At 72.8% G+C, this 44,900-nt stretch carries 36 protein-coding genes and 1 tRNA gene; 26 read left to right on the top strand and 11 right to left on the bottom strand.

The genetic code is table 11. The features are described 5' to 3' along the window. The first annotated feature begins 87 nt into the window (after positions 1–87). The 3 genes from GFJ45_RS04795 to GFJ45_RS04805 are packed head-to-tail and all read left to right on the top strand — an operon-like array spanning position 88 to position 1,750. Positions 88–576 (top strand): RsmB/NOP family class I SAM-dependent RNA methyltransferase, encoded by a 489-nt coding sequence (locus tag GFJ45_RS04795; RefSeq protein ID WP_323368710.1) that lies wholly within the window; start codon positions 88–90, stop codon positions 574–576. A gap of 5 nt (positions 577–581) precedes the next feature. Next, complete coding sequence (gene rpe / locus GFJ45_RS04800) at positions 582–1,235, top strand: ribulose-phosphate 3-epimerase (RefSeq protein ID WP_153394780.1); 654 nt, start codon at positions 582–584, stop codon at positions 1,233–1,235. 29 nt (positions 1,236–1,264) lie between these two features. Continuing rightward, positions 1,265–1,750, top strand: coding sequence for a PH domain-containing protein (locus GFJ45_RS04805; RefSeq protein ID WP_153394714.1), 486 nt, complete (start codon positions 1,265–1,267; stop codon positions 1,748–1,750). Positions 1,751–1,765: 15 nt separating this feature from the next. On the opposite strand, the gene GFJ45_RS04810 is transcribed toward GFJ45_RS04805, so the two are convergent. Both GFJ45_RS04810 and GFJ45_RS04815 read right to left on the bottom strand, forming a co-directional pair. After that, positions 1,766–2,962: an FUSC family protein gene (locus GFJ45_RS04810; protein ID WP_153394716.1), complete on the bottom strand. Its 1,197-nt coding sequence runs from the start codon at positions 2,960–2,962 to the stop codon at positions 1,766–1,768. A 4-nt stretch (positions 2,963–2,966) separates the two neighbouring features. Further along, complete coding sequence (locus tag GFJ45_RS04815; RefSeq protein WP_153394718.1) at positions 2,967–3,590, bottom strand: nucleoside/nucleotide kinase family protein; 624 nt, start codon at positions 3,588–3,590, stop codon at positions 2,967–2,969. Positions 3,591–3,740: 150 nt separating this feature from the next. On the opposite strand from GFJ45_RS04815, the gene GFJ45_RS04820 reads away from it, so the two are divergent. The 13 genes from GFJ45_RS04820 to GFJ45_RS04880 all read left to right on the top strand — a co-directional run bounded on the left by GFJ45_RS04820 (position 3,741) and on the right by GFJ45_RS04880 (position 15,361). Next, the gene (locus GFJ45_RS04820; protein WP_228386499.1) at positions 3,741–5,660 is read left to right on the top strand and encodes an ABC transporter ATP-binding protein; all 1,920 of its coding nucleotides are present in this window, start codon (positions 3,741–3,743) and stop codon (positions 5,658–5,660) included. Further along, the gene (locus GFJ45_RS04825) at positions 5,657–7,480 is read left to right on the top strand and encodes an ABC transporter ATP-binding protein (RefSeq protein WP_153394720.1); all 1,824 of its coding nucleotides are present in this window, start codon (positions 5,657–5,659) and stop codon (positions 7,478–7,480) included. Before GFJ45_RS04820 ends, GFJ45_RS04825 begins: the two co-directional genes overlap by 4 nt. Then, positions 7,477–8,073 (top strand): Trp biosynthesis-associated membrane protein, encoded by a 597-nt coding sequence (locus GFJ45_RS04830; RefSeq protein WP_153394722.1) that lies wholly within the window; start codon positions 7,477–7,479, stop codon positions 8,071–8,073. Before GFJ45_RS04825 ends, GFJ45_RS04830 begins: the two co-directional genes overlap by 4 nt. Before the next feature lie 35 nt (positions 8,074–8,108). Then, entirely contained in the window at positions 8,109–8,324 is a 216-nt protein-coding gene (locus tag GFJ45_RS04835) for an HGxxPAAW family protein (protein ID WP_153394724.1), read from the top strand. A gap of 54 nt (positions 8,325–8,378) precedes the next feature. Beyond that, the gene (gene trpC, locus GFJ45_RS04840; protein ID WP_153394726.1) at positions 8,379–9,188 is read left to right on the top strand and encodes an indole-3-glycerol phosphate synthase TrpC; all 810 of its coding nucleotides are present in this window, start codon (positions 8,379–8,381) and stop codon (positions 9,186–9,188) included. Then, entirely contained in the window at positions 9,185–10,459 is a 1,275-nt protein-coding gene (trpB, locus tag GFJ45_RS04845; RefSeq protein ID WP_153394729.1) for a tryptophan synthase subunit beta, read from the top strand. Before trpC ends, trpB begins: the two co-directional genes overlap by 4 nt. Beyond that, positions 10,456–11,253 (top strand): tryptophan synthase subunit alpha, encoded by a 798-nt coding sequence (gene trpA / locus GFJ45_RS04850; RefSeq protein ID WP_153394744.1) that lies wholly within the window; start codon positions 10,456–10,458, stop codon positions 11,251–11,253. The genes trpB and trpA overlap by 4 nt, the downstream gene beginning before the upstream one ends. Then, positions 11,250–11,432 (top strand): hypothetical protein, encoded by a 183-nt coding sequence (locus GFJ45_RS04855; RefSeq protein ID WP_153394746.1) that lies wholly within the window; start codon positions 11,250–11,252, stop codon positions 11,430–11,432. The genes trpA and GFJ45_RS04855 overlap by 4 nt, the downstream gene beginning before the upstream one ends. Continuing rightward, on the top strand, positions 11,429–12,148 hold the full coding sequence (locus GFJ45_RS04860) for a DsbA family protein (RefSeq protein WP_153394748.1): 720 nt from the start codon (positions 11,429–11,431) through the stop codon (positions 12,146–12,148). The genes GFJ45_RS04855 and GFJ45_RS04860 overlap by 4 nt, the downstream gene beginning before the upstream one ends. Next, positions 12,145–13,050: a prolipoprotein diacylglyceryl transferase gene (gene lgt, locus GFJ45_RS04865; protein WP_153394750.1), complete on the top strand. Its 906-nt coding sequence runs from the start codon at positions 12,145–12,147 to the stop codon at positions 13,048–13,050. The genes GFJ45_RS04860 and lgt overlap by 4 nt, the downstream gene beginning before the upstream one ends. Positions 13,051–13,060: 10 nt before the next feature. Continuing rightward, positions 13,061–14,524 carry a pyruvate kinase gene (gene pyk / locus GFJ45_RS04870; RefSeq protein WP_153394752.1) on the top strand — a complete coding sequence of 488 codons (1,464 nt, stop codon included), beginning with the start codon at positions 13,061–13,063 and terminating at the stop codon, positions 14,522–14,524. A gap of 48 nt (positions 14,525–14,572) precedes the next feature. Continuing rightward, positions 14,573–14,655 (top strand) — tRNA-Leu (locus tag GFJ45_RS04875). A gap of 43 nt (positions 14,656–14,698) precedes the next feature. After that, positions 14,699–15,361 carry an ANTAR domain-containing response regulator gene (locus GFJ45_RS04880; RefSeq protein WP_153394754.1) on the top strand — a complete coding sequence of 221 codons (663 nt, stop codon included), beginning with the start codon at positions 14,699–14,701 and terminating at the stop codon, positions 15,359–15,361. A gap of 27 nt (positions 15,362–15,388) precedes the next feature. On the opposite strand, the gene GFJ45_RS04885 is transcribed toward GFJ45_RS04880, so the two are convergent. Together GFJ45_RS04885 and GFJ45_RS04890 are read right to left on the bottom strand one after the other, a co-directional pair. Further along, positions 15,389–16,159 (bottom strand): DUF554 domain-containing protein, encoded by a 771-nt coding sequence (locus tag GFJ45_RS04885; protein ID WP_228386501.1) that lies wholly within the window; start codon positions 16,157–16,159, stop codon positions 15,389–15,391. Between the two features lie 29 nt (positions 16,160–16,188). After that, the gene (locus GFJ45_RS04890) at positions 16,189–16,614 is read right to left on the bottom strand and encodes a PaaI family thioesterase (protein ID WP_153394756.1); all 426 of its coding nucleotides are present in this window, start codon (positions 16,612–16,614) and stop codon (positions 16,189–16,191) included. A 19-nt stretch (positions 16,615–16,633) separates the two neighbouring features. Here GFJ45_RS04890 and polA point away from each other — a divergent pair, with 19 nt between their 5' ends. From polA to GFJ45_RS04915, 5 genes are all read left to right on the top strand, one after another. Continuing rightward, the gene (gene polA, locus GFJ45_RS04895) at positions 16,634–19,306 is read left to right on the top strand and encodes a DNA polymerase I (RefSeq protein ID WP_194288523.1); all 2,673 of its coding nucleotides are present in this window, start codon (positions 16,634–16,636) and stop codon (positions 19,304–19,306) included. Positions 19,307–19,402: 96 nt separating this feature from the next. Next, a complete protein-coding gene (locus GFJ45_RS04900) occupies positions 19,403–20,821 on the top strand; it encodes a branched-chain amino acid ABC transporter permease (protein ID WP_228386503.1) in 1,419 nt (472 codons plus the stop codon). A gap of 10 nt (positions 20,822–20,831) precedes the next feature. Continuing rightward, the gene (locus GFJ45_RS04905; RefSeq protein ID WP_153394758.1) at positions 20,832–21,821 is read left to right on the top strand and encodes a branched-chain amino acid ABC transporter permease; all 990 of its coding nucleotides are present in this window, start codon (positions 20,832–20,834) and stop codon (positions 21,819–21,821) included. After that, positions 21,811–22,767, top strand: a complete 957-nt coding sequence (locus GFJ45_RS04910; RefSeq protein WP_153394759.1) for an ABC transporter ATP-binding protein — start codon at positions 21,811–21,813, stop codon at positions 22,765–22,767. Before GFJ45_RS04905 ends, GFJ45_RS04910 begins: the two co-directional genes overlap by 11 nt. Next, on the top strand, positions 22,757–23,524 hold the full coding sequence (locus tag GFJ45_RS04915; RefSeq protein ID WP_153394760.1) for an ABC transporter ATP-binding protein: 768 nt from the start codon (positions 22,757–22,759) through the stop codon (positions 23,522–23,524). Before GFJ45_RS04910 ends, GFJ45_RS04915 begins: the two co-directional genes overlap by 11 nt. 113 nt (positions 23,525–23,637) lie before the next feature. On the opposite strand, the gene GFJ45_RS04920 is transcribed toward GFJ45_RS04915, so the two are convergent. Beyond that, positions 23,638–25,002, bottom strand: a complete 1,365-nt coding sequence (locus GFJ45_RS04920; protein WP_153394761.1) for an ABC transporter substrate-binding protein — start codon at positions 25,000–25,002, stop codon at positions 23,638–23,640. A 230-nt stretch (positions 25,003–25,232) separates the two neighbouring features. Further along, complete coding sequence (locus GFJ45_RS04925; protein WP_228386505.1) at positions 25,233–26,063, bottom strand: class I SAM-dependent methyltransferase; 831 nt, start codon at positions 26,061–26,063, stop codon at positions 25,233–25,235. A 185-nt stretch (positions 26,064–26,248) separates the two neighbouring features. Here GFJ45_RS04925 and rpsA point away from each other — a divergent pair, with 185 nt between their 5' ends. Beyond that, positions 26,249–27,718 carry a 30S ribosomal protein S1 gene (gene rpsA / locus GFJ45_RS04930; protein WP_153394763.1) on the top strand — a complete coding sequence of 490 codons (1,470 nt, stop codon included), beginning with the start codon at positions 26,249–26,251 and terminating at the stop codon, positions 27,716–27,718. Positions 27,719–27,798: 80 nt separating this feature from the next. Here rpsA and GFJ45_RS04935 read toward each other — a convergent pair whose 3' ends face one another. After that, positions 27,799–28,554: an SDR family NAD(P)-dependent oxidoreductase gene (locus GFJ45_RS04935; protein WP_153394764.1), complete on the bottom strand. Its 756-nt coding sequence runs from the start codon at positions 28,552–28,554 to the stop codon at positions 27,799–27,801. Positions 28,555–28,638: 84 nt separating this feature from the next. Between GFJ45_RS04935 and coaE the strand changes: the two genes are divergently transcribed. After that, positions 28,639–29,550, top strand: coding sequence for a dephospho-CoA kinase (gene coaE / locus GFJ45_RS04940; protein ID WP_153394765.1), 912 nt, complete (start codon positions 28,639–28,641; stop codon positions 29,548–29,550). 20 nt (positions 29,551–29,570) lie between these two features. On the opposite strand, the gene GFJ45_RS04945 is transcribed toward coaE, so the two are convergent. Continuing rightward, positions 29,571–31,283, bottom strand: a complete 1,713-nt coding sequence (locus GFJ45_RS04945; RefSeq protein WP_407670377.1) for a BCCT family transporter — start codon at positions 31,281–31,283, stop codon at positions 29,571–29,573. Between the two features lie 239 nt (positions 31,284–31,522). Here GFJ45_RS04945 and uvrB point away from each other — a divergent pair, with 239 nt between their 5' ends. Together uvrB and GFJ45_RS04955 are read left to right on the top strand one after the other, a co-directional pair. After that, positions 31,523–33,628 carry an excinuclease ABC subunit UvrB gene (gene uvrB / locus GFJ45_RS04950; RefSeq protein ID WP_153394767.1) on the top strand — a complete coding sequence of 702 codons (2,106 nt, stop codon included), beginning with the start codon at positions 31,523–31,525 and terminating at the stop codon, positions 33,626–33,628. A 185-nt stretch (positions 33,629–33,813) separates the two neighbouring features. After that, entirely contained in the window at positions 33,814–35,004 is a 1,191-nt protein-coding gene (locus GFJ45_RS04955) for a TerC family protein (RefSeq protein ID WP_153394772.1), read from the top strand. 26 nt (positions 35,005–35,030) lie between these two features. Here GFJ45_RS04955 and GFJ45_RS04960 read toward each other — a convergent pair whose 3' ends face one another. From GFJ45_RS04960 to gltB, 3 genes are read right to left on the bottom strand one after another with little or no spacing between them, the layout of a single operon-like run. Beyond that, positions 35,031–35,729: an MBL fold metallo-hydrolase gene (locus tag GFJ45_RS04960; protein WP_228386507.1), complete on the bottom strand. Its 699-nt coding sequence runs from the start codon at positions 35,727–35,729 to the stop codon at positions 35,031–35,033. Positions 35,730–35,741: 12 nt separating this feature from the next. Next, a complete protein-coding gene (locus tag GFJ45_RS04965; protein WP_153394774.1) occupies positions 35,742–37,205 on the bottom strand; it encodes a glutamate synthase subunit beta in 1,464 nt (487 codons plus the stop codon). Then, positions 37,198–41,769, bottom strand: coding sequence for a glutamate synthase large subunit (gene gltB, locus GFJ45_RS04970; RefSeq protein WP_153394776.1), 4,572 nt, complete (start codon positions 41,767–41,769; stop codon positions 37,198–37,200). Before gltB ends, GFJ45_RS04965 begins: the two co-directional genes overlap by 8 nt. A gap of 104 nt (positions 41,770–41,873) precedes the next feature. Between gltB and uvrA the strand changes: the two genes are divergently transcribed. Next, positions 41,874–44,831, top strand: coding sequence for an excinuclease ABC subunit UvrA (uvrA, locus tag GFJ45_RS04975; protein ID WP_153394778.1), 2,958 nt, complete (start codon positions 41,874–41,876; stop codon positions 44,829–44,831). Positions 44,832–44,900: the final 69 nt, after the last annotated feature.

Here is a 44,900-nt window from a genome sequence, read left to right on the forward strand (position 1 = left end):
CTGCGGGCCAACGAGGTCAGCGAGCACCGCGCCCGCCTGGTGTAGCAGACGCTGGCCGGCGCCCGGGACGCGGGCGCGACCGTCGAGGTGACGGTGGGGGACGGCCGCGAGGTCGGCACGGAGCAGCCGGGCCGCTACGACCGGGTGCTCGTGGACGCACCGTGCACCGGCCTGGGAGCACTGCGGCGCCGGCCGGAGGCGCGATGGCGCCGGCAACCGGAGGACCTGACCGCGCTGGCCCCGCTGCAACGCGCCCTGCTGGCGTCCGCGGCGGCCGCGGTGCGTCCCGGTGGCGTCGTCGTCTACGCGACCTGCTCGCCGCACCTGGCCGAGACCCGGTTCGTCGTGCAGGACGTCCTGCGCCGGCACCCCGAGCTGGGCGTGGAGGACGTGCGGCCGCTGCTGCGCGACCGCCACGGTGACCCGGTGCCGGCCACCGGCCAGGGGCCGTGGGCCCAGCTGTGGCCGCACCGGCATGACACCGACGGCATGTTCGTCGCGCTGCTGCGCCGCCAGGACGGCCGGCCCCAGACCCACTCCGCATCCGAGGCACCCAGGAGGTCCGACGCCCGATGAGCAGTCTGCAGCTCAGCCCGAGCATCCTCGCCGCCGACTTCGCCAACCTGCAGCGGGAGCTGGAACGCATCCGCACGGCCGACTGGGCGCACGTGGACGTCATGGACGCCCACTTCGTGCCCAACCTCACACTGGGGCTGCCGGTGGTCGAGGCGCTGGCGCGGGTGAGCCCGGTGCCGCTCGACTGCCACCTGATGATCGAGGACCCCGACCGGTGGGCGCCGCAGTACGTCGAGGCCGGCGCCCGGTCGGTGACCTTCCACGTCGAGGCCGCCGGCGACGTCGTGGCGACCGCCCGCGCGATCCGGGCCGCCGGTGCCCGGGCCGCGATCGCGCTGAAACCGGGCACCCCGTTCGCGCCGTACGCGGACCTGCTGGCCGAGCTGGACATGGTCCTGGTGATGACGGTCGAGCCCGGGTTCGGCGGGCAGGCGTTCATGGCCGAGCAGCTGGCCAAGGTGCGGCAGGTGCGCGAGGCCGTCGACCGGCACGGCGGGGAGGTGTGGATCCAGGTGGACGGTGGCGTCGGTGAGGACACGATCGGGCAGTGCGCCGAGGCCGGTGCCGACGTGTTCGTGGCCGGCTCGGCCGTGTACGGCCCCGAGGACGTGGCGGCGCAGATCGCTCGGCTGCGGCAGCTGATGGCGGGGCCCCGATGACCGGCCCGCGCGGGTCCTACCCTGGTGGGGTGACCGAGCGCCCGTCGACCTCGAGCCGCCCCGCGGGCGGCGCCTATGCGCCGTTCCGGCCGCACCGGGGAGCCTGGGTGGCGCTGGCGGCCGCCGTGGTGACGCTGGTGGTGCTGGGCGGTCTCGCGGTGCTGCTGCCCGCCGAGGGCGCCACCGGCTGGGGATTCGCCGACCGGGCGCTGCTGCTGCTGTTCGCGCTGGCCGTCGCGGCGTTCCTGCTCCGGTACGCCGCGCTGCGGGCCGTGCCCAGCCCGGAGGGGCTGCGGGTGGTCAACCTGCTCCGGACCCACCAGCTGCAGTGGGCCCAGGTGCTGCGGGTCGGCGCGCTGTCCGGCGGCGCGCCCTGGGTGGTCCTGGAGCTGACCGACACCGAGGAGGTCCCGGTGATGGCGATCCAGCGCGCCGACGGCGAGTTCGGCCGGCGGGAGGCCGCTCGGCTCTCGGCGCTGGTCGCCCACCACACGCGCACCGGCCAGGACGAGTAGCAGCCAGCCGCGCGGCTACTCCTCGTCGTCCTCGTCCGCCCCGTCCTCCTCCGGCCCGGGGTCCAGGTCGTCACGGGTCGGCGGCACCCGCACCCGGGCCTCCTCCTGGCTCATCCCGGTCAGGATCAGCAGGTCCACCACGGCCGAGCGCACCTGCGCCCGCATCACCTCCGCCGACAGCTGGGCGCGCCGGTCCCGCCAGGTGGAGCGGCGGGCGACCGCGACCAGGTCCTCCCGGGCCTCCACCGGGGCGTGCTCCTCGGCCAGCTCCCGCCCGATGTGGCTGGCCGCCTGCCCCAGCGAGGCCACCATGTCGATGTAGGACGGCGGGATGAACTCCTCGTCGTGCAGCGCCACCTCCGCCCGGCGCACCAGCACGCGCACGTTGCGGATCGCCAGGTCCAGCGGCGTCAGCAGGTCCAGGACCACCTGCACCCCGGTGCGGTGCCGCCGCCGGAACGGCGCCAGCCGGGCCACTGCGAGGCCCTCGGCCGCCGCCTCCCGCAGGTCGTCGAGGCCGCGCTGCAGGCCGCGCGCCCGCCGCAGCGCCCGGGTCACCCGGGCGTGGTCGCGCGCCGTCAACCCCTCGGCGGTCTCGGTGAGGAGCTGACCCAGCTCGGCGGTCACCGTGGCCGCCCGCTCCGCGGGGCGGTGCACCGCCCGTGGCGAGGGGGCGAGCACGGCGATCGTCAGCGCCACCAGCCCGCCCACGACCGCGTCGAGCCAGCGAGCGAACGCCTGCCCCTCCCCGGCGACCAGGGTGGTGACGATCACCCCCTGGATGCCGGCCTGCAGCATGAGCAGCTGGCCTGCGCCGGCGAGCACCGCGAGCGACATCGCGACCGCGGCGACGGTGAACAGCTGCCACACCCCCGACCCGAAGTAGTGCACGAGCATGTCCCCCACCAGCACGCCGATGGCCACCCCCACGGTCAGCTCGATGACGCGGCGCACCCGGTTGTCGTAGGTCAGCCCCAGGCACACCATGGCGGTCACCGGCGCGAAGAACGGCAGCGGGTGGCCCAGCAGGTCGCTGGCCACCCACCAGGCCAGCGCGGCGCCGATGGCCGCCTGCGTGATCAGCCACCAGCGGTCCCGCCACCGCTGCACCCGTCGGTGCAGCGCGCCCGGCCGCAGCTGGCGCGCCAGCGGCCGCAGACCGGTCCGGGTGCGTTCTCGGGCCCGCTCCCAGTGGTGGTCCCAGGTGCTCACGCGCCTACTCTTCCAGGTGCGTCGCGGTGGCCGTCGTGTCCAGCACCAGGTCGGCCGGCGGTCGGGTGCCGACCGGGCCCAGCAGCGCCTCCTCCTGCCGGGCCCAGTGGTCCCACCACGGGGCGTAGCTGCCCGCGTCGCGGGCCAGCGCCCGCTCCCGGCGCGCCGGGGTGGGGGCCTCCAGCCACAGCCGCACCGCGAACCGGTCGGCGCACGGCGCGGCCAGCACCCCCACGCCCTCGACCAGCAGCACCCCGCCGGGCCGGACGGTGACCTGCTCGGCGAGCCGGCCCGCGTGCCAGTCATAGCGGCGGTAGCGGCCGCTTCGCCCGGCCGCCAGCGGTGCGAGCACCTCCCGGCACAGCCGGGGCGGTGCCTCGGCGAGCCCGTGCCAGCCGACGTACAGGTCCTCCAGCGCCAGCACCCGCCAGCCCAGCTCGGCGGTCAACCGGGCGGCCAGCGCGGTCTTGCCGGCGCCGCTACGGCCGTCCACGCCTACGACGACGGTGCGCGGTTCGCCGCTTCGCCCTGGGTGCGGCCGGGCGCGCCCGCCGGCGTCCTGGAGCCGCTGCAGCAGGGCCTGCGGCAGCGGGCCGGTCGCGGGCAGGGTGACCCGGGGGACGCTCACGCCCACCATCCAACCGGGTCGACGGCGGCGAGGCCGGTGCGGGCCCCCGGACCGAGGGCCGGGACCGTCACCCCCGCGTGCGAAGATGGCGGCTGGCGCTGCCACAGGGGGTGGTGCGCGCCTGCCGCTGGCTTGAGGAAGGGAAGAGTCGTGACCGCTGCCGCCCAGGGCCGCGTCATCGGTCGCCCGCGGCCCACCGGGGCCGTGCTCCGCGAGGGGCTCGGCGTCATCTGGCGTGGCGTGCGCCAGCAGCCGCGCTGGTTCTCCGTGGCGGTGGTGGGATCGGTGCTGTGGGCGGCCGCGACAGTGGCCACCGCATGGGCGATCGGCCACGTCACCGAGACGGTGGTGACCCCGGCGGTGACGGAGGGCCGGTGGACCTGGGCCGGTCTGGGCACCATCGTCTGGGTGCTGATGGCGGTGCTGGCGGTCAACGTGACCGGTGTCGTGCTGCGGCGGGTCTCGGCCACGATCGCCGGGTTCAACCTGCAGGCGATCTACCGCCGGCGGGTCACCCGGCAGTACCTGCGGCTGCCGCTGTCGTGGCACCACGCCCACCCCTCCGGGCAGCTGCTGAGCAACGCCCACGCCGACATCGAGGCCACCTGGCAGGTGTTCAACCCGCTCCCGATGGCGATCGGCGTGATCTTCATGCTGCTCATCGCCGGCGTGCAGATGGTCCTGGTCGACTGGTTCCTCACCCTCATTGCGCTGCTCGTCTTCCCGGCGCTGTTCGCCGCGAACGTGGTCTTCCAGCGGGTGATGTCGCCCAAGATCACCCGGGCCCAGCAGCTGCGCGCCGAGGTCGCCGAGGTCGCCCACGAGTCGTTCGAGGCGGGGCTGGTCGTCAAGGCGATGGGCCGGGAGCAGGAGGAGACCGAGCGGTTCGGCAAGGTCACCCACGAGCTACGGGACTCGCTGGTCGACGTGGGACGCACCCGCGGCACGTTCGAGCCGGTCATCGAGGGCATCCCGACCCTGGGCACGCTGGCGGTGCTGGCGGTGGGCACGGCCCAGGTCGCCGCCGGCGCGCTGACAGCAGCCGACGTGGTCCAGATGGCCTACCTGTTCTCGATCCTGGCGTTCCCGGTCCGTGCGCTGGGGTGGGTGCTGGCCGAGATCCCGCGCTCGGTCGTGGGCCACCGCCGGGTGGCCGCGGTGCTGCAGGCCACCGGGTCCATGGAGCACGGGGCCGCGACCGTGCCGGGGGACGGCCCCGCCGAGCCGGCGGTGCGGGAGGTGCACTACTCCTACGTCGACCGCCCCGAGCGGGAGGTGCTGGGGGCGGCGCCGACCCCCTCCCGGGACGGCACCGACCCCTACACCGGCATGCTGGCGGACCTGGAACGCACCCCTGCCATCCGCGGGGTTTCGCTGCAGGTGCCGGCCGGCTCCACGAGCGCGCTCGTCGGTCCGACCGGGTCCGGCAAGTCCACCCTCGCCGGGCTGGTGCTGCGCCTGGTCGACCCCGACTCCGGCCAGGTGACCCTGGACGGCATCGACCTGCGCCAGGTGCGCCAGGGCGAGCTGCCCGACGTGGCCACGCTGGTGGCGCAGCAGACGTTCATGTTCGACGACACGGTGCGTGGCAACGTCACGCTCGGCACCGACCGGACCGACGAGGAGGTCTGGGAGGCGCTGCGCATCGCCCAGGCCGACGACTTCGTCCGGCAGCTGCCGCAGGGCCTGGACACCCGGGTCGGGGAGCGCGGCGGTACCCTCTCCGGCGGGCAGCGGCAGCGGATCGCGCTGGCACGGGCCATCGTCCGGCGGCCGCGGCTGCTGGTGCTCGACGACGCCACCAGCGCCGTCGATCCCGCCGTCGAGCAGCAGATCCTCGCCGCGCTGCGGGAGGCGCGCTCGGGCACGACGGTGCTGGTGGTGGCCTACCGCATCGCCACCATCACCCTCGCCGGCCACGTCATCTACCTCGAGCACGGCAGGGTCGTGGACCAGGGTGGCCACGAGGAGCTGCTGGCCCGATGCCAGGGCTACGCCGACCTGGTGCACGCCTACGCCCGGGAGGCCGCCGAGCGGGCCGCCGTCAACGCGGCCGAGGAGGACCGATGACCGGCGGGGCCGAGGCGACGGCGGCGGGCGTCAGCAGCAGCATCGGCGGTAGCCAGGAGCTGAGCACCCCGGCGATCCTGCGGCGCGGGTTCGAGCTCTCCCCGGAGCTGCGCAAGGGCCTGCTCGGCACCGTGCTGCTCGCGCTGGTGGCCACCGGCGGCAAGGTGCTCATCCCGTTCCTGGTCCAGCAGACCACCGACCACGGGATCCGCGCCGAGGGCGGGCCAGACGTGCGGTTCGTGCTGATCGCCGTGCTCCTCGCCGCCGGGGCGGTGGTGGTCACCAGCGTGGCCCAGTTCCTGGTCAACGTGCGGCTGTTCCGCTCCGCCGAGTCCGGTCTGGCGACGCTGCGACTGAAGGCGTTCCGCCGCATCCACGACCTCTCGGTGCTGACGCAGAGCACCGAGCGTCGCGGCGCACTGGTGGCCCGGGTGACCAACGACGTCGACACCATCTCGATGTTCGTCCAGTTCGGCGGGCTGATGCTGCTGGTCTCGACCGCCCAGATCGTGGTCGCCACCGGGTTGATGGTCTTCTACAGCCCGCTGCTGGCCGGGGTGGTCTACCTGTGCCTGCTGCCGCTGGCGCTGCTGGTGCGGCAGTTCCAGCCGGTGCTGGGCCGCGCCTACGGCGCCGTCCGGGCCCGCGTGGGCGACATGCTCGGCGCCATCTCGGAGTCCATCGTCGGTGCGGTGACGATCCGCGCCTACGGCGTGGAGGAGCGCACCACCCGCCGCGTCGACGAGGCGATCGAGGCCCACCGCCGTGCCGCGATCGGCGCGCAGTTCCGTTCGGTGATGGCGTTCAGCTCCGGGCAGGCGTTCGCCGGCGTCACCACGGCGGTCGTGCTGGCGGTCGGCACCGTGTTCGCCGTGCAGGGGTGGGTCACCCTGGGCGAGCTGCTGGCGTTCCTGTTCCTGGTGAACCTGTTCACCCAGCCGGTGCTGATGGCCACCGAGATCCTCAACGAGCTGCAGAACGCCGTGGCCGGGTGGCGCCGGGTCATCGGCGTGGTCGACACCCCTGCCGACGTCTCGGACCCCGGCCCGGAGGGGGTCACCCTGTCCCGCGGCCCGATCACGGTGCAGTTCGAGGACGTGGCCTACGCCTACCCCGGTGGTGACCGGGTGCTGGAGGACGTGGACCTGGTGATCCCGCCGCGCAGCCGGGTCGCCGTCGTCGGCGAGACCGGCTCCGGCAAGACCACCCTGGCCAAGCTGCTCACCCGGCTGATGGACCCGGTCGCGGGCCGGGTGCTGCTGGACGGGGTGGACCTGCGCCAGGTCACCTTCGACTCGCTGCGCCGACGGGTGGTGATGGTCCCCCAAGAGGGGTTCCTGTTCGACCAGTCGCTGCGGGAGAACATCCGGTTCGGGCGGCCCACGGCCACCGACGAGGACGTCGAGCTCGCGGTCACCGAGCTGGGGCTGGACGCGTGGATCACCGGGTTGCCCCACGGCCTGGACACCCAGGTGGGCCAGCGGGGGGAGTCGCTGTCGGCGGGGGAGCGGCAGCTGGTCGCGATCGCCCGCGCCTACCTGGCCGACCCGGACCTGCTGGTGCTGGACGAGGCCACCAGCGCCGTCGACCCCGCGACGGAGGTGCGCATCCAGCGGGCGCTGGAGGGGCTGACCCGCGGCCGCACCTCCGTGGCCATCGCGCACCGGCTGTCCACGGCCGAGGCGGCCGACTTCGTGGTCGTGGTCGACCAGGGGCGGATCGTCGAGGTGGGGCCGCACCGGGACCTCGTGGGCCGGGATGGTGTCTACCGCCGGATGCATGCCTCCTGGGCCTCCCAGCAGGGGGCGGAGGTGACATGAGCCGGCGTGGGCTCACCCGTTGGTGGCCGCTCGCGACCGCGGCCGGGGTGCTGCTGGCGCTCGCGGGAGCCGGCCAGCAGTGGGCGGTCGCCGTCGCGGTCGACCCGGTGCTCGGGCAGACCGAGACGCCGGTCACCGGCTCCCAGGTGGGCCGCACCATCACCGCCGGAGGACTGCTGGCGGGAGCAGCGCTGCTGGCGGCGCTGACCGGGACCCGTGTCGTCCGGCTGCTGGCGGCCCTCAGCACCCTCGTCGCGGCCGGCCTGGTCGCCTACCCGGCGCTGCAGCTGCTGTGGGACGCCGAACCGGTCGTGCGCTCGGCGCTGGCCGAGGCCACCGCCGTCACCGGCGGGGCCGACCTGGCGCTGTCCTCGGTACGGCTCAGCGGCTGGCCGTGGGTCGCGCTGGGTGGGTCGTTGCTGCTGCTGGCTGGCGGACTGGCCGGCGGCAGCCGGGCCCGCCGGCACGGTCCGCGCCCCTCGCGAGCGGGCGAGCTGGACGGCCAGGCTCGCCCCGACGGCGGGGCGAGCGACTGGGACCGGCTCAGCGAGGGGGAGGACCCGACGGCGGAGGGGCGTGACCTGTCACAATGAGCACAGTTCCGCCCCCGGCCCCCTGAGGAGAACCCATGGACGAGCCCGGACACGGTCACAGCCTCGCCGCCTGGACCGGAGTCGCCCTGCTGCTGCTCGCCAGCACCCTGCTGGCGGTCGGCATCTTCTTCGGCTGGGCGTGGGCCAACTGGACCGGCGTCGCGCTGGTCCCCATCGGTGCCGGTGCGTGGTACGGGTTGTCCAAGGCCGGCTACGACGAGAAGAGCTGGCACGCCCGCCCGCGTCGCTGACCCCACGGTCGGGCGGCGGCACGAACCGCCGGACGGCACGGTTAGGCTGGTGTGGTGCCGACAGTGCTGGACCAGATCGTCGAGGGCGTGCGTGCGGATCTCGACTCCCGCCGCCGCTCCACCCCCGTGGAGCAGCTGCGCGAAGCCTCCCTAGGGGCCCCCGCGCCACGGGACGCCCGCCGGTGGCTGGCGCCGCGAGACACCGTGCACGTGATCGCCGAGGTGAAGCGGCGCAGCCCCTCCAAGGGTGAGCTGTCACCGATCCCCGACCCGGCCGCGCTGGCCGGCTCCTACGGTGCCGGCGGCGCCTCCGCGGTGAGCGTGCTCACCGAGGGCCGCCGGTTCGGCGGCTCGCTGGCGGACCTGGACGCCGTGCGCGCCGCGGTGGACGTGCCGCTGCTGCGCAAGGACTTCCTGGTCGAGGAGTACCAGCTCTGGGAGGCCCGCGCCCACGGCGCCGACCTGGTGCTGCTCATCGTCGCCGCGCTGGAGCAGAGCCGGCTGCGGGACCTGAAGCAGCTGGCCGAGGAGCTGGGCATGCAGGTGCTGGTGGAGGTGCACGACGAGGCCGAGCTGGAACGGGCGCTGGCCGTCGGCACCTGGCTGCTGGGCGTCAACGCCCGGGACCTGCGCACCCTGGAGGTCGACCCCGCGACCGTGGAGCGGCTCGCCGCCGCGGCCCCGGCCGGGGAGGAGCTGGTGCTCGTGGCCGAGTCGGGCGTGCAGGGCCCGCAGCAGGTGCGCCGGTACGCCGCGGCGGGCGCCGACGCGGTGCTCGTCGGCGAGGCGCTGGTGACCGGCGGCCAGCCGCAGACGGCGGTGGCCGAGCTGGCCGAGGTGCCGCGACAGAGGAGGCAGCAGTGACCGATCCGCAGCCCGCCCCGGCCCGGCCGGGACGCTTCGGCGACTACGGCGGCCGCTACGTCCCCGAGGCGCTGGTGGCCGCCCTGGAGGAGCTGGACGCCGCCCGGCTGGCCGCGATGGCCGACCCGGCGTTCCGCGCGGAGCTGGACCGGCTGCAGCGCGACTACACCGGCCGGCCCAGCCCGCTGACCGAGGTGCCCCGGTTCGCCGAGCACGCCGGCGGGGCGCGGATCTTCCTCAAGCGCGAGGACCTCAACCACACCGGCTCCCACAAGATCAACAACGTCCTCGGCCAGGCGCTGCTGACGCGCCGGATGGGCAAGCGGCGGGTGATCGCCGAGACCGGTGCCGGCCAGCACGGGGTGGCCACGGCCACCGCGGCCGCGCTGATGGGGCTGGAGTGCACCGTCTACATGGGCAAGAAGGACACCATCCGGCAGGCGCTCAACGTGGCCCGGATGCGGCTGCTGGGTGCCGAGGTGGTGCCGGTGCCCACCGGTAGCGGCACCCTCAAGGACGCCATCAACGAGGCGATGCGCGACTGGGTCACCAACGTCGACCACACCCACTACCTGCTGGGCACCGTGACCGGGCCGCACCCGTTCCCGACCATGGTGCGCGACTTCCACGCGGTGATCGGCGACGAGGCGGCCGAACAGCTGCGCGAGGCCACCGGCGGGCTCCCGGACGTGGTGTGCGCCTGTGTGGGCGGGGGCTCCAACGCGATGGGGATCTTCCACCGGTTCATCCCCGAGGACGCGGTGCGCCTGGTCGGGCTCGAGGCCGGCGGTGAGGGCGTGGACAGCGGCCGGCACGCCGCCCGGTTCAGCACCGGCAGCCCCGGCGTGCTGCACGGGGCGGCGACGTTCGTGCTGCAGGACGAGGACGGGCAGACGCTGCCGACGCACTCGGTGTCGGCGGGGCTGGACTATCCCTCGGTGGGGCCGGAGCACGCCCACCTGCGGGAGAGCGGCCGGGCGGAGTACCGGCCGGTCACCGACGCCGAGGCGATGGAGGCCTTCCGGATGCTGTGCCAGACCGAGGGCATCATGCCGGCGCTGGAGAGCGCGCACGCGCTGGCCGGCGCGTTGCAGCTGGGCCGAGAGCTCGGTCCGGGGACCGTGGTGCTCGTCAACCTCTCCGGGCGCGGCGACAAGGACGTGGACACCGCGGCGCGCTGGTTCGGGCTGCTGGACCCCGAGGACCTGGTCCAGGCAGAGCAGGTGCGGGCCGACGAACCGGTCCAGGACGCCGAAGGGAGCGGCTGGTGAGCGCGCTGCAGGACGTGTTCGCGCGGTGCCGGGAGGAGCGCCGCGCCGCCCTGGTCGGGTACCTGCCGGCCGGCTACCCCGACCGGGAGGGCTCGCTGCGGGCGATGCGGGCGCTGGTCGAGGCCGGCACCGACATCGTGGAGGTCGGCGTGCCCTACAGCGACCCGCTCATGGACGGCCCGGTCATCCAGGACGCCGCCGAGCAGGCGCTGCAGCAGGGCTTCCGGCTGCCCCACGTCATGGAGTGCGCCCAGGCCGTCGCAGAGGCGGGTGCCGTCCCGGTCGTGATGAGCTACTGGAACCCGGTGCTGCGCTACGGCGTGGACCGGTTCGCGGGGGACCTGCGCGCGGCCGGGGGCGCCGGGATCATCACCCCGGACCTGATCCCCGATGAGGCCGGGACCTGGCTGGCCGCGGCCGGCCGGCACCGCCTGGACCCGATCTTCCTGGTCGCCCCCAGCTCGACCGACGCGAGGCTGGCCAGCACGGCCTTCGCGTGCCAAGGGTTCGTCTACGCCGCCTCCACCATGGGCGTGACCGGCGTGCGGGGCACCGTCGGCTCCGGGGCGCGGGAGCTGGTGCGACGGACCCGTGAGGTCACCGACCTGCCGATCTGTGTCGGGCTCGGCGTCTCGACCGGTGCCCAGGCCGGGGAGGTCGCCGCGTTCGCCGACGGGGTGATCGTGGGTTCGGTGCTGGTGCGGGCGCTGGCCGAGGACCCCTCCGGGGAGGGCCTCCGACGCACCGCCCAGGACCTGGCCGACGGCGTCCGCCGGCCGGAGCCGGCTAGGTGACCCCGGAGGCCCCGGAGAGCGCACACCGCAGCGCGCCGGGCCGGCCGGGCCCGGCTGACCGGGTGCGGGGGTGGGCCGGCGTGGTCGCACGGCTCGTGCTCGGCGGGGTGCTGCACGCCCGACGCGACCCGACGGCGCTGTCGGTGGACCGGCAACTGGCCGGTGAGGGAGCACGATGAGCACCACCGGACCGGCCGCGAAGGGCGGCGGCGTCCCCGTCGGGCTGGTCGCCGCCGTCATCGTCGTCGTGGTCGCGCTGGGGGCGGTCATGGTCTACCTGCTGGGCCGAGGCGAGGAGGAGCTGGCCGGGACGGGGCCGCAGGGGTCGCTGCCGGAAGGCGGCGGGATGGTCATCGCCGAGGGATCGGGCGAGGACGTGCCGCGGCTGCACCTGTACGCCGACTTCCAGTGCCCCTGGTGCGCTGCCCTGGAGGAACAGGCGGGAGACGACCTCGCCGCGGCGGCCGCGGGGGGCGAGGTGGCGCTGACGGTCAGCCTGCGCACCTTCCTGGACGACACGCTCAGCAACGACGCCTCCACCCGGGCGGCCGAGCTGGCGATGTGCGTCGCGGACGAGGGCCAGTTCCTGGAGTTCTACCAGCGGGTGCTCGCCCACCAGCCGGCCACCGAGGGCGAGGGCTGGACCGACGCCGAGCTGCTCGGGCACGCCCAGGCGGCCGGCGTGGAAGGCGAGGCGCTGGAGCGGACCCGGGGCTGCTACGAGCAGGGCCGCTACGCCGACTACGTGACCGACATGGACGAGCGCGCGGTCCGCGAGGGGGTCACCGGGACGCCCACCCTCGCGGTCGACGGCGAGCCGCTGAGCCAGGAGGAGATGACCATGCTGCTGTCGGAGGAGGACGGGCTGCGCACCGTGCTGGAGGCAGGGGCGTGAGCGCGTTCGCGGCCTCGCTCCCGGCCGCCATCCCGAGCCCGGACACCGCCGTCTGGTGGCTGGGCCCGGTGCCGCTGCGGGCCTACGCGCTGTGCATCATGCTCGGCATCGTCGCGGCGGTGGCCATCACCCACTACCGGCTCAAGGCACGGGGCGGGACGGGCGAGGAGATCTTCGACATCGCGGTCTGGGCGATCGTCTTCGGCATCATCGGCGGCCGGCTCTACCACGTCGTCAGCAGTCCCTGGCCGTACTTCGGCGAGGACGGCAACCTGCTGGCCGCGCTGCGGATCTGGGAGGGCGGCCTCGGGATCTGGGGGGCAGTCGCGCTCGGCGCCGTCGGCGCCTGGATCGGCTGCCGCCGGCACGGGCACTCGTTCGGGGACCTCGCCGACGCGCTGGCACCCGGCCTGCTGGTGGCGCAGGCGCTGGGCCGGTGGGGCAACTGGTTCAACAACGAGCTGTACGGCGGGCCCACGGACGCACCGTGGGCGGTGGTCATCCACGAGTGGGACGCCGGCGCAGGCCGGGCGGTCACCGACGCGGCGGGGGAGCCGGTCGTGCTGGGCACGTTCCAGCCGACCTTCCTCTTCGAGTCGCTGTGGTGCCTCACCCTGGCGGTGGTGCTGCTGCTGCTGGACCGGCGGGTGCCGTTCCGGCGCGGCCAGGTGTTCGCGCTGTACATCGTGGGCTACACGCTGGGCCGGTTCTTCATCGAGCTGATGCGGACCGACCCCGCCCAGCTGGTGCTCGGCCAGCGGATCAACGTGTGGGTCGCGGCGGCCGTCGGGCTGGCCGGCATCGTGCTCTACCTGGTCCTGGGGCGCCGCTCGGACCGCCCGGTCCGGGGCCCGGGCACCGCACCCCGGCAGGAGGTCAGCCAGACCGCCGCAGGCACGTAGGGTTGGTGCCATGCGCCGAGCCAAGATCGTCTGCACGCTGGGGCCCGCCACCGACTCGCCCGAGGCCATCGGCGACCTCGTGGCGGCCGGTATGGACGTGGCCCGGCTGAACATGTCGCACGGCACGCACGCCGAGCACCAGCGCCGCTACCAGCGGGTCCGGCAGGCCAGCGACGAGAGCGGCCGCGCGGTGGCCGTGCTCGCCGACCTGCAGGGTCCCAAGATCCGCACCGCCGCCTTCGCCTCCGGCCCGGTCGACCTGGCCGAGGGGGAGACCTTCACCATCACGACCCGGGACGTCCCCGGGGACCAGGACGTGGTGGGGACCACCTACTCCGGGCTGGCCGGTGACGTGGGCGTGGGTGACCAGATCCTCGTCGACGACGGCAAGGTGGCCCTGGAGGTGACCGGCGTCGGCGAGACCGACGTGACCACCCGGGTCGTCGTCGGCGGGACGGTGTCCGACCACAAGGGCCTCAACCTGCCCGGCACCCCGGTCAGCGTGCCCGCGATGTCGGAGAAGGACCGGGAGGACCTGCGGTGGGCGCTCCGGGCGGGCGCCGACGTCATCGCGCTGTCCTTCGTGCGCAGCGGCGACGACGTCCGCGACGTGCACGCCGTCATGGAGGCCGAGGGCATCCGGGTCCCGGTCATCGCCAAGATCGAGAAGCCGCAGGCGGTGACGCACCTGCGGGAGATCATCGACGCCTTCGACGGGATCATGGTCGCCCGGGGCGACCTCGGTGTCGAGCTGCCGCTGGAGCAGGTCCCGCTGGTGCAGAAGCGGGCCGTCGAGCTGGCCCGCCAGCAGGCCAAGCCGGTGATCGTGGCCACCCAGATGCTGGACTCGATGATCTCCAGCCCGCGCCCGACCCGTGCCGAGGCCAGCGACTGCGCCAACGCCGTGCTCGACGGCGCCGACGCGCTGATGCTCTCCGGCGAGACCAGCATCGGCAAGTACCCGATCCGGTCGGTCGAGACGATGGCCACGATCATCGCGCGGACCGAGGAGGAAGGGCTGGACCGGGTCCGCCCGCTCGGCACCATGCCGCACACGACCGGGGGCGCGGTCACCCGCGCCGCCGCCGAGATCGCCCAGCTGCTGGACGTGTCAGTGATGGTCACCTTCACCCAGACCGGGGACTCGGCCCGTCGGATGTCCCGGCTGCGCTCGGACATCCCGATGCTGGCGTTCACCCCCGAGGCCGCCACCCGCTCCCAGCTCGCCCTCACCTGGGGCGTGGAGACCTTCCAGGTGCCCTACGTCCAGCACACCGACGACATGGTGCGCCAGGTGGACGAGGCGCTGCTGGCGGCTGGTCGGCTCCGCGAGGGCGAGCTGGTCATCATCGTCGCCGGGTCGCCCCCGGGCACGCCTGGATCCACCAACGCGCTGCGGCTGCACCGCGTCGGTGACGCGGTGCGCGGGCGCGTGCCCGCCTACCAGTCACCGAGCACGGCGCCCCGGCCCTGACGCCGCTCCCGCCGCGAGGTGGGCCTGGGTATGCTGGCCCGGCACCCGGCCGGGGTGGTGGAACGGCAGACACGGAGCACTCAAAATGCTCTGCCCGAGAGGGCGTGCGGGTTCGAGTCCCGCTCCCGGCACCTCACCGTCCCGCGGGCGAACGCCCGGGATATCGTGGGGACCGTGACGAACGAGAGCCCCAGCCCCGACCAGTCCGAACCGGCCGAGCAGCAGGCGGCGCGCACGCCCGCGGAGGATCAGGGGCAGGGGCTGCGCATTCTCGTCGCCGAGGACGAGGCCCTCATCCGGCTGGACCTGGCCGAGATGCTCACCGAGGCCGGGCACGAGGTGGTCGCCCAGGCAGCCGACGGGGAGCAGGCGGTGGAGAAGGCCCGCGAGCTGCAGCCGGACCTGGTCGTGCTCGACATCAAGATGCCGGTCATGGACGGACTGACCGCCGCCGAGATCCTCGGGCGGGAGCGGGTCGCGCCGGTCGTCATGCTGACCGCGTTCAGCGACCGGACGCTGGTCGACCGGGCCCGCGAGGCGGGCGTGATGGCCTACGTCGTCAAGCCGTTCACCGCCGCCGACATCCTGCCGGCCATCGACATCGCCCGGCCCCGGTGGCAGGAGTTCCAGGCGCTGCAGGAGGAGATCAGCGACCTCAACGAGCGCTTCGAGACCCGCAAGCGACTGGACCGCGCCAAGGGGCTGCTGATGCAGCAGCTGAAGATCTCCGAGGCCGAGGCATTCCGGTGGATCCAGAAGACCGCGATGGACCGGCGGCTGTCGATGCGGGAGGTCGCCGACCGGGTGATCTCGGAGATGCCGGCCAAGAAGAAGTAGCGGCCACCGCCGGCCGCCCGCGCAGCCTCAGGTCAGCGCGGCGACCAGTGCCATGAGGGGCGGCGCGACCACCAGCGCCGGCAGCAGGTCACCGACCGGCAGGTCCCGCACCCGGAGCAACCGGAAGGCCACCCCGACCAGCAGCAACCCGCCGACCGCGGTGAGCATCGCGACGTAGGCGTCCGGCAGCACCGCGCCGAGCCCCATCCCCACGACGGTGAACGCGCCTTGGAACACGCCGACCGTCAGCGCGGAGAAGGCCACGCCGATCCCGAACGTCGAGGCGAAGGCCAGCGAGGCGAAGCCGTCCAGGGAGGACTTCAGCGCCAGCTGGTCGATGCCGAGCCCCAGTCCGTCACGGATCGGCCCGAGCACCGCCAGCGGACCCACGCAGAACAGCAGCGAGGTGGTCAGCCAGCCCTGCACGAACCGCTCCCGCGCGCCATGGCCGTCGTCGGAGGCGGGGAAGCGGCGGGCCACGTAGCGCTGCAGGGCGCCGCCCATCATCTCGATGCGGTGCTCGATCCGCAGCAGCGAGCCGCCGATACCCCCCAGCAGCAGGCTGCCGAGGACCACCAGGACCGGCACACCGCGACCGAGCTCCTGGGCCAGCGCCGGGTCGGCCACCGCGAACGCGGCGTCTGCGGCGATCAGCAGGGTGACCAGCCCGAGGCAGTCGGTCACGACCGCCCGCACCCGCTCGGGGAGCCGGTGCCCCACGATCAGCCCCAGCACGCTGCCGAGCAGGATCGCCACGACGTTGATGATGGTCCCCATGCCGGGGAAGGCAGCCTCCACACCCGGCAGGGTATGGGCGCCCACGCCGCTCAGCCGGAGCGGGGTGCCTCTCGCAGGTGGCAGGTGAGCCTCCCGGTGGCCACCGTGCGGTCCTGCTCGTCGCGCACCGTCACCTCGTAGCTGGCCACCGACCGGCCCAGCGCCAGGGCGGTGGCCACGCCGTGCACCCGCCCGGTGCGCACCGCCCGGTGGTGGGTGACGTTGAGATCGACCCCGAGGGCGATCCGGCCCGGGCCCGCGTGGGTCGCCGCCGCGACCGAGGCCAGCGTCTCGACGAGCACCGCGGACGCCCCGCCGTGCAGGACCCCGTAGGGCTGGGTGTTGCCCGCGACCGGCAGCCACCCCTCCGCGCCGTCGGCCGTGCAGGCGGTGACCTCCAGCCCCATCCGCGCCATGAGGGTGCCGTCGACGCCACCGGCGGACGGTCCGGGCGTGGCTGCGGAGGTGTCGGTCATGCCACATAGGGTGGCATCCGTGAGTCGACTGCTGCTGCTGGACGGGCACTCCCTGGCCTACCGGGCCTTCTTCGCGCTGCCGGTGGAGAACTTCTCCACCAGCACCGGGCAGACGACCAACGCGGTCTACGGCTTCACCGCGATGCTCATCAACGTGCTGCGGGACGAGGCGCCCACCCACCTGGGGGTGGCCTTCGACGTCTCTCGGCAGACCTTCCGCACCGAGCAGTACGCCGAGTACAAGGCCGGCCGGGCCACCACCCCGGAGGACTTCACCGGCCAGCTCTCGCTCATCCAGGAGGTGCTCGACGCGCTCGGCATGACCCACCTGGGGGTGCAGGGCTACGAGGCCGACGACGTCATCGCCACGTTGACCAGGGAGGCCCGCGAGGAGGGGATGGAGGTGCTGATCTGCTCCGGTGACCGGGACGCCATCCAGCTGGTCGACAAGAAGGTCACCCTCCTCTACCCGCGCAAGGGGGTCTCGGACCTGGCCCGGATGACTCCGGAGGCCGTCCAGGAGCGGTACGGGGTGAGCCCGGAGCGCTACAGCGACCTGGCCGCCCTGGTCGGGGAGTCCTCGGACAACCTGCCGGGGGTGCCCGGCGTGGGGCCGAAGACGGCCGCCAAGTGGCTCGGCAAGTACGGCGACCTGGCCGGCGTGGTGAATGCCGCCGACGAGCTGACCGGGAAGGCGGGGCAGGCCTTCCGCGACCACCTGGCACAGGTGCTGCGCAACCGCCAGCTGAACCAGCTGGTGTCCGACCTGCCGCTGCCGGTCGCCCTGGCCGACCTGGAGCGGCGCGGCTGGAACCGGGAGGAGGTGCACCGGGTCTTCGACGGGCTGGAGTTCCGGGTGCTGCGCGACCGCCTCTTCGAGACCCTGGAGCCGGTCGAGGAGGAGGCCGAGGAGGGCATCGACGTCGCCGGCGACCGGCTCGCCCCCGAGCAGGTGGCCGGGTGGCTGGCCGAGCACGCGGGACAGGGGACGCGGGTCGGGGTGCACGTGGTCGGCGGGTGGGCCCGCGGCGCGGGGGACGTCACCGGCCTGGGCCTGGCTGCCGCGGACGCGGCGGCCTACATCGACACCGCCGACCTGGCCGGTGAGGCCGAGCAGGCGCTCGTCGGCTGGCTGGCCGACCCCGCCCGGCCGAAGGTGCTGCACGACCTGAAGGGACCCCTCCACGCGCTCCGCGACCGCGGCATGCCGGTCGCCGGGGTAGTCCAGGACACCGCCCTGGCCGCCTACCTGGTTCGCCCGGACCAGCGCTCCTACGACCTGGCCGACCTGACGCTGCGCTACCTGCGCCGAGAGCTGCGGCTGGAGGAGACCGAGAGCGGGCAGGGCCAGCTCGCGCTCGACGTCGGCGAGGAGGACGGCCAGGCGCGCTCGGCGATGGTGCACGCCCGTGCCGTCCTGGAGCTCTCCGAGGCGCTGGACGAGCAGCTGGCGGACGTGCAGGGCGCCGAGCTGCTCCGGACCACCGAGCTGCCGCTCGTGGCAGTGCTGGCCCGGATGGAGCAGGCCGGGATCGCGGTCGACCTGCCCGGGCTGCAGGCACTCGAGTCCGACTTCGCCGACGCGGTGGCCCGGGCCCAGCAGGACGCCTGGCAGGCCATCGACGACCCGACCGTCAACCTGGGGTCGCCCAAGCAGCTGCAGACGGTGCTGTTCGAGCGGCTCGGGCTGCCGAAGACCCGCCGGACCAAGACCGGCTACACGACCGACGCCGACGCGCTGGCCGGGCTGTACGCGCAGACGGAGCACCCGTTCCTGGAGGCGCTGCTGCGCCACCGCGACGCCACCAGGCTGCGGGTGACGGCCGAGGGGCTGCTCAAGTCGGTGGCCGACGACGGGCGGGTGCACACCACCTACATGCAGACGATCGCCGCGACCGGACGGCTGAGCTCGACCGACCCGAACCTGCAGAACATCCCGATCCGCACCGAGGAGGGGCGCCGGATCCGGGAGATCTTCGTGGTGGGGCGCGGCTATGACTCGCTGATGTCGGTCGATTACAGCCAGATCGAGATGCGGATCATGGCCCACCTGTCCGGTGACACCGGGCTGATCGAGGCCTTCCGCACGGGTGAGGACCTGCACCGCTTCGTGGGGTCCCGGGTGTTCTCGGTCGCCCCCGAGGAGGTCACCCTGGAGATGCGCGCCAAGGTGAAGGCGATGAGCTACGGGCTGGCCTACGGGCTGTCGGCGTTCGGCCTCTCCAAGCAGCTCGGCATCAGCACCGAGGAGGCCAAGGGGCTGATGGAGGAGTACTTCGCCCGGTTCGGCGGGGTCCGTGACTACCTGCGCGACGTCGTGGCCGAGGCGCGCAGCACCGGCTTCACCGAGACCATGCTGGGCCGCCGCCGCTACCTGCCAGACCTGAACTCCGACAACCGGCAGCGCCGCGAGATGGCCGAGCGGATGGCACTCAACGCCCCGATCCAGGGCTCGGCTGCCGACATCATGAAGGTCGCCATGCTGCGGGTCGACGAGGCGCTCCGTGAGGCCGGGACCCGGTCCCGGATCCTGCTGCAGGTCCACGACGAGCTGGTGCTCGAGGCCGTGGCGGAGGAGCGCGCGCAGCTGGAGTCGCTCGTGCGCGAGCAGATGGGCAGCGCGGTGCCGCTGGACGTGCCGCTCGACGTCTCCGTGGGGTGGGGCCGGACCTGGCACGAGGCCGCTCACTGACCGGCCAGGTCACGGTTTGAGCACGACGGTCGCGCACCGTCTGGGTCGTGCTGCGGGCGTGTGGTTTACTCCCGGCAGCAATCGAAGGAGGGACCCGTGCTCGCACGCCTGGTGGGGCTGCTTGCTGCCCTGACGATCGCCCTGTCCTGGGGCGCCGTCGCGGTAGCAGCCCCCGGCGCCGGACCCGTGACCGGTGCCGGGGACACCGCCCCGGTCACGACGGCCTCGATGCTGCCGCTGCAGCAGACGGAGGCCCCCGACGACGCCGAGGAGACTCAGCAGCCGGAGGAGCCGGCCGAGCTGCTGCGGGGGACGCTGCGCGGTCCGGACCGCCAGCCCCTCTCCGGGCTGACGATCACCGTCACCCGCGACGGCGAAGAGGTCGGCTCGACCGTCACCGACGACCAGGGGCAGTGGGAGGTCGGCCTGCCCGGGCCCGGCACCTACGCCGTCGGCTACGACCCCGCCGAGCTGCCCGAGGGGGTCGTCCCTCGGGAGGAGGGCGGCGAGCAGCTCCAGGGGGTCGTCGTGCGGCCCGGCGCCGCCCAGGGCGTCATCTTCCAGCTCGCCGGCGACGGCGAGGGGGAGGGCGTGCCCGGTGGCGGCTCCGGGGCCGGTGCTGCCGGCCCGACGCTGCTGTCCAAGGTGGCCCAGCTGCTCGTGGAGGGGATCAAGTTCGGGGCGATCATCGCGATCACCTCGGTCGGGCTGTCGCTGGTGTTCGGTACCACCCGGCTGATCAACTTCGCCCACGGGGAGTTCGTCACGATCGGGGCGGTGGTCGCCTTCTTCGCCTCCACCGGCGGCCCGCTGCCGCTGGTGCTGGGTGCGGTGGTGGCGATCGCGTTCGCGGCGGCCCTCGCCGGCGGCCTGGAGCTGTCGGTCTGGCGGCCGATGCGGCGGCGTAGCACCGGGCTGATCCAGATGTTCATCGTCGCGATCGGGCTCTCGCTGGTGCTGCGCCACCTGGTGCTGGTGGTCTTCGGCTCGCGGCGCCGCCAGTACGACGAGTTCACGCTGCAGCCGGCTTGGGACCTGGGGCTGGTGCGGATCACGCCGCGCGACCTGGTCATCACCGTGCTGGCGTTCCTGGTCATGGTGCTGGTCGCGGTCATGCTGCAGCGGACCCGGACCGGCAAGGCGATGCGGGCCGTCAACGACAACCAGGACCTCGCCCGGGCCTCCGGCATCGACGTCGAGCGCGTGGTGATGGTGGTGTGGCTGGTCGGCGGGGGACTGGCCGGCCTCGGTGGGGTGCTCTACGGGCTCACCCAGGCCATCTACCCCGAGATGGGCTTCACGCTGCTGCTGCTGATGTTCGCCGGGGTGATCCTGGGCGGGATCGGCAGCGCCTACGGGGCCATGATCGGCTCGCTGGCCATCGGGGTGATCTCGCAGCTGTCGACGCTGTGGTTCCCGGCTTCGCTGCAGTTCATGTGGGCCCTGCTGGCGATGATCCTGGTGCTGCTGTTCCGGCCCCAGGGCATCCTTGGACGCCGCGAGCGGATCGGCTGAGGGAGTGACGATGGACCTGCTGGCGATTCTCAGCAACAGCGTCCGGGGTGCCTTCGGCCCCGAGGCGGCCATCTACGCGCTCGCGGCGATCGGGCTGAACATCCACTTCGGCTACACCGGACTGCTCAACTTCGGCCAGGTCGGCTTCATGCTCGTGGGTGCCTACGGCACGGCCGTCCCGGTCGTCGCCTGGGGCTGGCCGCTCTGGGCCGGTGTCCTCGTCGGAGTTCTCTGCGCGGTGCTGCTCGCGCTGCTGCTGGGCTTCCCGACGCTGCGGTTGCGCGGGGACTACCTGGCCATCGCCACCATCGCGGCCGCGGAGGTGCTGCGCTACCTGTACCGCTCCAGCTGGGCAGAGCCGTTGACCGGCGGGGTGTTCGGGTTGAAGCAGTTCGCCGGTGGCTTCTACGCGTTCAACCCCTACAGCGGGCCGCTGGACCTGGGGTGGCTCACGTTCAGCCCGCGCGCGCTGTGGGTGATGACGGTCGGCTGGGGGGCGGCGTTCCTGGCTGCCGGCCTGGTGGCGCTGCTAATCCACAGCCCGTGGGGACGGGTGCTGCGCTCGGTCCGCGAGGACGAGCAGGCGGCCCGCAGCCTGGGCAAGAACGTGTTCGCCTACAAGATGCAGAGCCTGGTGCTCGGTGGCGTCATGGGCGCGCTGGCCGGTGCGCTGATCGGGATCAACTCCCAGGCACTGAACCCGGACAGCTTCATGCCGATCATCACCTTCTACCTGTGGACGATCATGATCCTGGGCGGCGCGAGCCGGGTGCTGGCGCCCATCGTGGGCTCGGTGGTGTTCTGGTTCCTGCTGACGTTCCTGGACTCGGCCCTGCGGCAGGCCATCGGCACCGGCCTGGTCCCCGCGAGCGTGCTGGTCGCCAGCGACATCGGGGCGGTGCGGTTCGCCGCGGTCGGGCTCGGGCTGATGCTGCTGATGATGTTCCGCCCGGCGGGGCTGATGGGTGACCAGAAGGAGCTGCGTCTCGATGTCCGCTGACCAGGCCACACCGCGCGAGGAGCCCGAGGACCTCGTCCACCAGCGTGCGGAGCTGGTCGAGGAGGAAGCCAGGCTGCAGCACGAGGCGCCGAGCGAGGGTGCCAGCCGCGCGGCGCGAGCGCTCGCCGACGTCGCCGCCGAGCCCGGCGTCCCGAAGCCGGATCCGATCCTGGTTGTCGAGGACCTGACGCGCAGCTTTGGTGGGGTCAAGGCCGTCCAGGTGGACCACGTCGAGGTGCAGCGGGGAACCATCACCGCCGTCATCGGCCCCAACGGTGCCGGGAAGTCCACCTTCTTCAACCTCGTCACCGGTTTCGACCGCCCGGACTCGGGACGGTGGCGCTTCGACGGCGCCGACATCACCGGCCGGCCGGCCTACCGCATCGCCGGCAGCGGCATGGTGCGGACCTTCCAGCTCACCAAGGCGCTGATGCGCCTCACCACGCTGGAGAACGTCATGCTCGGCGCCACCGGCCAGCGCGGGGAGCGGCTGCTCACGGCCCCGCTGCGGTTCCTGTGGCGCGGGCAGGAGGACCAGGTGCGGCAGCGGGCCGATGCGCTGCTGGAGCGGTTCCGGCTGACACACATGCGCGACGAGTTCGCCGGCACCATGTCGGGCGGCCAGCGCAAGCTGCTGGAGATGGCCCGGGCGCTGATGGTTCGCCCCAGCCTGGTGATGCTCGACGAGCCGATGGCGGGGGTCAACCCGGCGCTGACGCAGTCGCTGCTGGGCCACATCCAGGGGCTGCGCGACGAGGGCACGACGGTCGTCCTGGTCGAGCACGACATGGACGTCATCATGGCGATCAGCGACTGGATCGTGGTGATGGCCGAGGGTCGGGTCATCGCCGAGGGCAGGCCCGACGACATCCGACGCAACAAGGCGGTCATCGACGCCTACCTGGGTACCCGCCGTGAGCTGAAGGAGGACGACGGTGAGCACTGAGGCAGGGCGCCCCGCCGCCGAGGCAGCCGAGCAGCCGCTGCTGCGGACCGAGGACCTGGTGGCCGGCTACATCCCCGAGGTCGACATCCTCACCGGGTGCAGCGTGCACGTCGCCTCCGGTGAGCTGGTCGGGATCATCGGACCGAACGGGGCCGGCAAGTCCACCCTGATCAAGGCGATGTTCGGGCTGGTGCCGGTTCGTTCCGGGCAGGTGCTCCTGAAGGACGTGGAGATCACCGGCCGGCCGGCGCACCGGCTGGTCGGTGACGGCCTCGGCTACGTGCCGCAGAACAACAACGTCTTCCCCTCGCTGACCATCGAGGAGAACCTGCAGATGGGGTTGTACCTGCGGCCCAAGGAGTTCCCGGCCCGCATGGCCGCGGTCGGCGAGCTGTTCCCCCTGCTCGTCGACCGGCGGGCCCAGAAGGCCGGCTCGCTGTCCGGCGGTGAGCGCCAGGTGGTCGCGATGGGCCGGGCGCTGATGACCGACCCCGAGGTGCTGTTCCTCGACGAGCCGTCGGCGGGCCTGTCGCCGATGATGCAGGACACGGTGTTCGAGGCGGTGGAACGCATCAACTCCGCGGGGGTGTCCATCCTGATGGTGGAGCAGAACGCCCGGCAGTGTCTGGACATCTCCGACCGGGCCTACGTCCTGGACCAGGGCAAGGAGGCCTACACCGGTACCGGCGAAGAGCTCGCCCAGGACCCGAAGGTGATCGAGCTCTACCTGGGCACGCTCACCCGAGTCGACTCCTGACTCGCTGCCGCGGGGTGCCCTCGCGTCGCCGGCGCCGCTGACGCGGGAAGGCCCCGGTCCCAGGGGACCGGGGCCTTCCGCAGCAGCCGCGCAGGGCCGGAGGCGTCACCGCCTCACATGTCCTCCTGCGGGTTGGACTCCACCGTCTCCAGCGACTCGAGCTCGCCTTCCTCGTTGAAGCCGTAGACCTCGATGGTGGCCCGGCCGGGCTCACCGGCCTCGACGAAGTCGAGCGGACCGCTCACGCCGTCGTAGTCGATGTCCTCACCGTTGCTCACCAGCTCCAGGCACTGCTCGTAGGAGGTGCACTTCTCACCGTCCTTGGTGACGTTGACGACCTCCTCCTTGAACACCTCGGCGTCGGCCGACCCCGCCGCCTCGGCCGCCAGGGCCATGGTGACCACGCAGTCGTAGACCTGCGGGGCGAACTGCGTGTTGTCGCCCAGCTCCGGGTCGAACTCCGCCAGCGCGTCCAAGAAGTCCGGGTTGTCAGCCGAGGCCGGCGCGGTGCCCTTCATCCCCGCGAGCACGCTGGGGTCGCTCTCGTTGACCAGGGTGGCCAGGTCGGGGGAGCGCACGCCGTCGGCGCCGTAGAACCCCATGTCGGCCGGCGTCATGCCGTTCTCGATGAGGCCCTGGATGATCTGGGTGCCCTCCTCGAACGCGATGACCACGACCGCGTCGGCGCCCGAGTTGACCGCGGACTGGACCGGGGCGTTGAAGTCGGTGGCGTTCGGGTCGTAGGTCTCGTTGACCGCGACCGTCGCCCCAGCGTTCTCCAGCGCCTCGGCGGTGGCGTCGGCCAGGCCCTGGCCGTAGTCGTCGGCACGGGCCAGGATCGCCACGTTGGACCAGCCGTCGTTGATGATGAGGTTGGCCAGCACCGGCCCCTGCAGCGCGTCCGAGGGCGCGGTGCGGATGTAGAGGCCGTTGTCCTCGTAGTCGGTGAAGGTCGGGGCCGTGTTGGACCCTGAGCACTGCATCACGCCCGCGCCGGTCACCCGGTCGATGATCGCCAGCGACATGCCGGAGGCCGCGGCCCCCACGATGGCGCTGACGTCCTGGTTGAGGACCCGGTCGGCCGAGGCCTGCGCCACCGTGTCCTGCGCCGCCTCGTCGCCGGGGACCGGCTCCGGCACCTCGTTGCCCAGCACGCCGCCGGCGGCGTTGATGTCCTCGATCGCCAGGCCGAGGGCGGAGATCTGCGGCGGGCCGAGGAAGGCCAGCTGGCCGGTCTCCGGCAGCACGTAGCCGAGCGAGAACTCGTCGGCGGACCCTCCGCCGGCAGCCTCCCCCCCGTCCTCAGTGGCGGTGCTCTCGTCCTCCGTCTCGGTGTCCTCGGCGTCCCCGGCGTCCTCGGTCTGCCCCTGGTCGACGTCCTCGCCCGCGGGCTCCTCACCGTCACCGCCACCGCAGGCGGCCAGCAGTGCGACGGCGGACAGCGTGGCCGCCGCCCGGAAGTGCCTCGTCCTACGCATAGTTTCCCTCTCGGCTCACGGGAGCGGCTGTGCTCCTCGGGGGTGTGTGGCGCCACCTTAGTGCCGGAAGGGGCTGGAAGAGACGGTTGTGACCAACCTGTGACCAACCGTGTCCGCTGGCCGGACGGCGGACACGGCACGACCGGTCGTCCTCCCGCTCCCGGCGGGCCCGGTGCACCGGGTGCACCGGGTGCACCGGGTGCACCGGGTGCGCCCGGTGCGGCGACACCTCAGGGACGTCGCGCGCAGAAGATCGCCGTGCCGGGCAGCAGCCGGCCCCGCACCGGGCTCCACCCGCCCCAGGTGTGTGTCGCCCCCTCCGGCCACTCGGGCTCGACCAGGTCCTCCAGCACCAGCCCGGCGGCGCGCAGCTCCCGGACCCGGTCGCCGAGGGTGCGGTGGTGCTCGCTGTAGACCACCTGGCCGGTGGCGTCCTCCTCCACGTAGGGCCGGCGGTCGAAGTAGCTCTGCGTCACCGTCAGCCCCGCCTCGCCCGGCACGTCCGGCAGCGTCCACCGGAAGGGGTGGCTCACCGAGAAGACCAGCCGGCCGCCGGCCCGCAGCACCCTCGCGGCCTCCCGCAGCACCCCCACCGAGTCGGCGACGAAGGGCAGCGCCCCGTAGGCGGAGAACACCACGTCCACACTGCCGCCGGCCAGTGGCAGCGACCGGGCGTTCGCCTGTAGGTAGGCCACCGGCGCGCGACGGCCGGCCTGGTCCATGGCACGGCCGTGGGCGAGCATCTGACGGGACAGGTCCAGCGCCACCACCCTGGCGCCCTGGGCAGCGCACCAACGGGCGCCCTGGGCCGCGCCGCACCCCAGCTCCAGCACGTCCCGGCCGGTGAGGTCGCCGAGCAGCCGCAGCTGGTCCTCACGCCAGCCTTCCGGGCCCCACACCAGGGTCGCGGTGCCCAGCACGGCCGCGTGTTCCGCCAGGTAGCTGCCGGCTTGCGCGTCCCACCAGCGTCGGCTGGCGCGGCTGCTCACCTCGGGGTCGACATCTCGTCGCAGCACCCGCTCCGGGGGTCCAGGCGCGGGGGAGGGAGCGCGGCCGGTCACGGCCGTCAGTCTGCCAGCCGCCCGCAGCGCCGCCAGCGCGCGGTTTGCCCCGCTCCGTCGTGCCGGATAGGCTAGGTGGGCGCGTGGCGTGCGCTCACGCGTGCCTGCAAGACTGTCCATCCCGGTGGTGCGACTGCGGTCGCTGCCACCCCCATAGTGTGCCAACCAATCGGAGCCCCTACTACATGACTGCTACCGCGGCCGACACGGCCAACTCCCAGATCGCTGTCAACGACATCGGGTCTGAGGAGGAGCTGCTCGCAGCGATCGACGCGACCATCAAGAACTTCAACGACGGCGACATCGTCGAGGGTGTCATCGTCAAGGTCGACCGGGACGAGGTCCTGCTCGACATCGGCTACAAGACCGAGGGCGTCATCCCCTCGCGCGAGCTGGCCATCAAGCACGACGTGGACCCCTCCGAGGTGGTCAATGTCGGCGACGAGGTCGAGGCGCTGGTCCTGCAGAAGGAGGACAAGGAGGGGCGCCTGATCCTGTCGAAGAAGCGCGCCCAGTACGAGCGCGCCTGGGGCTCCATCGAGCAGATCAAGGAGGAGGACGGCGTCGTCACCGGCACCGTCATCGAGGTCGTCAAGGGCGGCCTCATCCTCGACATCGGGCTGCGCGGCTTCCTGCCGGCCTCGCTGGTGGAGATGCGCCGGGTCCGTGACCTGCAGCCCTACGTGGGCCGGCAGATCGAGGCCAAGATCATCGAGCTGGACAAGAACCGCAACAACGTGGTGCTGTCGCGGCGCGCCTGGCTGGAGCAGACCCAGTCCGAGGTGCGCACCACCTTCCTCAAGGAGCTGCAGAAGGGCCAGGTCCGCACCGGCACTGTCTCCAGCATCGTCAACTTCGGCGCGTTCGTGGACCTCGGTGGTGGCGTCGACGGCCTGGTGCACGTCTCCGAGCTGTCCTGGAAGCACATCGACCACCCGGGCGAGGTCGTCGAGGTCGGCGACGAGGTCACCGTGGAGGTGCTCGACGTCGACATGGACCGCGAGCGGGTCTCGCTGTCGCTCAAGGCGACCCAGGAGGACCCCTGGCAGCACTTCGCCCGCACCCACGCCATCGGCCAGATCGTGCCGGGCAAGGTCACCAAGCTGGTCCCGTTCGGCGCCTTCGTGCGTGTCGAGGACGGCATCGAGGGCCTGGTGCACATCTCGGAGCTGGCCGAGCGCCACGTCGAGCTGCCCGAGCAGGTCGTGCAGGTGGGCGCGGAGATCTTTGTCAAGGTCATCGACATCGACCTGGAGCGCCGCCGCATCTCGCTGTCGCTGAAGCAGGCCACCGAGGCGGTCACCCAGGAGTTCGACCCCACCCTCTACGGGATGGCCGCGGAGTACGACGAGCAGGGCAACTACAAGTACCCCGAGGGCTTCGACCCCGAGACCAACGAGTGGCTCGAGGGCTACGAGGAGCAGCGGGAGAAGTGGGAGAAGGAGTACGCCGACGCCCACGCTCGCTGGGAGGCGCACAAGGCCCAGGTGGAGGCCGCGAGCGAGGAGGACACCGAGTCGCCCGGCGCCGAGCCGGCGCCGGCCGCCGCGGCGTCCTACTCCTCCGGTGAGCAGGCCCCGGCCGAGGACGTCGGCGGGACGCTCGCCTCGGACGAGGCGCTGGCCGCGCTGCGGGAGAAGCTGACCGGGCACTGAGTCGCCGGCTGATCGACTGACCGGGCGGGCCCGGGCCACCACGCGGTGGTCCGGGCCCGTCCGTCTGTGGTGGGGTCGCCTCAGCCGCGGCCGAGCAGCGCCCCGCCGTTGACCTGCAGGATCTGGCCGGTGGTCCAGCCAGCCTCCTCGGAGGCGAGGTGGGCCACCGCCGCGGCGACCTCGGCGGGGGTGCCGGCGCGGCCGGCGGGTGTGGCCGCGACCCGCGAGCGGTACACCTCCGGGTCGGCGGCCACCCGGGCCTGCCAGAACGGCGTCTCCGGCACGAACCCCGGGGCCACCGCGTTGACGGTGATGCCGTCCGGCGCGAGTGACGTCGCCAGCGACAGCACCCAGGCGTTCAGGGCCGCCTTGGCGGCGCCGTAGCTGCCCGAGCCGCGCAGCGCGGCGATGGAGCTGATCGCCACCACGCGGCCGCCGGGGCGGGTGAGGTGCTCACGCAGCCCCTCGGTCAGCAGCACCGCGGTGAGGACGTTGGCGTCGAAGTCGGCCCGCCACCCCTCGGCGACCTCGGCGAGTCCACCGCCGACGGCGTGCCCGCGGTTGCCGCCGGCGTTCGCCACGAGCACGTCCACCGTCGGCCCCTGGCGGAGCTGCTCGGCCAGGACGGTCACCGCCGCCGGGTCGCTGAGGTCGCACGGGGCGGTGCGCACGGCCAGGCCGGTGTCCGGGCCCCGCTCCAGCTCCTGGGCGGCTTGCTCCAGGACGGAGGCCCGCCGGCCCACCAGGACCAGCTCGGTCGCCTGCGGTGCCAGCCGAGCCGCGATGGCGCGGCCGATGCCGGTGCCGCCCCCGGTGACGATGATGCGCTTGCCCATGACCCGGCAGCCTAGCGACGTCCGCGGCAGTGGCGGGCGGGCCGGCCGCGGCGGTGGGGCACCGGCGACCGGTAAGGTGCCGGCGTGCTGGTCGTAGGGCTCACCGGAGGCATCGGGTCGGGCAAGTCCAGCGTGGCCGCCCGGTTCGCCGAGCACGGCGCCCACGTGCTGGACGCCGACCGCATCGCCCGTGAGGTCGTGGCGCCGGGCAGCCCGGGGCTGCAGGCGGTGCGGGAGCGGTTCGGGGAGGAGGTGGTCGCCGGCGGGACGCTGGACCGGGCCGCGCTCGGGCGCATCGTGTTCGCCGACCCGGCCGCGCGGGCCGACCTGGAGGCCATCACCCACCCGCTGGTCGGCGAGCGCACCGCTGCCGAGCTGGCGCGGCTGCCGCAGGGGGCGTGGGCGGTTCACGACGTCCCGCTGCTGGTCGAGCTCGGCTACGCGCCGCGCTACCACCTGGTCGTCGTGGTGGACGCCCCCGAGCAGGTGCGGGTGGACCGGCTGGTGCAGGCCAGGGGCATGGCGGCAGCAGACGCCTGGTCCCGGTTGAGGGCCCAGGCCAGCGGGCAGCAGCGCCGGGCCGTGGCCGACGTATGGCTGGACAACTCCGGCGCCCGGCAGGAGCTGGATGCCCAGGTGGCGCGCCTGGTGACCGAGCGCCTGGAGCCGCTGCGCCGGCGGCTACGGCAGCAGGCGGCGGTGGCCGAGGGGGAGGCGCTGCCACCGCCGGAGGGCGAGGACGTCCCGGGGCGAGCGGCCCGTGTGAGGCACCGGCTGGACCACGTCCTGGCGCAGGCGGGATACCGCCCGGGCGCCGCGGAGCTGGCCACCGACGCTGCCGGGTGGACCCGCGGGACGCTGCGACTGGCCGGGGCGGCTGGGGAGGCCGGCCTGCACCAGTCGTTGGCCGAGGCGGGATTCCCTGCTGCCGCCTTGGGGTCGCTGGGCAGCGCAGACCCCGGCCGGCCCGTCATGGTCGGGCTGACCGGGGTCTGACGCCGGGCCCCGCGGCGCGGTCAGCGCCGGGGTGAGAACCGTGAGCGGCGCGGTGTCGGCTCGTCTGGGCCGCCGGCTCGGCTGTCGCTGCCGTTGGACAGCGCCGTCTCGATCCGGTCGTCCACCTGCTCGCCGAAGTGCTGGTCGAAGTTCTCCGTCAGGTCGCCGCGCACCTGCGCGCCGACCTCGTGCTGCAGCTGCTCCCGGCGCTGCCGCCGCTCGGCGCGCAGCAGCACGAGGTGCTCCTCGTGCATGGCCTTGTAGGTGGCCACGCACATGGCGATCATCACGAAACTGAACGGCAAGGCGGTGATGATCGCGCCCGTCCGCAGCGCCGTGAGGCCGCCGGCCAGCAGCAGGGCGATGGCGACCAGGCCCTCCAGGACCGCCCACATCGCCCGGCTCCACTTCGGCGGGTCGGTCTCGCCGCCGGAGGCCAGCATGTCGACGACCAGCGAGCCGGAGTCGGAGGAGGTGATGAAGAAGATCGCCACCAGGATGATCGCGATCACCGACAGGACGCTTCCGAGGGGCAGACCGTTCAGCAGGTCGAAGAGCACCTGCTCGGAGACCACCGAGTTGTCCTCGCCGAGCAGGCCGCCCCCGCCGAACATCTCCCGGTGGATGGCCGCACCGCCCATCACCGAGAACCAGACGAAGGTGACCAGCGTGGGCACCAGCAGCACCCCGGCGACGAACTCCCGCACGGTGCGGCCGCGGGAGACCCGGGCGATGAAGATGCCGACGAAGGGCGCCCACGACATCCACCAGCCCCAGTAGAAGGTGGTCCAGAAGCCCTGCCAGACCTGGCCCTCCTCGGTGGTGTAGGCGCTGGTGTCGAAGGTGAGCTGGACGACGTTCTGGAAGTAGCCGCCGATCGACTGCACGAAGTCGCGCAGCAGGAACAGCGTGGGTCCGAGCAGGAGTACGGCCACCAGGAAGATCCCGGCGAGGACGAGGTTGGTGTTCGACAGCCACTTGATGCCTCGGCCCACGCCACTGAGGACGGAGCCGACAGCGATGAGCGTGATCACCGAGATCAGCCCGACCAGGAGGCCGTCGGTCACGGAGTCGAACAGGCCGATGTGCACCAGCCCGGCCGAGATCTGCTGCACGCCGAGACCCAGCGAGGTCGCCACGCCCGCGACGGTGCCGACGACGGCGACGACGTCGATGACGTCACCGATCCAGCCCTTGACGCGGTCGCCCAGGATGGGCTCCAGCGCCCAGCGGATCGAGACGGGGCGGCCCTTGCGGTGGACCGAGTAGGCCACCGCGAGCCCGACGACGACGTAGATGGCCCAGGCGTGGAAGCCCCAGTGCAGGAAGGTCTGCGCCATGGCCGCGCGGGCCATCTGCGCCTGCCCGGCCAGGATCGGCTCGCCGGCCTCGTTGACGCCGATCGTCGAGACCCCGGGCTTGGGGTCGGAGGCGAAGAAGGTCAGCGGCTCGGCGGCGCCCCAGAAGACCAGGCCGATGCCCATCCCGGCGGCGAACAACATCGCGAACCAGGCCATCAGGCTGAACTCGGGCTCCTCCTCGTCCTTGCCGAGGGTGATGTTGCCGAACCGGCTCAGTCCCAGGAACAGCGAGAAGATCACGAAGCCGGCGACGATGAGGACGTAGTACCACCCGAACCCGCCCACGATCTCGGTCTGGATGGTGTTGAGGGCTTGCTCGGTGGCGCTCGGGGCGAGGATGGCGATGGCGACGGCGATCGCCAGGACGCCCATGGCCGGAATGAACACCCGGGGGGCGATCGACGTGCGCTTCCGGGTCCCCGCGTCGGGGCTGCCGGGCGTCGGGCCTGGTCGACGGTCGGAGGATGGCGGTGCGGTCATCGGTGCCTTCCGCGGTCGGGGTCAGGGGGCGTTGCCCGCGGGCAACCTTTCCAGACTCTCACCATGCCCGGTGGTGATCAAGTTGCCCCTCGCCGAGGGCCGTTGTCAGCGGCGGCGGCTACCGTGGAGACATGCGTCCGACCAGCGACATCCAGCGCACGGTGGCTCCGCTGCGGGTGGTCTCGGAGTTCCAGCCCAGCGGGGACCAGCCCGCCGCGATCACCGAGCTGGCACGGCGCATCAACGCCGGGGAGCAGGACGTCGTCCTGCTGGGCGCGACGGGCACCGGCAAGTCCGCCACCACGGCCTGGTTGCTCGAGCAGGTGCAGCGCCCGACCCTGGTGATGGCCCCCAACAAGACGCTCGCCGCGCAGCTGGCCAACGAGTTCCGCGAGCTGCTGCCGCACAACGCGGTCGAGTACTTCGTCAGCTACTACGACTACTACCAGCCCGAGGCCTACGTCCCGCAGACCGACACCTACATCGAGAAGGACTCCTCGATCAACGACGAGGTCGAGCGGCTGCGGCACTCGGCCACCAACTCGCTGCTGACCCGCCGCGACGTCGTCGTGGTCGCCTCCGTGTCCTGCATCTACGGCCTGGGCACGCCGCAGGAGTACGTCGACCGCATGGTGCGTCTGCGGGTCGGGGACGAGCGCGACCGCGACGAGCTGCTGCGCCAGTTCGTGACCATGCAGTACGCCCGGAACGACGCCTCGTTCACCCGGGGCACCTTCCGGGTGCGGGGCGACACCGTCGAGATCATCCCGCAGTACGAGGAGCTCGCCGTGCGCATCGAGTTCTTCGGTGACGAGATCGACCGGCTCTACACGCTGCACCCGCTCACCGGCGAGGTGGTGCGGGAGGAGCAGGAGATGTACGTGTTCCCCGCCTCACACTACGTCGCCGGGCCGGAGCGGATGGAGCGCGCGATCGCCGGCATCGAGGCCGAGCTGGCGCGGCAGCTGGAGCGGTTCGAGCGCGAGGGCAAGCTGCTGGAGGCCCAGCGGCTGCGGATGCGCACCACCTACGACATCGAGATGATGCGCCAGGTAGGGAGCTGCTCAGGGATCGAGAACTACTCGCTGCACATCGACGGCCGCGCCCCCGGGTCGGCCCCCAACTGTCTGCTGGACTACTTCCCCGAGGACTTCCTGCTGGTCATCGACGAGTCCCACGTCACCGTGCCGCAGATCGGCGCCATGTACGAGGGGGACATGTCGCGCAAGCGGACCCTGGTCGACCACGGCTTCCGGCTGCCGAGCGCGATGGACAACCGACCCCTGAAGTGGGAGGAGTTCCTGCAGCGGATCGGCCAGACGGTCTACCTGTCGGCGACGCCGGGGGAGTACGAGGTGTCCCGCTCCCGGGGGGTCGTGGAGCAGATCATCCGGCCCACCGGCCTGGTCGACCCGGAGGTGGTGCTCAAGCCCACCAAGGGCCAGATCGACGACCTGCTGCACGAGATCCACGAGCGGACCGCCCGTGACGAACGGGTGCTGGTCACCACCCTCACCAAGAAGATGGCCGAGGACCTCACCGACTACCTGCTGGAGAAGGGCGTGCGGGTGCGGTACCTCCACAGCGAGGTCGACACGCTGCGGCGCGTGGAGCTGCTGCGGGAGCTGCGGATGGGCGAGTACGACGTGCTGGTCGGCATCAACCTGCTGCGGGAGGGGCTCGACCTGCCCGAGGTCTCGCTGGTCAGCATCCTGGACGCCGACAAGGAGGGCTTCCTGCGCTCCACCCGCTCGCTCATCCAGACCATCGGCCGCGCGGCCCGCAACGTGTCCGGCCAGGTCCACATGTACGCCGACACCGTCACGCCGTCGATGCGGGACGCGATCGACGAGACCAACCGGCGGCGCGAGAAGCAGCTCGCCTACAACGCCGAGCACGGGATCGACCCCACGCCGCTGCGCAAGCGCATCGCCGACATCACCGACCTGCTGGAGCGGGAGGACGCCGACACCGAGGCGCTCATGGGTAGCGGCCGCAGCCAGTCCCGCGGCCGCCGCCCCTCCAGCGGGGCGGTCGCCGCCGACGCCGGCGTCGGCACCGGGCGCAAGGCCCCGGAGGACATGGCCGCGACCGAGCTGGCCGACCTCATCCACCAGCTCACCGAGCAGATGCACCAGGCCGCCAGCGACCTCCACTTCGAGCTCGCTGCCCGGCTGCGGGACGAGATCGGGGACCTGAAGAAGGAGCTGCGGCAGATGCGGGAGGCCACCGGCTGACCCGCGGGTCGAGTTGGAGCCACCAGGCTCTGGTGCGATGATGACCCGGAACGTCGGAGGGGAGTATCCCCGCACGGCTCCCTCGTCATCACGACGCACCGGTGCGTCCGGGGCAGCCGGCCCGCACGGGTGGGAGAGACCTCCGGTTGTCCTCTGTCACCAGTGCCAACCGGAAGGGTCCCCCCGTGGTCTTCAGCAACTCCTTCGCGCCGCTGTGGGTGATCGGGCTCGTCGTCGGGGTGACCGTGCTCGCCCTCGTCTTCGACGTGCTCGTCCTCGGGCGCCGTCCCCACGTGCCCAGCAACCGGGAGACCGGGACCGCGCTGGGCATCTACGTGAGCCTGGCCGTGCTGTTCGGGGTGTACGTGTGGGTCGCGGGAGGTGCGCAGCTGGGCGCGGAGTACTACGCCGGCTGGCTCACCGAGTACTCGCTGTCGGTCGACAACCTGTTCGTCTTCCTCATCATCATGGCGAAGTTCCAGGTGCCCCGGCGCTACCAGCAGTTCGCGCTGCTGGTCGGGATCATCATCGCGCTGGTGCTGCGCGCGATCTTCATCCTCGTCGGGGCCGCCGCCATCGAACGGTGGTCGTGGGTCTTCTACATCTTCGGTGCGTTCCTGATCTACACCGCGTTCAAGCTGGCCATCGAGAACCTGGGCCACGACAAGGAGGACGAGGAGTGGGAGGAGAACGCCCTGCTGAAGTGGGTGGAGCGGCGGTTCCCCGTGACCCAGTCCTGGGACGCCGGCACCCGGCTGCGGACGGTGGAGGCGGGCAAGAAGGTGCTCACGCCGATGTTCATCGTCATCCTGTCGCTGGGGATGACCGACCTGCTGTTCGCGCTCGACTCGATCCCCGCGATCTTCGGGCTGACCCAGGACCCGTTCCTGGTCCTGATGGCCAACATCTTCGCGCTGATGGGGTTGCGCCAGCTGTACTTCCTCATCGGCAACCTGCTGCAGCGGCTGGTCTACCTGGGGCTCGGGCTGTCGGTGCTGCTGGCCTTCATCGGCGTCAAGCTGGTGCTGCACGCGGTCCACGAGAACACGCTGCCCTTCCTCAACGACGGCCAGCCGATCCACGCGGTCCCGGAGGTGCCGATCTGGCTGTCGCTGACCATGATCGTCGGCATCCTGGCGGTCACCACGGTCGCGAGCCTGCTCAAGAGCCGGGCCGATGCCCAGCGCAACCTGCAGGTGAAGGAGGAGCTGGACCTGGACGAGCTCTCCGAGGTGGGGCTGGCCATCCGGGAGAGCGACGGCCACATCGTCGACGAGCACGACCACGACCGGACGGTGCCCGCCGACGAGGTGCAGCGGCGGCTCGACGAGGGCCCCCGCTCCGACGACCCGAGCCGCACCGGCGACGCCGGCTGACCGACCTGACCTGACCCGTCGGGGCGCTACCAGCCCCGGGCGCGCCACTGCGGCAGCTGCGGCCGCTCGGTGCCGAGCGTGGTGCCGTCGCCATGTCCGGGGTGCACCACGGTGTCGTCGGGGTAGCGGGCGAACAGCCGGTCCTCCAGGTCGTCCACCAGCTGGCCGAAGTCATCCGCCGACCAGGTCTTGCCCGGCCCGCCGGGGAACAGGCTGTCGCCGGTGAACAGCTGCACTGGCTGGCCGGGCACCCGGAGGGCCAGCGCGATCGAGCCCGGGGTGTGCCCGCGCAGTGCGAGGACCTCCAGCTCCAGCTGGCCGACCCGGACGCGGTCGCCGTGCTCGAGCCGGTGGTCCGGCGCGACCGGCAGCTCGTCCGCGTCGGACGCGCCGGCCCAGGTGGTGGGCCGGTACCGCGCGGTGAGGTCGGGCAGCGCCCGATGGTGGTCCCAGTGCCGGTGCGTGGTCACCACGTGCTGCAGCGCGCCGGTGCCCTCCGCCACCAGCGCGGCCAGCCGGTCCGCGTCGGCCGCGGCGTCGACCAGCAGCTGCTCGCCGGTCGCCGCGCAGCTGAGCAGGTAGCAGCTGTTGTCCATCTCGGACACGCTGCACTTGCGCAGCACCGCGGCACCGAGGTCCACGACCCGACTGGGGCCACCCGGTTCGACGTGCAGCCGGGCGGTGTCCGGACGGGGGTCCTCGTGGGTGTCGTCGGCGGTGGGCACGCGTCGCTCCTCTCAGACGGCCAGCGGCTGGTCCGTCGGTCGCACCGGGAACGGCAGCGTGGTGCTGCCGCTGAGGTACTCGTCCACGGCGGAGGCGCAGGCACGCCCCTCCGCGATCGCCCACACGATGAGCGACTGGCCGCGGCCGGCGTCGCCGGCGACGAAGACGCCGTCCATCCCGGTGGCGTAGCGGCCATCCCGGTCGAGCGTGCCACGCTCGGTGACGCCGACCTGCTCGACGCCCTTGAGCACCTGCGGGTCGGGGCCGGTGAAGCCGAGGGCCACCAGTACCAGCTGGGCGGGCAGGTCCCGCTCGGTGCCGGCGTAGGCGTCGAACCGGCCGTCCACCCGCTCGCCGTCCACGACCGTCACCCCGGTCGCGCCGGTGGTGGGGTCGCCGTGCACCTGCAGGGTGTTCACGCCGAAGACGCGCTCCCCGCCCTCCTCGTGGGCCTCGCCGACGCGATGGATGAGCGGATACATCGGCCACGGCTGGTGCGGCGGCCGCTCGGTCGGCGGCTGCGGGCGGATGTCCAGCTGGGTGACGCTGCGGGCACCCTGCCGGATGGCGGTGCCGTAGCAGTCGGCGCCGGTGTCGCCGCCACCGATGATGACCACGTCCTTGCCCTCGGCGCTGATGCCCGGCTCGGCGCCCAGCGCCTCCTTGTTGGCGGGGACCAGGTACTCCATCGCCGGCACCACCCCGGGCAGGTCGGCACCGGAGGCGGGCAGCCGCCGCGGCACCGTGGAGCCGATCGCCACGACGACGGCGTCGAACCGCTCACGCAGCTCGGGCAGGCTGAGGTCGTCCGGCCCGTCGCCACCGATGGTGACGCCGGTGCGGAACCGGATGCCCTCGCCGCGCAGCTGCACCAGCCGCCGGTCCAGCACCGACTTCTCCATCTTGAACTCCGGGATGCCGTAGCGCAGCAGCCCGCCGATGGCGTCGTCGCGCTCGAACACGACCACGGTGTGACCGGCCCGGCTGAGCTGCTGGGCGGCGGCCAGCCCGGCGGGACCGGAGCCGACGACGGCCACGGTGCGCCCGCTGAGCCACTCCGGCTCCTGCACGGTGACCAGCCCGTTCTCGAAGGCGCGGTCGATGATGGAGACCTCGATCTGCTTGATCGTCACCGCAGGCTGGCTGATGCCGAGCACGCAGGCGGGCTCGCAGGGGGCGGGGCACACCCGCCCGGTGAACTCCGGGAAGTTGTTGGTCGCGTGGAGGCGTTCGATGGCCTCCCGGAAGTTGCCGCGCCGGGTGAGGTCGTTCCACTCCGGGATCAGGTTGCCCAGCGGGCAGCCCTGGTGGCAGAACGGGATGCCGCAGTCCATGCAGCGGCTGGCCTGCCGCCGCAGCACCGCGTCCTCCTGCGCGGTGTGCACCTCGTGCCAGTCCTGGATGCGGACGGGCACCGGCCGGCTCGGCTGCGCCTCGCGCTCGCGGTAGGTCAGGAAGCCTTTCGGGTCAGCCATGGGACTCCTCCAGGATGAGCTGCCAGGCGTGCGGACCGTCCGGGTCGAGCCCGCGCTGACGGGCGTCCTCCCGGATCCGCACCACGCTGGCGTACTGGCGGGGGGTGACGAGGGTGAAGCGGGACAGCCAGCTGGCCTCGTCGCCATCCAGCAGGTCGCGGGCCACCGGGGATCCGGTGAGCGCCAGGTGCCGCTCGATCAGGGTGCGCAGCTCGAGCGCCTCCGGCGAGTCGGTGACCACCTCGCCGAGGACGAGGTCACCCGAGAGCGACTGGGCGTTGACCCGGCGGCGGTCCAGGTCGAGCACGTAGGCGTTGCCGCCTGACATGCCCGCGCCGAGGTTGCGGCCGGTGCGTCCCAGCACGACGACGGTGCCGCCGGTCATGTACTCCAGCGCGTGGTCGCCCACGCCCTCGACGACGAGGGTGGCACCGGAGTTGCGGACGGCGAACCGCTCGCCGACCAGTCCGCGCAGGAAGATCTCACCGGAGGTCGCTCCGTAGCCGATGACGTTGCCGGCGATCACCTGCTCGGCGGCCACGAAGCCGGCCTGCTCGGGCGGTCGGACCACCAGCCGGCCCCCGGACAGCCCCTTGCCGACGTAGTCGTTGGCGTCGCCCAGCAGGGTGAGGGCCACGCCGCGGGGCAGGAACGCCCCGAGCGACTGCCCCGCCGATCCGGTGAGGGTGAGCTCGATGGTGCCGTCGGGCAGTCCGTCCGGGCCTGCGGCCCGCGTCACCTCGTGGCCGAGCATGGTGCCCAGCGTCCGGTTGACGTTGGTGACCGCGAACTCGGCACGCACGGGAGTGCCGTCCTCCAGCGCCGGCCGGGCGGCCTCGATGAACTCGTGGTCCTTGGCGCGGTCCAGCCCGTGGTCCTGCAGCCGAACCTGGTGCAGCGCCGTGCCCTCGGGCAGCTCGGGCCGGTGCAGGATCGGCGTCAGGTCCAGCCCGCTGGCCTTCCAGTGGTCGACCGCCCGGCGGGTGTCGAGCAGGTCGACCCGGCCGATGACCTCGTCCAGCGACCGGTAGCCCAGCTGGGCCAGCAGCTCGCGCACCTGCTCGGCGATGAACTCGAAGAAGTTCACCACGAACTCTGCCTTGCCGCTGAACCGCTCCCGCAGCTCGGGGTTCTGCGTCGCGACGCCGACCGGGCAGGTGTCCAGGTGGCAGACCCGCATCATCACGCAGCCGGCGACCACCAGCGGGGCGGTGGCGAAGCCGTACTCCTCGGCCCCCAGCAGCGCCGCGACGAGCACGTCGCGGCCGGTCTTCATCTGGCCGTCGGTCTGCACGACGATGCGGTCCCGCAGCCCGTTGAGCAGCAGCGTCTGCTGCGCCTCGGCCAGCCCGAGCTCCCAGGGGGTGCCGGCGTGCTTGAGGGAGGTGAGCGGGCTGGCGCCGGTGCCGCCGTCGTGGCCGGAGATCAGCACCACGTCGGCGTGCGCCTTGGAGACGCCCGCGGCGACGGTGCCGACGCCCACCTGGCTCACCAGCTTGACGTGGATCCGCGCCCGGGGGTTGGCGTTCTTCAGGTCGTGGATCAGCTGGGCCAGGTCCTCGATCGAGTAGATGTCGTGGTGTGGGGGTGGCGAGATCAGCCCCACGCCCGGCGTGGAGTGCCGGGTGCCGGCCACCCACGGGTACACCTTGCCGGGAGGCAGCTGGCCGCCCTCGCCGGGCTTGGCTCCCTGGGCCATCTTGATCTGGATGTCGTCGGCGTGGACCAGGTAGGCGCTGGTGACGCCGAACCGCCCGGAGGCCACCTGCTTGATCGCCGAGCGGCGGCGCCGGTCCAGCAGCCGGTCCACGTCCTCGCCGCCCTCGCCGGTGTTGGAGCGCCCGCCGAGCTGGTTCATGGCGACCGCCAGCACCTCGTGGGCCTCCTGGGAGATGGAGCCGTAGCTCATCGCGCCGGTCGAGAACCGCTGCACGATGGAGGAGACCGGCTCGACCTCCTCGATGGGCACCGGCTCCCGGTCCGGCGACAGCTGCAGCATGCCGCGCAGCGTCATCAGCTGCTCGGACTGCTCGTCGACCAGCTGGGTGTACTGCCGGAAGACGTCGTAGCGGCCGGTGCGGGTGGCGTGCTGCAGCCGGAACACGGTCTCCGGGTTGAACAGGTGCGGTGGCCCCTCCCGGCGCCACTGGTACTCGCCGCCGATCTCGAGGTCGCGGTGGTAGGGCGGGATCCCCGACAGCGGGTAGGCGACATGGTGGCGGCGGCGGACCTCCTCGGCGATGACCTCCAGCCCGACGCCGCCCAGCTGGGAGACGGTGCCGGTGAACCACCGGTCCACCAGTTCCTGGGACAGGCCGACCGCCTCGAACGTCTGCGCGCCGCGGTAGGAGGACACCGTGGAGATGCCCATCTTGGACATCACCTTCAGCACGCCCTTGCCGAGCGCCTTGATGAGGTTGCGGATGGCCACGTCCGGGTCCAGGCCGTCCAGCTGCCGCCCGGAACGGCACAGGTCCTCGATGGTCTCCATCGCCAGGTAGGGGTTGACGGCGGCGGCGCCGTAGGCGATGAGGGAGGCCACGTGGTGCACCTCGCGCACGTCCCCGGCCTCGACCAGCAGGCCGACCCGGGTCCGGGTGCCTTCGCGGACCAGGTGGTGGTGCACCGCGCTGGTGAGCAGCAGCGACGGGATCGGGGCGTGCTCGCGGTCGGAGTGCCGGTCGGACAGCACGATGAAGAACGCGCCCCGCTGGACCGCCTCGGAGACCTGGGTGCAGATCTCGTCGAGCCGCTCCCGCAGCGCCTCGGCGCCCCCGTCGACCCGGTAGAGGCCCCGCACGACGACGCTGGCGAAGTCGGGGTGCTGGCCCTCGATGTTGATGTGGCGCAGCTTGGCGAGCGCGTCGTTGTCGATGACCGGGAAGTCCAGCAGCACCTGGTGGGCGTGCTCGGGCGACTCCTGCAGCAGGTTGAACTCCGGGCCGGTGGAGCTGGCGAGCGAGGTGACGACCTCCTCCCGGATGGCGTCCAGCGGCGGGTTGGTCACCTGCGCGAACGCACCGACGAAGTAGTCGAACAGCAGCCGGGGCCGCTCCGAGAGCGCCGCGATCGGGGTGTCCGAACCCATCGCGCCCAGCGGCTCGGTACCGGTCTGCGCCATCGGCGCGAGCAGGATCCGCAGCTCCTCCTCGGTGTAGCCGAAGATCTGCTGCCGGCGGGTGACCGAGGCGTGGGTGTGCCGCACGTGCGCCCGGTCGGGCAGGTCGGTCAGCCGGACCTGGTTCTCCTGCAGCCACTCCGCGTAGGGCTGCCGGGCGGCCAGCTCCTTCTTCAGCGCCCGGTCGTCGACTAGTTCTCCGGCCTCGGTGTCCACCAGGAACATCCGGCCGGGCTCGACCCGCCCCTTCTGGGCGACCTTGTCCTCCGGCATCGGCAGCGCCCCGGACTCGGAGCCCAGCACGACCATCCCGTCGGTGCTGACCCAGTAGCGGCTGGGCCGCAGCCCGTTGCGGTCCAGCACCGCTCCCACCTGGGTGCCGTCGGTGAACACCAGGTTCATCGGGCCGTCCCAGGGCTCCATGAGGATGGAGTGGAACTCGTAGAACGCCCGCAGGTCGGGGTCCATGAAGTCGTGGTTCTCCCACGCCTCCGGGACCATCATCAGCACCGCGTGCGGCAGCGTGCGTCCGCCCAGGTGCAGCAGCTCCAGGACCTCGTCGAAGGTGGCCGAGTCGCTGGCGCCGGGCGTGCAGATCGGCTTCACCTCGGCCAGGTCGCCGGGGAAGAGGTCGGAGGCCAGCAGGCTCTCCCGGGCGTGCATCCAGTTGCGGTTGCCGCGGACGGTGTTGATCTCGCCGTTGTGGGCGATCAGCCGGTACGGGTGGGCCAGCGGCCAGGACGGGAAGGTGTTGGTGGAGAACCGGGAGTGCACGACCGCCAGTCGCGTGGTGAAGCGCTCGTCGTGCAGGTCCGGGAAGTAGGCGGGCAGCTGGTCGGTGGTCAGCATGCCCTTGTAGGTGATGGTGCGGCCGGACAGCGACACCGGGTAGGCCGCGGTCTGCCGCTCGACCCGCTTGCGGGCCACCCAGGCACGCCGCTCCAGCGCCAGCCCGGTCTCACCGGTCGCCGAGCGCACCACCAGCTGGCGCATCACCGGCATCGCCTCCCGGGCGATCGGCCCCACGATGCCCGCCTCCACTGGCACGTCGCGCCAGGCCAGCACCTGCAGCCCGCTGTCGGTGACGACCCGCTCCACCTCGGCCACGACCTGCTCGGCGCTGCCGTCGGCGGGGAGGAACACGATCCCGGCGGCGTAGCCGCCCGGCTCGGGCAGCTCGACCGGCAGCACGGCGCGCAGGAACTCGTCCGGCAGCTGGGTCAGGATGCCGGCGCCGTCACCGGAGTCGGGTTCGGCGCCGACGGCGCCGCGGTGGTCGAGGTTGTGCAGCACGGTGAGCGCGTGCTGCACCACGTCGTGCCCGGGCGTGCCGCGCAGGGTGGCGACGAAGGCGACGCCGCAGGCGTCGTGCTCGTGCGCGCCGTCGTAGAGGCCCTGCGGCTGTGGCTGTGGCCCGGGACTGCTGAGGGGGGAGTGTGCGGTCATAGTCACCGATCTGGGCGGGGCGGTGCATGGACTGACCGGGACAACGGTGGCCCGACGTTGAGAGCCCACACTACCGTCGGTGCCTGTCGGCGAGGCGACCTACCATGAGGGACGTGCCTGCCACCCCCACGCCCGCCCGCCCCGAGGCGGCGGCTCCCACCGTGCTCGAGCGACCCCGCCACGACCGGCTGGTGGTGCGGGGCGCTCGCGAGCACAACCTCAAGGACGTCGCCGTTGACCTGCCCCGTGACTCGCTGATCGTGTTCACCGGGCTGTCCGGGTCCGGCAAGTCCTCGCTCGCCTTCGACACCATCTTCGCCGAGGGGCAGCGCCGCTACGTCGAGTCGCTGTCCGCCTACGCCCGGCAGTTCCTCGGGCAGATGGACAAGCCCGACGTCGACTTCATCGAGGGGCTGTCCCCTGCGGTGTCGATCGACCAGAAGTCGACCAACCGCAACCCGCGCTCGACGGTCGGCACGATCACGGAGGTCTACGACTACCTGCGGCTGCTGTTCGCCCGGGTGGGCCGGCCGCACTGCCCGGTGTGCATGGCGCCGGTGGCCCGGCAGACGCCGCAGCAGATCGTGGACCGGCTGCTGGAGCTGCCCGAGCGCACCCGGTTCCAGGTGCTGGCGCCGGTGGTGCGCGCCCGCAAGGGTGAGTACGTCGACCTGTTCACCGAGCTGCAGTCCAAGGGCTTCGCCCGGGCCCGGGTCGACGGCGAGGTGGTGCCGCTGTCGGAGCCGCCGGCACTGGAGAAGCAGCGCAAGCACTCCATCGAGGTCGTGGTGGACCGGCTGGTCGCCAAGGGTCCGGAGGACGCCCGCGCCAAGCGCCGGCTCACCGACTCGGTCGAGACCGCCCTGGAGCTCGCCGGCGGGATGCTGGTCGTCGAGTTCGTCGACGTCCCGGCCGACGACCCCGAGGGCAGGCCCCGGGAGCGGCGGTTCTCGGAGCGGATGGCCTGCCCCAACGACCACCCGCTGGCGCTGGACGAGGTCGAGCCGCGCTCGTTCTCCTTCAACAGCCCGTTCGGTGCCTGCCCGGAGTGCACCGGCATCGGCGTGGAGCTGGAGGTGGACCCCGAGCTGGTCGTCCCGGACGAGGACCGCTCGATCCGGGAGGGCGCGATCGCCCCGTGGTCGGGCGCCAGCGGTGTCAGCGAGTACTTCATGCGGGTGCTCGGGGGGCTGGCCGAGGACCTGAAGTTCTCCCTCGACGTGCCGTGGCGCTCGCTGCCGGGCCGGGCCCGCGACGCGATCCTGCAGGGCTACCGGCACCGGGTGCACGTGCGCTACCGCAACCGGTACGGCCGGGAGCGCACCTACTCGACCGGCTTCGAGGGCGTGATCCCCTACGTCAAGCGCAAGCACGCCGAGACCGAGTCCGACTCCAGCCGGGAGCGCTACGAGGGGTACATGCGCGAGGTGCCGTGCCCGACGTGCGGCGGCGCCCGGCTGCGGCCGGAGTCGCTCGCGGTGCTGATCGGCGGTTGCAGCATCGCCGAGGTGTGTGGGCTGCCGATCGACCAGTGCCAGGAGTTCCTGCAGGGCATCGAGCTGACCGAGCGGGAGCGGCACATCGCCGAGCGGGTGCTGAAGGAGGTGCACGCGCGGCTGGGGTTCCTGCTCGACGTGGGGCTGGAGTACCTCGCCCTGGACCGGCCCGCGGGCACGCTCTCCGGCGGGGAGGCGCAGCGCATCCGGCTGGCCACCCAGATCGGCTCCGGGCTGGTCGGCGTGCTGTACGTGCTGGACGAGCCCTCGATCGGGCTGCACCAGCGCGACAACCACCGGCTCATCGAGACGCTGACCCGGCTGCGCGACCTCGGCAACACCCTCATCGTGGTCGAGCACGACGAGGACACCATCGCCGCGGCCGACTGGGTGGTCGACATCGGCCCGGGCGCGGGTGAGCACGGCGGCCAGGTGGTCCACAGCGGCCCGGTCCGGGGGCTGCTGGAGCACCGCGGCTCCATCACCGGGGACTACCTGGCCGGGCGGCGCGCCATCGAGCTGCCCGCCCAGCGTCGGCCGGGCAACGGCAAGCAGGTGAAGGTCGTCGGGGCGCGGGAGCACAACCTCGCCGGCATCGACGTCGCCGTCCCGCTCGGCAAGCTGGTCGCCGTGACCGGCGTCTCCGGGTCCGGCAAGTCCACCCTGGTCAACGACATCCTCTACACCGTGCTGGCCAACCGGCTGCAGCGCGCCCGCCGGGTGCCCGGCCGGCACCGCCGGGTGGAGGGCGTGGACCACCTGGACAAGGTGGTGCAGGTGGACCAGAGCCCCATCGGGCGCACCCCACGCAGCAACCCGGCCACCTACACCGGGGTGTTCGACCACATCCGCCGGCTGTTCGCCGAGACCACCGAGGCCAAGATCCGCGGCTACCAGCCGGGCCGGTTCTCCTTCAACGTCAAGGGCGGGCGCTGCGAGGCGTGCGCGGGCGACGGGACGCTGCGGATCGAGATGAACTTCCTGCCGGACGTGTACGTGCCGTGCGAGGTGTGCCACGGAGCCCGGTACAACCGGGAGACCCTGGAGGTGCACTTCAAGGGCCGCACCATCGCCGACGTGCTCAACATGCCCATCGAGGAGGCCGCCGAGTTCTTCGCGCCCGTGCCCGCCATCGCCCGGCACCTGCGCACCCTCGTCGACGTGGGGCTTGGCTACGTCCGGCTCGGGCAGCCGGCGCCCACGCTGTCCGGGGGCGAGGCGCAGCGGGTCAAGCTCGCCTCCGAGCTGCAGCGCCGCTCGACCGGCCGGACCGTGTACGTGCTGGACGAGCCCACCACCGGGTTGCACTTCGAGGACATCCGCAAGCTGCTGGCGGTGCTGCAGGGGCTGGTCGACAAGGGCAACACCGTCCTGGTCATCGAGCACAACCTGGACGTCGTCAAGAGCGCCGACTGGGTCATCGACATGGGCCCCGGCGGCGGCGTGGGCGGCGGCCGGCTGGTGGCCCAGGGCACCCCGGAGCAGGTCGCCGCCAACGACGCCAGCCACACCGGCCGGTACCTGCGGCCGCTGCTGGAGCGGGGCCAGCGCTCCAGCACGGCATGAGCGGCAGCGGGTGCCCGCCCGCTCCGACCCGGCGCACCGTGCTGCGCGGGACCGCCCTGGCGGGACTGG

Source organism: Ornithinicoccus halotolerans, assembly GCF_009602535.1.
GTDB lineage: Bacteria > Actinomycetota > Actinomycetes > Actinomycetales > Dermatophilaceae > Ornithinicoccus > Ornithinicoccus halotolerans.

Coding starts and splice junctions, on each gene's coding strand:
- GFJ45_RS04825 (WP_153394720.1), top strand. CDS start 5,657: ATGACCGGCGGGGCCGAGGCGACGGCGGCGGGCGTCAGCAGCAGCATC.
- GFJ45_RS04830 (WP_153394722.1), top strand. CDS start 7,477: ATGAGCCGGCGTGGGCTCACCCGTTGGTGGCCGCTCGCGACCGCGGCC.
- GFJ45_RS04835 (WP_153394724.1), top strand. CDS start 8,109: ATGGACGAGCCCGGACACGGTCACAGCCTCGCCGCCTGGACCGGAGTC.
- GFJ45_RS04860 (WP_153394748.1), top strand. CDS start 11,429: ATGAGCACCACCGGACCGGCCGCGAAGGGCGGCGGCGTCCCCGTCGGG.
- pyk (WP_153394752.1), top strand. CDS start 13,061: ATGCGCCGAGCCAAGATCGTCTGCACGCTGGGGCCCGCCACCGACTCG.
- GFJ45_RS04890 (WP_153394756.1), bottom strand. CDS start 16,614: ATGACCGACACCTCCGCAGCCACGCCCGGACCGTCCGCCGGTGGCGTC.
- GFJ45_RS04905 (WP_153394758.1), top strand. CDS start 20,832: ATGGACCTGCTGGCGATTCTCAGCAACAGCGTCCGGGGTGCCTTCGGC.
- GFJ45_RS04910 (WP_153394759.1), top strand. CDS start 21,811: ATGTCCGCTGACCAGGCCACACCGCGCGAGGAGCCCGAGGACCTCGTC.
- GFJ45_RS04920 (WP_153394761.1), bottom strand. CDS start 25,002: ATGCGTAGGACGAGGCACTTCCGGGCGGCGGCCACGCTGTCCGCCGTC.
- rpsA (WP_153394763.1), top strand. CDS start 26,249: ATGACTGCTACCGCGGCCGACACGGCCAACTCCCAGATCGCTGTCAAC.
- GFJ45_RS04935 (WP_153394764.1), bottom strand. CDS start 28,554: ATGGGCAAGCGCATCATCGTCACCGGGGGCGGCACCGGCATCGGCCGC.
- GFJ45_RS04945 (WP_407670377.1), bottom strand. CDS start 31,283: ATGGGCGTCCTGGCGATCGCCGTCGCCATCGCCATCCTCGCCCCGAGC.
- uvrB (WP_153394767.1), top strand. CDS start 31,523: ATGCGTCCGACCAGCGACATCCAGCGCACGGTGGCTCCGCTGCGGGTG.
- GFJ45_RS04965 (WP_153394774.1), bottom strand. CDS start 37,205: ATGGCTGACCCGAAAGGCTTCCTGACCTACCGCGAGCGCGAGGCGCAG.
- gltB (WP_153394776.1), bottom strand. CDS start 41,769: ATGACCGCACACTCCCCCCTCAGCAGTCCCGGGCCACAGCCACAGCCG.
- uvrA (WP_153394778.1), top strand. CDS start 41,874: ATGAGGGACGTGCCTGCCACCCCCACGCCCGCCCGCCCCGAGGCGGCG.